Raw genomic sequence first — 57,444 nt, forward strand, 5'->3', positions numbered from 1 at the left:
AAAATTAAACAGCAATCAATTTTAGCTTTAGCAACATCAATACCAAGATAAAACATAATCTTTACCTGCTTTATTTATTTAATTATTCTTACAGCATAACCACCGTCTTTTCTTGTGAATACAGCATCAAAGTGCTTGGTTACCGTCCAGAGTTGTGCAAGTGGTTAGGGCAAATAGCAGGTTTTATCTCTTTCACAGACTAGAAGTCTTAGGTCTATTACAAACTCTACTATTTGCATATAGTGGAAGCTAATCACTACATGCTCCAAGATACAAGGTCTAATAAAAAAAATTAAATCGGACTGACATTAAATAATGAGCCGATCCAGGTGGCAAAGCCCATGGCAATAATTCCCCAAATGGTGACGCGCAAACTGCCCTTAATTTTAGATGTCCCTGCAAAATGACCAGATAAAGCTCCTAATCCAGCCAAAGATAAAATGCCCACAATCATGACCACAACAGAAACGTATTGCTCGGGGCTGACTAAAATAGAAATCATGGGAAATAAAGCGCCGACAGAAAATGCAAGGGCAGAGGAGCCTGCTGCCTGTAAGGGGTTCGCTGCGGTATTTTCATGAATGCCTATTTCATCGCGTGCATGAGCTTCCAGAGCATTGTTGGCAGTAAGCTGAACGGCAACATCATGTGCCAATTCAGCTGTTAAACCACGCTTAATATAAATTTGCGTGAGTTCTTTCAATTCATGCTGAGGGTTTCGTTGCAGCTCACGTGCTTCCATATCTAGATCTGCCTTTTCAATATCGACTTGAGATTTGACAGAAATATATTCACCGGCTGCCATGGAACTGGCACCTGAAATGAGTCCGGCAATGCAGGTAATCAGCAAAGTATGGGAAGTTGCACCACTGGCAGCCATCCCCATAATCAGGCTGGTGACGGAAATGATTCCATCATTGGCACCAAGCACTGCAGCACGTAACCAGCCTGTTCTTTGAATATAGTGTTTTTCCAGATGATAAGAATGTGACATATAGGGAGGCACTTAATTATTCGTTATTAGGATTACCATAAAAGAAATGTGAATAAAAAAGCAAGATTAATCAATAAAAAAGCTCCTTTTTAAGGAGCTTTTTTATTTTAATGATTCACATTATTGTTGAGCTCTTTCTCGAACATTAGAAGCACCTTGCTCTACAGCAGCGGCAGTATTTGCAGTGGCTTCTTTCGCTGCATCTTTAACATCTTTGGCTGCGGCTTCAGTTTTAGCTGCAGCTTCATCACCTGCTGCCTCAATTTTCGAGGTTGCTTCATCAGTAGCCGCTTGAGTTTTAGCTTCTGCTTCCTTTGTTGCATCAGAAATATCATGACTGGCTTGATTAGCTGCATTTTCAAGATGTTCACCAGTGGTTGCACCTGTTTCAGGTGCTTCTTGTTTATTACAGCCCACCAGGGCAACGCTAGCAGCAAGACCTAAAGCAATAAGCACTTTATTCATTTTCATTTCCTTCTAATTGTGGCACCCACCTAAATAGGGGTATTTTGAATATAACGAAAAAAATGCACAAATAATGAGCTAAAATTGTTAATTAAATGTAATTATTTTTTATGAAAAAATGAGTGAAAAAAAAGGCTTATACCACTAAAGCAGTGATACAAGCCTAATAGAACAACTTTGCTATTTAATGGTGATAATTACGCGTTACGAATAATGTAATCAAAAGCAGAAAGCGATGCCTTGGCGCCTTCACCGGTGGCAATGATGATCTGCTTGTACGGAACCGTAGTACAGTCACCGGCAGCAAACACACCCTTCACGTTGGTTTCGTTGCGTTCGTTAATCACGATCTCGCCACGGTTGCTGAGTTCCACTTTTGAGGCTTTCAGGAAATCGGTGTTCGGCAACAGCCCGATCTGCACAAAGATCCCCGCCAGTTCAACCGTATGTTCAACCTCAGTGGCACGGTCCTTGTATTTCAGGGCAGTCACCTGTGAACCGTCACCCACCACTTCAGTCGACAAGGCATTTTTGATCACGGTGGTGTTTGGCAGGCTGTTGAGTTTGTCCTGTAGCACCTGATCGGCACGCAGTTTGGTGTCAAACTCTACCAGCGTTACATGCTCGACAATCCCGGCCAGATCAATCGCCGCTTCCACACCCGAGTTACCGCCACCAATCACTGCAACACGCTTGCCCTTGAACAGTGGACCGTCACAGTGCGGGCAGTAGGCTACACCACGGGTTTTGTATTCCTGTTCACCTGGAACATTCATCTCTCTCCAGCGAGCACCGGTCGACAGGATCACGGTTTTGGATTCCAGTTTGGCACCATTCTCTAAAGTCACTTCAACCAGACCGTTTTCAGTTTCATCGGCACCCTTGATCGCAGCCACTTTTTGCAGGTTCATGATGTCGACGCCGTACTCACGTACATGCGCTTCCATCTCGGCAGCAAATTTTGGCCCCTGGGTTTTCTTCACTGAAGTGTAGTTTTCAATGTCCATGGTATCCATGACCTGACCGCCAAAGCGTTCCGCCACAATCCCGGTATTGATGCCTTTACGGGCTGCATAGATCGCTGAAGTATTGCCTGCAGGGCCGCCGCCAATCACCAGCACATCAAACGTGTCTTTGGCATTCAGTTTCTCTGCATCCTTGGCTGCCGAGTTGGTGTCCAGTTTGGCAATGATTTCTTCCAAAGTCATACGGCCCTGACCAATGTGGTTGCCGTCCTGGAACAGCATCGGAACGGCCATGATCTTGCGCTGTTCCACTTCGTCCTGAAAGAACGCCCCGTCAATCATGGTGGCGGTGGTGCCTGGATTGTTGATCGCAATCAGGTTCAGGGCCTGCACCACGTCCGGACAGTTATGGCAGCTTAGTGAGACGAACACTTCAAAGTCAGCCGTCAGGTTCAGACCCTTGATTTGAGCCAGCACTTCATCCGAGACTTTTGGGGCATAACCGGAGACTTGTAACAATGCCAGAATCAAGGAAGTAAATTCATGCCCCATCGGCAAGCCGGCAAAGTTGACGCGCGGCTGTTCGCCGGCTTTGGCCACACCAAAGCTTGGTGCACGGCTGTTCGTGCCGTCAAAACGGGCTGTGACCTGATCTGACAGTGCGGCAATTTCAGTCACCAGTTCCTTGATTTTGTCAGACTTGTCCGAACCGTCCAGCGTCGCGACCAGTTCAATCGGGCCTTCCAGGCGTTCCAATAAGGTTTTAAGTTGGGCTGAAGTATTTTGATCTAACATGGCTAACGTCTCCAAAGGAGTAAATATTTATTTGATGAGACAATAATAATAAAATCTAAAACATAGGTAAAACAGTTCATTTATATAAAAACAATCGTTTTAATAGATTGATAATTTATTTACGAATGATGTTCTATCAAATAGATGATGGTTTAATGTGAATATTCAAGTATTTAATCAAAATTAAAGCATTTTTTATAAATGATTGCATACTTAAGAGCAATTTTGATTATGATGGCATCATGCTTTAATAAGGTCATAAAAATGCAACTAAAATCTGGAATTTATCAACACTATAAAGGCAAGTTATATCAGGTCTTTCATGTTGCCACCCATAGCGAAACGGCTGAGAAACTTGTGGTTTATCAATGTTTATATGGTGATTATTCAATGTGGGTACGTCCTTTAACCATGTTTCAGGAAACGGTCACCCTCGAGAATGGTGAAGTTTTGCCAAGATTTAAATTAATTCAAGAAACGACATAAGCTGGATTAAAGACATCGATAAACGCTAGACTCAACCGAATAATAAAATCGAGATATCTGCAATGAGTATGAGTGAGACATTTCAAAAACGAATGCATGAGCTGTATCAAGGATTTATTAAATTTGATGCCTTACAAAAAGATCGTATCCAGCGTTATCGTAATATCGAGCCGGATTCCGCTTTATTTTTAGCCATGCAGGTACGCCTGCAGCAATCCAAGGCTATTTTGGAGATTGGCACTTCAACCGGTTATTCGACGTTATGGCTGGCCAATGCAGCGCAGACTTCACAAGGTCATGTCACGACTCTGGAAATTGATCCGGCACGTACCCGGCAAGCTCAGCAATATGCCCAGGAATTGCAATTAAGTGAAGTGATTGATTTTTGGGTGGGGGATGCACAAAGTTTTCTTGAAAATACCGAACAGCAATATGACTTTATCTTGCTGGATGCGGAACGGGATAGCTATGTTGATTACTGGCAGTATTTGCAGCATATGCTGCATCGCAAAAATGGGGTTATGTTTGTCGATAATGTGATATCGCATGCAGCAGAAGTTAAACAGTTTATTGAATTGGTAAAAAGTGATGAACGTTTTATGAGCATGACCCTGTCTATTGGTGCAGGCTTATTTATGATTTGTTATAAATAAAAAAATTAATTCATGGTGTTTAAAAATCAGGGATAAACCCTGATTTTTTTTAATCAATCGAAACCCGGGTAAAGTGCAAATCATATTCGAGATATTTATGGACAAATGCTGCCTTATCATGGCTGCGAAGCAGGTTGTTATAAATGAATTCCGGAACAGGGTGATAGAGTTCAGCTGAACCATTATTATAAAAAATTTTAAGATAACGTGATGACGGACTGTATTTCCAAAAAGTTACAGCAATTTGTGTTCCCATAAGCACCTCATTTTTTATATGACCAAAGCCATTTGATGTCTTACTGAGCATGACCATACGGAACAGGTCATTATTGATGTATAACAGAAATAATTGCCGAAAGGTAGCTTGGAATTAAGATTTAGTTTGCTGTGAACTAAAAACCAATTGCAAAAAAAACCACGCTAAAAAGCGTGGTTTTTTGAATCAGTTCAATCTAATACAGATTAGATTTTACCAACTAGGTCGATTGAAGGAGCTAAAGTAGCATCGCCTTCTTTCCATTTAGCTGGGCAAACTTCGCCTGGGTGAGCGTGAACGTATTGAGCTGCTTTAACTTTACGAAGAAGTTCTTGAGCATCACGGCCAACACCACCAGCGTTGATTTCAACGATTTGGATTTTACCTTCTGGATCGATAACGAAAGTACCACGGTCAGCAAGACCAGCAGCTTCGATTAATACGTCGAAGTTTTTAGCAAGAGTCCAGTTCGCATCACCAACCATTACGTATTGGATTTTTTTGATTTCTTCTGAAGAATCGTGCCAAGCTTTGTGAGTGAAATGAGTATCAGTAGAAACTGAATAGATTTCAACGCCTAATTTTTGGAATTCAGCATAGTTGTCTGCAAGGTCACCAAGTTCAGTTGGGCAAACAAAAGTAAAGTCAGCTGGGTAGAAGAATACTACAGACCATTTGCCTTTAAGATCAGCTTCAGTTACGTCGATAAATTGACCATTTTGGAATGCAGTTGCTTTAAATGGTTTAACTTCTGTATTAATTAAGCTCATCATTGTCTCCATGATTGAGGTTTGTATTTGATTTCCAAAAGGATAGCGAATTTTTTGTTATTGCTGAAACAGTATTTTTACATTATTGAAATCGGAAAAACCGAATTAACTAATATAAAGCCTACAATTCCACCAAATCTGATTCTTTTATCTATTCAATCATCTAAGCATGATGATTGAATGACAAAAGCGCAGTTCTTCAGCTTGCCTAACAACATGAAGGTTGATGCACTAAAATTCAAGGGTAAATTTTTTAAAAATTTAATTTGTTTTTAGAGTGAATCATTTTATTGATTTTTCCTCATCCTGGCTTAGACGAAACTTGGTGATAAAGTGCTGCTTGATCGCTTGAATCATGCTCAAAACTAAAGGAAGTAAAATAATCTTGTATTTAAAACAGCATGAATAAATATATTGCTGGCTTTCTCTCAGCCACGTTACAGCGTAAAATACTCAGTTCAATTTTTTTGTTTTAGGGTAAGTTATCTGTGGTCAGTCATTTAAATGTAGATCAATGGGTCATGGCACGTGACCGTCATCGTTTAAATCGACTCCGCAAAGGTAAAGATGCCAGTGAGGCGCAATACCAAGAATTATTTGAAAAATCCAATCATAAAGTTCGTGAGCGTCTATCCCGTGTTCCGAACATCAAACTGAATCAAGACCTGCCTGTTACTCAATATAAAGATAAGTTGATTGAAGCAATTCAACAGCATCAGGTGATTATTGTAGCGGGGGAAACCGGTTCCGGTAAAACCACCCAACTGCCGCAAATTGCCATGCTGGCGGGACGGGGTTTAACCGGTATGATTGGTCATACCCAACCGCGACGTTTGGCTGCGCGTAGCGTATCGCAACGTATTGCCGAAGAAGTCGGGGAAAAGCTGGGTGAGTCGATCGGTTTTAAAATCCGTTTTAATGAACAGGGTTCACAAGATTCTATTGTGCGTTTAATGACGGATGGTATTTTGCTGGCAGAACTGGCGAATGACCGCTACTTAACCAAATACGACACCATTATTATTGATGAAGCACATGAGCGTTCGCTGAATATCGACTTCATCATGGGCTATCTGAAACAGCTTTTGCCTAAACGTCGTGATTTAAAAGTCATCATTACTTCAGCAACGCTGGACGTAAACCGCTTTAGCAACTACTTTTTTGATGCTCCAGTTTTTGAAGTCGAAGGCCGTAGTTTCCCGGTAGAACTTCGTTATCGCCCCATTTCAGAAATGAGCATTGGCGGTAGTGATGATGATGAATTTGATGACTTTGAAGAAAACCTGCCGCGCGCAGTGGTTCAGGCTGTAGAAGAATGTTTTGCCGATGCACAGCAAAAAGGCCATCCGGAACATGCCGATATCCTGATTTTTGCCAGTACCGAACAGGAAATTCGTGAACTGCAAGAAACCTTGCAAAAGCATGGTCCACGCCATACCGAAATTTTGCCTTTATATGCCCGTTTAGCCATAGCAGAACAGCAAAAGATTTTTAGTTCTGGCGGTGGTGGACGACGTATTATTATTGCCACCAACGTGGCCGAAACGGCGTTAACTGTACCGAATATTCGCTATGTCATTGACAGCGGTTTTGCGCGTATTTCACGCTATAGCTATCGTTCACGGGTGCAGCGCTTACCGATTGAAGCGGTATCGCAAGCGGCAGCCAATCAGCGTAAAGGGCGTTGTGGCCGTATTGCACCGGGTGTCTGTATTCGACTATACAGTGAGGAAGATTTTCAAAGCCGTCCTGAATTTACCGAACCCGAGATTAAACGAACCAATCTGGCTTCGGTCATTTTACAGATGCAAAGTCTGAATCTGGGCGAGCTGGAAAGTTTTGACTTTATTGAACCGCCGGATCATCGCCTAGTCAATGATGGCCGCAAGTTGTTAATTGAGTTAGGGGCTCTTTCTGAGAAAAATCCCCCTAAAGTTATTGATGAAAAGCAATCTGTAACTTCTTCCCCCTTTTCCAAAGGGGGAACACAAGGGGGATTAACCAAAATCGGTCAGCAAATGGCAAAAATGCCAATTGATCCACGTCTGGCACGCATGATTTTGGGTGGGGCACATTTTGGTGTGCTGAATGAAGTACTGATTATTGTCGCAGCTTTAGCTGTGCAAGACCCGCGTGAACGTCCGGCCGATAAACAGATGCAAGCCGATCAGAAACATGCCTTATTTAAGGAAGGGGATTCTGATTTCCTGTTCTACATTAAGTTATGGGAAACCTTGCAAAATAATCGTGCGTCGATGAATGAAAACAAACGTCGTAATTTTGCCCGTCAGCACTTTTTAAGCTGGTTGCGTTTGCGTGAGTGGAAAAAAACGCATGAGCAATTATCTGAGCTGGCGCAGGGATTAAAACTATCTTTCAATGATAAAAAAGCCAGTTATGAAAACCTGCATCGTGCCTTATTGACCGGTTTGCTTTCGTTTATTGCCAACAAGACTGATGAACGCAATGTGTTTATGGCAGTGCGTCAGCAAAAAGCCCGTATTTTCCCGGCTTCGACCTTGCATAAGACCAATACACCTTGGGTGATGGCTTTTGAAATGGTGGAAACTTCACAGGTATATCTGCGAACTTTGGCCAAGATTGAACCTGAATGGATTCTGCTGGCTGCGCGCGACTTGCTTAAGCATCACTATTTTGAGCCACATTGGTCGAAGAAGGCCGGAGTGGTGAATGCCTATGACCAGATTTCCCTGTTTGGCTTGATCATTGAGCCGAAGCGTTTGATGAACTATGAAAAAGTCGATCAGGCTGCGGCACATGAAATTTTCCTGCGCGATGCCCTAACCACAGGCAATTTGGGCATTACGCCGCCATTCTTAAAACACAACTTGCTTAAACTTGAAGAAGTTGAACGGGTGGAAGATAAGCTGCGTCGTCGTGACCTGGTGGTGGATGAAGAAACCATCTATCAGTTCTATGCGTCGAAAGTGCCACAAGAAGTCGCCAGCCGCAGTAGTTTTGAAGACTGGCGTGCCACGGTTGAGCCACAGCATCCACGCTATTTATTTGTCGAAGATGATGCGCTGTGGATGAATGACCGTCCGACCACACAGCAATTCCCTGACTATTTACACAATGGTGCATTACGTTTAGCTGCCAGCTACCGTTTTGATCCGAGCCATGATGAAGATGGTGCAACGGTTAAAATTCCAGTACAGGCATTGCCACAGGTCGATGAAAACATCTGGTCTTGGGGTATTCCGGGCTGGCGTGAAGATTTGATTGAAGCACTATTAAAATCGTTGCCTAAAGACAAACGCCGTAATCTGGTACCGATTCCGGACACAGCACGTAAATTAATTTCCCGTATTGATGCAGTCAATTTACGCCAGCATATTTTCAGCTTTCTGGCTTTTCAGCTGCGTGGCGATCAGGTCAGTGAAAAAGATTTTTCTTTTGAACGGGTTGATCAGTATTTGCTGCCGTTCATTAAAGTGATTGATGAAAAAGGCCGGGTGATTGAAAAAGGCCGTGATTTGGCTGAACTTAAGGCGCGTTGCCGTACAGAAACGCATAGTCCGGTCAAACAGCTGAAAGGTGAGTTTAAAACCTTCCCTGACAATTTTACTTTTGAAGCCTCACAAAAAGTGACGGGTGTGGTGGTGAAGCAATATCAGGCTTTGGTACCAAGCAAATCTTTTGCAGAACTGGAAACTAAAGATGAATCTGGCGTGGTGATTCAAACCTTTAATGATCAGGCAGAAGCCATTAAGCAGCATCGGGAAGGGGTGATTCATCTGGTGTATATGCAGCTGGGTGATTTGATTCGTCAACTGAAAAAACAGATTTCCAAACCACTGGCTTTGGCCTATTCACCGCTTGGCGACAAGGCTCAACTGGAGCAAATGTTAGTTTATGCCACACTTCAGATGACAATAAATGATCTTCCTGTCAATGCTGAAGAGTTTCAAAACTTGATTTTAAATGTAAAAAAATCTTTCCTAACGCATGGTCAAGTGGCATTATCTGTACTCAGTGATATTTATATCCAATGGCAGGATATTCGTCGGAAATTGTTGGTTTTAGACGATTCTATCTTTGGAAAAAATATTGATGACATTGAAGATCAGCTTGATTTGATGAGTCTTTCCAACTGTGTGTATGTGAAAACTTCGGACATCTGGCAGGAATTTCCACGCTATTTGAAGGCACTGGTCTTGCGTTTGGAGCGCTTGCCAAATAACCTACAAAGGGACAATTCTGCCATTGATCAAGTTGACGCCTGGATGGAAAAATTGTTTAAGTTTAAAAATGACGCTCGCCTGAAGGAACTGTACTTTATGGTAGAAGAATTTCGCATTTCCTTGTTCTCACAGCCAATGAAAACAAAAATGCCGGTTTCTCCAACCAGATTGCAAAAAGTATGGCATCAGTTAGGCCTCAGTTAACATAGCGTAAAATTAACAGGAGTTTTACATGGGCATTCGTATTACCGGTACTGGTCTTTATCACCCAGAAGAAGCCATTAGCAATGAAGAATTAGTGGCAAGTCTAAATGCTTATGTGGAACAGTTTAACCACGACAATGCGGATAAAATCGCAGCCGGTGAAATTGAAGCACGTCGCGGTTCAAATGCAGAATTTATTGAAAAAGCTTCTGGTGTTAAAAGTCGCTATGTTGCTGAAAAATCAGGCATCCTAGATCCTAAACGTCTACATCCACGTTTACGTGAACGCAGCAATGACGAACTTTCTATTCAAGCCGAATGGGGGGTAACTGCTGCTAAACAGGCGATGGAAAATGCCGGTGTAACAGCTGAAGATATCGATGTGGTGATTCTTTCATGTTCAAACATCCAGCGTGCTTATCCTGCTGTAGCGATTGAAATTCAAACGGCTTTGGGTATTGAAGGCTATGCCTATGACATGAATGTTGCCTGTTCTGCTGCAACCTTTGGTTTAAAACAGGCCGCTGATGCAATCAAAACTGGCGCACGCCGTGTATTGTTGGTGAATGTCGAGATTACTTCGGGTCACACCGATTTCCGTTCACGTGATTGTCACTTTATTTTTGGTGATGTGGCTACAGCATCGATTATTGAGGATACGACCACTAAAACCGGTTTTGACATTTTAGATACGCATTTGTTTACCCAATTCTCAAACAACATTCGTAACAACTTCGGTTACTTAAACCGTAGCGAAGATGCAGTGGTTGATGACAAACTGTTCCGTCAAGACGGTCGTAAAGTCTTTAAAGAAGTGTGTCCACTGGTTGCGAAAATCATTACCAAGCAACTAGAGAAAAATGAAATTGCACCGACAGACGTTAAACGTTTCTGGTTGCACCAAGCCAATGCCAGCATGAATGACCTCATTTTAAAATATGTAGTCGGTAAAGATGCAGACCGTGCGCTTGTGCCTATTATTTTAGATGAATTTGCCAATACCTCTTCTGCAGGTGTGATCATTGCATTGCACCGTACAGCACATGAAGTGAATGATGGCGAGTACGGTGTACTTTGTTCATTCGGTGCAGGTTATTCTGTAGGTTCGGTTCTTGTACAAAAACACCTTGTTGCATAAGGAACAATATATTGCAGGTTGAGCATGATGCAAGATGGATCAAGCGTCTAAGTACCTTGTCCAGACTGTATTTCACGCCAACCTTTTTAGGTGCTGAACATATATATGCCTCAAAACCTGCAATGTATGTCGGGAATCACACCCTGTATGGGGTGTTTGATTCACCAATCCTGATCGATTATTTATATAATCATCATAAAGTGGCTGTGCTCAGTATTGCTGATCATGGTCATTTTTATTTGCCGGGCTGGCGTACTCTGTTTAAGAAATTTGGTGCGGTCGATGGTGAAAAAGAATATATCCGTGCAGCGATGCGTCAAGGTTATTCTATTCTGGTCTTTCCCGGTGGCGGACGCGAGGTATTGAAAAGAAAAGGTGAGGCTTATCAGCTGATCTGGAAACAGCGTTACGGTTTCCTAAAACTGGCGCAAGAATTTAACTATGACATTGTTCCATTTGCAGCACTGGGCGGAGATGAAATCTTTGAACTGGGTTTTGATGCCAATCTGATTGTTGAAAGTCAATGGTTTCAGAAACTGCTCAAGGTTCCACAATTGGATAAACTGCTGAGACATGGCGATGTGATTCCATCATTGCCTAAACATATGATCCCAAAACGCTTGCCTTTTTATTTTCAGTTTATGCCACGGCAAAATTTAGCCCCTATTGAAAACATGCAACAATTACAGGATTTTCGTGATCAGATCCAGCAGCAAATCTATGCAGGATTAACACATTTAAAACAACAGCGTGACCATAAAAAGACTTGAGCAGATTTAATTGATATTTATTTCCACAATTATAAATGGATGAATCAGTCATTAGACTTTAGGGATTCATCGAGCAGGTTTGATTAAATTCTAAAGTCGGCATACATTATCCTGATGAGATGATTATTTATCCGGGCTGCTAAGTTTAATTTGGGGCGAGTATGGAACAGGAACGTTTAGTACCGCAATATCAAGGGATTGCGAAACAGTTACTCAGAATTTCTAAAAGTTTAAATGATATTTTTCAAGATCAGCTGCATTTTGTGGGTGATCTGAATGCGCAAAATATGTTTCGCATTGATCAGGAGCGACATCGTGTACAAGTCGCCAATGGTTTATTTCAGCTGCAATTTCATGCACCACAGATGACTTCAAAAAGCATTTTGCATTGTGATTTTACCTACCTGGGGCAGAAAGCTGAATTATTAGAAGAATTTATTCTGCATGACCTGTACTTTTTAACCAATGATTTAAAGCCGCAACATTCACTTTATTTGCGTCAAAAAGCCCAACAATTGCGACAGCTATTGCTAGATCAGATCTATCTATGGGTGCATGGCGCAGAGCGGGTGAGCGCTTATTTGAAAAATCTTTCATTGCTGGAAGCTGAAATTATTGATCAGCTGATGATGAAGGCCAATATTTATTCTTTTGCCGTTTTGACTGATTATGTGGTGAATAAAACGGCATTGCCTGAAGCAGTGATCCAGCTGTTGCAAGAGATCTGTTCTGTGCAAAGGGTTTATGGCGATGAATTTTTACCTATCCAGTCCTTAATGGAGGCGCTGGATGAGTTTTGTTTTAGCGCCGCGCAGTTTTTACCTGCGCCCATGTATCGCATTCTGGCGCTTTCATTTGAAGAGCGCTTTAACTTGCATGAGTTAATCGAACATCAAGACGATATCCAGTTGCTCTATCGGCATGCGCAAGAACAACCGGCCTTACTTGGTTTTGTGCGTTTAATGCGGCGTGAACTTTGGCAGCGTGATGATTTACTTTCTAAGCAAAATTTTTTAGATACTTCGACTGTGGTCTGGCAAAAGAAAGTCGCAAAATTACCGTTATTTGATTATCCGCGTGCGGCAAACTGGCTGTTTAAACAGTCTGCGGAGGTTCTGGACTGGCTGAGCCGCAATATTCAACAGAGCAGTGTGCGAGTGGCAGTCACGGCCCTCAGTTTTGTCGATAGCAGTCAGGTTCATCCACAAGTCATTTTAGCCACCTTGCAATATTTTCAGCATTGTTCCGCACGTATGTTTATTCATAGCTGCCACTATTTTGCCATGCAGGAAGCCTGGTTTGAACATGAAGATAATCAGAGCGTGGTGCTAAAAGGGCAAGATCAAGCGCTGGATGATCATCGCATTGCCATTAGTCCTTCCATTTTATATCTGGATGAATGGATGGAATTTATGCGCAATGTCAGCAAAGGCAATGAACAAATCATTAAAAAAATCTATTTGCGCCTAAGTCGGGTGATGCAGGCCTATATGCTGCATCTGCATAAAATCACCCAAGATTTTGGCAATGATTTAATGGCGTATATCCGGCCTGAAACCCATCAAAATCGTGAGTTTTATACGGTGTTGCAGCGCTATAAAATGCAGCTGGATGAGTTCCGGCAGGTGTTTTATTTGCGTGGTCGAAACATCCGGGTGTCTGTGTTTGATTCCTATGTGCGGGATTATCTGGTCGAATTTTTTAAGGATAATCAGTCTGTAGCGAAAAGTACCAGCTGGATCGGGTTTTATCATCAGGCGACGGATTGGCATAATCACATTCAAAAGCAGGAAATTATCAGCCAGCTCAAGAAAAATTATGCACTTGTAGTATGGTCACCGGTGATGCCAGAAAAAATCATGCACTTTTCCAGCTGGAGCTTTGAAGAGCTGGCAGATCTGGATCGCATTATTCAGGAATCACAAAGGTGTCAGAATTGTCTGGCGGCAAGCTATGCACAGCGAATTATTGAAAGGGAATATGTGGCTTTTCATATGGTCTCGCAAACCGGCAAGCTGCATATGACTTTAGGCTGTTACCTGCGGGATGGTCAATTGATCTATGACCAGCTGGAATATCCGCATAATAAAAAAACCGAATATCTTTTTGTAAATATCGCGCTGCAATTTATCTCCTGGTTAAACACCGAGTTTGCGCCGTTTAAGTGACAGTGGCTGTCGCTAAACTTTTTTCTGGGCTTAACTTTTAGGGAAAAAATCGGTAGGCTATAGCCGTTAATTTACGGTTATAGGTCTTATGAAACAAGAAACTGCACTCAAGCTTTTAAAAGCAGGCGAAAATGTCTTTTTAACAGGTTCGGCTGGTGCAGGGAAAACCTATACACTCAATCAGTACATCAATTATCTGAAAGCGCGTAAAGTACCGGTTGCCATTACCGCATCCACAGGCATTGCTGCAACGCATATGAATGGCATGACCATTCATACCTGGGCCGGAATTGGCATCAAGGATTTTCTGGCAGATGCCGACCTGAAAAACATGAAGGAACGCAAATACCTAAAAGAGCATTTGGAAAATGCCCAGGTACTGATTATTGATGAAATTTCCATGCTGCATGCCAAGCAGCTCAATCTGGTCAATCAGGTTTTAAAATATTTCAAAGAAAGCGATGAAGCTTTTGGCGGGATTCAGGTGATTGTTGCAGGTGACTTTTTCCAGTTACCGCCGGTAGGTAAAAATGATGAACGCAACCGTGACAAATTCTGCTTTATGTCGGATGCCTGGGTTGAGGCAAAATTTCGGGTCTGTTATCTGACCGAGCAACACCGTCAGGGCAATGACTATTTAAATGACATCTTGAATGCTATTCGTAGCCAGAGCATTAGCGCTGAGCATCTTCAGGCTTTGGAACAGACCCGGCATCAGGATATTGGTGAAACCTTTACCCGTCTATATACCCACAATATGGATGTGGATAGCATCAACTTTAAGCATCTGAATGCCATTGATGCAGATGGGCGTCAATTTGATGCGGTGTGTGATGGTAATGACAAGCTGATTGAAACTTTGAAATCTTCAGTTCGTGCGCCTGAAAATCTGACTCTAAAGAAAAATGCCAAAGTGATGTTTGTGAAAAACAACTTTGATATGGGCTATATCAACGGCAGTTTGGGTGAGGTGATTGGCTTTGAAGAAGATGATGAACACGGCATTTTGCCAAAAGTAAAATTGACCGATGGTACGGTACTGGTGGTTGAGCCTGAAACCTGGTCGGTCGATAACGATGCCGGAAAAACCATTGCCAGCTTTCAGCAAATTCCGTTACGCCTGGCGTGGGCCATTACCATTCATAAGTCACAAGGCATGACGCTGGAAGCAGCTGAAATCAACCTGGCGCATACCTTTGAGAAAGGTCAGGGCTATGTGGCATTATCCCGTTTAAAAGCTTTAGCGGGATTAAAGTTGCTCGGGATGAATGAACAGGCCTTGGAGCTGGATAGTTTGTCTATTAAGGCTGATCGCCGTTTTCAGGAATTGTCAGAAGAGGCGGAAAATCACTTTGCGCTGATCGATTTAAGTCCGCAGCATAAGGCCTTTATCCGTCATTGTGGCGGTACCCTGAATGAAACCGAAATTCAGCGCAATGAAAAGAAAATTGCCAAGAGTGGCGGTAAAACCAATTATGCCACTGCCACACTGGATGAAACCCGGGAACTGTTTGAAGAAGGCTATGAAATTCAGGATATTGCCGTAGAGCGTGGGTTAACACCAGCGACCATTATCAATCATTTGGCCAAACTGCATAAAGAGCAAGGTCTGGATATTTCGGTGGCTCATCCGGGCGATGAGGTGGTGGAACAGGTACGTAAAATCTATAAGCGTTTAATGAAACGACAAAGTCCTGAACATTTTAGTGAGGATGGTGTGATTAAGCTGCGTCCGATTGTTGAGGCGACCAGTCCGCGTATGGGCTATGACCAGGTACGCTTGGCGCTACTTTTTGTTGAATAATTTTTTGGATAAATTAAAGTAATGCTAAATTAGTGAGTGACAAATACACTATGATTTGTCACTCATTACAACTTTGCAAACTTGGGTTAAACTACAGCCTTTAAATTATAATATGCACGGCTATGGTCTTTACCACGTGGTACACGCTAAGAAAATTCGTTTATAACAATTTACATAATGAAGACTACGAAACAAAATTTAGTCGTGCGATTAACTATTTTTTAATTTTACTGATTATTGGTAATGCGGCAGCAGTGCTATTGGAGTCGGTAAATGACATTTACCAATCCTATTCAGTGTTTTTCGATTTTTTTGAATACTTCTCGATCCTGATTTTTTCGATTGAATATTTGCTCCGCTTTTGGTCAATTGCTGAAGACAATCCATTTCACAGTGCATGGAACAATCGCCTGCATTGGCTGAAAAGTGGGGCAGCACTCATTGATTTACTGGCCATATTACCGGCTTATATCAATTTCTGGGTACCTATTGATTTACGCTTCCTGAGAATTTTACGGCTCATAAGATTATTAAAATTGACCCGCTATTTTGTTTCTTTGCAAATTCTATTACGCGTGATTGAACGAGAAAAAGGCTCTTTTCAGGCAGTCATTTTTATTTTAAGCATTATGATTATGATGGCTGCAGCCAGTATTTATGTGGTGGAGAGCCAAGCTCAGCCAGAGGTATTTACTTCAATTCCTGCCTCAATGTGGTGGGCGGTGGTGACCTTGACTACTGTGGGTTATGGTGATGTTACGCCTATCACGCCTTTAGGGCGGTTTTTGGGTGCATTAATTACCATTTTAGGTGTCGGGCTGGCAGCTTTACCTGCAGGTATTTTGGCAACCGGTCTGACGCATGAACTGGAACAGCGTAAGCAGAACCTGGAGTTAAAATTTAGGGAGTTATTGCAGAGTTCTGAAATTGATTTATTGAGTGATCACGAGAAAATAGAAACAATCCGTAAAGAGGTAGGACTCACTTCCGATCAAACCCGCGATATTATTTTCCAATTACTACGTGAACAACGAGAAGATGCATTGAAGCAAGAGCGCGAGCAATATGCGTATTGTCCACATTGTGGGAAAAAATTACCCGATTAAGAGTATCGCTAATAATGCTTAAACACTTCCATGAAATTGCTGATCAAGCCTGTGGTTAAGGATAGATTATTTCTAATAATTCCTTACTGAATGGCTGTGTCCATGACGGATTTGAATGTCTATGTTGCTGCGAGCACGAGCAAGAATATGGGCGAATGTAAAGTCTCATAACAATTATCACTTTGAGCCGGAAAAATAATTTGTTATGTTGTTTCTGAATAACAATAATCTGGATCAGTTTGAAAAGTGAAAAAAACAGGATGATTTTTTCACTGACTTAAAATAATAAAAACTCAAAGGAAAATATATGAAACAGTATCAAAGAGCAGCGCTTGCCTTAGTGGTGGCCAAGCTGGAATTTGGCAATCATAAATCGAATATTTATGATTATAATGAAAGTGCATACCCTCAAATCAGCGGTAATGTAAATGCACAAGAAGCAAAACTGTATGATTACCAGCGATCAGCGGTTTTTGAGGGACGCAACACCGGTCGGGAATTTAACCTCTACGATTATGGTCATAGCGAATTTATCAGTTTAAAAAAGAAAGGCATAAAAAAATACGAAGGTTATCATTATGGTAACTCAAGTTATTACGAAATCACCATTTCAGGCTCGACCATCAGTCTGTATGACTTTAGTACTGGACAATATTATAACTTTAGCTAGTTCATCATGAATTTGATGATAAAAAAATAGCCTTTATAAAGGAGCTATCTTTACTTTACTCTTTTTTTTGAAAATCTATGGTTCCTTTCTATAGATTATGCTGCTTCAGCTTCCAGTTCTTTAGGCACTTCTTTGACCATTTTAACCAAAGTTGCCGGCGCCGTTTTAGTTTCCGTCCATCTACGAATTTTAAAGAGCTTTTATATACACTAATGTCAGCATCATCTGAACAACATTCACAAGTATATTTTTAAACCTACCGCATGCGTCACAATACGACCATAAAAATTCACCCACAGCGATTAAAGGTAGATCAGTTTCCGATTTGAGACTGCCAATTTGACGCTTCAACTGCTTGTACTTTAGCCAAAAAATCCGCTGGTGTGGTTTTGCCTTTCCAGTAACTTTCCTGAGCAAATTTAAGTTCACATTTTGTCCCAATACGTGGATAGCCAAGAATGTGAGAAGTAATTGTCATAATTTTTTCCTACAGGGAGATCGCTTTCGTTGAAAACATCATCGAATAAAACCAAACATGAAACAGACTAATTAAATTTATGGTATAGTGAATTATATTCATTTATGAGTTGTCGAATTTGATTATTGTTTTCAGATAAATAGAAAAAATACAGTCAAATTCATGGTTTTCATTTATTTTAAGTTTTGCCTGGTCCTTGCCACTCGAAGCATAGCTTCTCGTCTTGCGCTCAGGCAAAGCTTATTTTCTTTATTGTCCTTCGCACTTCTAGCATAGCTGTAAGTCTTGCGAAGGTTGTTTTCATAGTTTTGCTTGATCCTCGCCACTCGAAGCATAGCTTCTCGTCTTGCGCTCAGGCAAAGCAGTGCTTTCTTTATTGTCCTTCGCACTTCCAGCATAGCTGTAAGTTGCGAAGGTTGTTTTTATAGTTTTGCCTGGTCCTCGCCACTCGAAGCATAGCTTCTCGTCTTGCGCTCAGGCAAAGCAGTGCTTTGCTGGTCTTCGCTCATGCTAGAAATTCGTCACTTAAAAACTTTAACTGCCTTGCGTGAGCATGGTTCATTGGTGGCTGCAGCCAATGACCTGTGTTTAACGCCATCTGCCATTTCCCATCAGTTGAAAGAACTGGATCATTGGTATGGGGTAGAGGTAGTGAATCGACGTAGCCGTCCAGTCACTTTTTCGAGTGTGGGGCAGCGTTTACTGAAATTGGCAGATGATGTATTGCCGCAAATTCAGATTACCCAAACCGACATTACCCGCATTGTACATGGACAAACCGGGCGAATTATTTTTTCTTCAGAATGTCATAGCTGTTTTGACTGGTTGATGCCATTACTCAATCAATATCGTCATTTATATCCGGATGTAGACCTGGATTTTGCTTCGGGTTTTGAAGCCAATCCGCATGAACTGCTGCAAAATGCAGAATTTGACCTGTTGATTACCGCAGATCCTATTGCCTTAAAGGGCATCGAATATTTCCCGATTTTTGAATATGAATCACGTTTGGTGTTATCTAATACCCATCCGCTGGTACGTGCAGAACGCATTACCGTGCAAGAATTGGCTGAGGAAACCCTGATTACTTATCCGGTAGACAAGCACCGTTTAGATATTATGGCGAAACTGTTTATTCCTGCAAATATTCAACCTAAGCAGGTACGGACTACCGATTTAACTCAAATGTTAATTCAACTGGTGGCAAGTGGACGGGGGATTGCGGCACTTCCCGACTGGGTAGTCAATGAATATGAGCAAAAAGGCTGGGTGACTTCGCGCCGTTTAGATTGTGTATCTTCTGCCGGTTTGCGCCGTACCTTGTATGCGGGTTATCGAACTGAAGAACAAGAAAAAAGCTATTTTGAAGGATTCCTGAAACAATTGGCTAAATTCTCACAAAAGCGTAATCAATATTATTCTGCTTAAAAAGGGCGTGCTGAATTTTGCACAAGTTAAAAGCTGCGGATGAAATTTTATCATGCCCTGATGCTAGTGAAGATTGATTGTTCTCAGCTCTAAGCTGATCTAAATCAAAGATAAATAGCCGTTTTTATTCTTGCTAGTCTAGCGCTGGAATCGCTAAAGGAGAAGGTTATGAGTTCCGCGCATTGGCTGAGCAAAGATTTATGGATTATTGCAGCAGGATTTGTCGCTGCCATGCATGTCGGGAAGTTGCCACCTACGGTTCCTGTACTCCAAGCCGAGTTAGGCATCAGTTTGGTTCAAGCCGGATTTTTATTGTCGCTGGTGCAAGTTGCGGGTATGTGCATGGCACTCGTGTTGGGCAGTTATACCGCTAAAATTGGCTTAAAATGCTGTGTCTTATTTGGATTGAGTTTACTTGCTATCGCCAGTTTTGGCGGTGGTTTTGTCCAAACGTTCTCAGGGTTGCTGGCACTGCGTGTGATCGAGGGGTTCGGATTTTTACTGATTACCTTAAGTGGTCCTGCTTTTATCCGCCAACTGGTTCCCGTCGAGCAGTTGCAAGCCAAGATGGGGCTGTGGAGCGCCTATATGGGCGGCGGGATGGGAATAAGCTTGCTGTGTACCCCATTTTTGCTGAATAGCATAGGTTGGCAAGGGGTCTGGATTTGTTTTGGCTTATTATCACTTGCCTTGGCCTGTGTGATTTACGTGATTATTCCCACAGCGCAAACTCATACCCAGTCAGTTGCGATTTTCGATTTAATTCAATTGACTTTAAAACATCCTCCTGCGTGGATTCTGGCCATTATTTTTGGTGTATATGCTGGGCAATGGTTTGGTTTGGTCGGTTTTTTACCCAGTATTTATCAGCAATATCAAATTTCTTTAGCCCTGGCAGGTACCTTAACGGCTATTGTGACGATTGCCAATGCTGTTGGCACCTTTGTGTGTGGCTTACTATTACAGCGTGGTTTTCGGCCTCAAACTTTAGTCCAAACCGGTTTTGTCACTTTAATGGTTTGTGCTCTGAGTTTTTATCTGTTACGCGAATTCTTGCCCTTTATTCTGCAATTTATATTGGTTTTGAGCTTTTCATTATTTGGCGGTTTGGTGGCAGCGGTCGTGTTTTCCCAAGTGTTAAATTTTTCTGCCAAGCCGATGGCTATTAGCACCACGATCGGGCTGGTGTTGCAATTTTCTGCCACCTCGCAATTCCTGTTGCCGCCTTTAATTGCCTCAATTGTACTGGCGACAGGTGGGTGGTTTTGGGTGGGAATTCTCATGGCCACACTGTCTTCAATCGGCATGATTTTAAGCAGCATTTTATTTCGAAAAGCTGCCTAGTTCTTGAGGTGAAGACCTATGAGGGCTGATTTGCAAGCTTAAGATTTGAGAATCTAAGAATGTCCAATAAACAGGGTTAGTATGCCTGCGGCAATTAAAGGGCCAACCGGAACACCGCGCAAAACAGCCACACCTGCAACAGTTCCGATGAGTAAACCTGCAACCACATCGGGTTGATTGGTCATTAGTTTTACACCACGACCACCCAGCCATGCCACAAGAACCCCAATCGCAATAGCAAGTAATGATTTCCAGCTCATAAATGATTTTAAAATGGTATCTCCCGGAATTTTGCCACTGGCAATCGGCGTGAGCACACCAATGGTTAAAATAATGATGCCAATATTTAAGCCGTGTTGCTGCAAGTAGGGAAAATATTCACTCAGCGGAGTAATACGAAAAACAATCAGTACGCCCGCAGCAATTGTCACGGCACTATTATGGCTAAAGATACCGCAGGCCAATAAAACCAGCAGAACGATCAGGTTTAAATCTAAATGGGACATTATTTAAAGGGAGAAAGTGATCAATCATGTCTATTGTATAAGGTTTTTACGTTAGATATGACTGAAAAGGCAGGAACTATAAAAATAGTCATCATTTCAGTATAGAATGCGCATTCCGTGATAGTAAAAGGTTGGGTCTATGTTGTTGGAAAAGATGTTGCAATCGCAGGGTTTTGGTTCGCGTAAACATTGCCAGCAGCTCATCAAGAATGGCGCTATTACCATTCAGGATGAAGTCATCACCAATCCAAAGCAGCAACTGGGTTTAAATGGGCTCAGTTTTTCCGTCTATGGCGAAACTTTTGATTATCGGGAAAAGGTTTATATCGCCTTAAATAAGCCGCAAGGTTATGAGTGTTCACATCAGGCGACCCATCATTTTAGCGTATTCGATTTGTTTGACGATATATTGATGAATCGAGGCTTGCAATGTGTAGGACGTCTGGATCAGGATACCAGCGGACTGTTATTACTCACCGATGATGGTCAGTTTCTACAGGCTTTAACCCATCCGAAAAAACATGTGGCGAAAGTATACCGCATGCAGACCGCTGATCCTGTGACAGCAGAGCAAATTCAGCAATTAGAGCAGGGCGTAGAATTACGCAACGAATCAGGTATTTTTGCTGCAACGGAGCTTGTGCAACTTGCAGAAAATCAATTGCAGTTCACCGTTCATCAAGGTGTTTATCATCAGGTGAAACGAATGCTGGCGGCGGTAGGCAATAAAGTTGAGCAATTACATCGTCAACAAATTGGTGCTTTGGAATTAACTGATTTGGAAGAAGGACAGTGGATCTATCTCAGCGCCGTACAGGTGGAACTAGCCAAGACACGAATGACGGTTTAATCGTTATTTGAGGAAACAGTGATAGATCTGAAATTCAGTATCTTTGACAAAACCCATTTTTTCATACAGCTGGTGTGATTTATAATTGGTTTTTTGTGTTTCCAGGCTAATGCGAATTGCATTTTCATGACGGGCAAATAAAATAGCAGTATCAATCAGTTGTTTAGCGGAACCCTGACGACGATAAGTTGGGGTGACGTAAACATCATCCAGAATATAATAAATAGAACATGATACTGAAGAAAAACCCAAATACAGTAAAATAAAACCGGTAAAGACATCATCTTTCACGTGAATAAAAATAATACTTTCCTGATTTTCAAAACGTTGTTTTAAGTATTGATAAGATAAATCCAGATTGGAAGAAGCACCATAAAATTGGCGATATTCATCGAATAAAACAGCAAGGGGATGTAAATCTTCTAAAGTTGCGCGTCTTACGATCATGCGATACTCCATGCTTTTTTATTGTCTTCGCATGAAGCATACCTAAGTTTATATAAGATTTTTTCTAAATTTTGTTTGTAAATGCGACACTGTTAAGTTTTGTCACTTTCACCCAGAATGGCATTCAGCTCTTCAAAAAGATCGAGATGATCATCATCCAGGTCAAATTCCTGATCCATCTGCATGGCTTGATCAACGGGCAAATTCAATTCCGTTTGCTGTTGCTTTAATTTGCGGATTTTATTCAGTTGATCAAGGTTAATGTTTTGATTTTCAATAGAAAATGGAATGGATTTTGTTAATACGACTTGTTTAAAAAATAGTCGTACTGCTTGTGCTGGCGTAATGCCCAATTGTTTAAACACCGCAAAAGCATGTTTTTTTTCTTGGGAATCAAGTCGTATTTGATAAACTTCGGTTTTTCTCATGATTTTTTAAATACGTCTAATTACTTAACTTTTCAGCATTTATTTTAATCAAATTGAATGTAATTTCAATATTCATACACCAGATTTACCAAAATAATTTGTAATGACAAGCATATTACAATGTCAGATCAAAGTGAGATGAAAAAGCCATCTCCTGCTGGGAAAGAGGATCAACAAAAGCAATATGCTTGGCTAACAGTTGTAGCGGCGCAGAAAAATCATCTTCCCTTTTGTGTTGTACGGTCGGATAAAAGGGGTCATTTTTGATGGCAATGCCCAAACTGTTTAAGTGCACACGCAATTGGTGCTGCTTTCCGGTGGTGGGTCTAAGCTCATATTTAGCCCATGCTGCATCATGCTCGATTAAATTAATCTCTGTTTCACTATTTATTGTTCCTTCAACCACTTGCATGGTGTAGAACGGCTGTCCTTTTTCCATGCGATAACGTGTATAGCAAGGAAATGTTAAGTTGGTATGAAAAGGCGCAATGGCATGATAAGTCTTTTTCACCTCACGTCTGGCAAACATCTCCTGATAAATTGCACGTGTACAGGCTTGCTTAGAGAATAAAACCACACCGGCTGTTTCGCGGTCTAGCCGATGAATCGGAGTTAAAAATTCATTGCTGGTCTGTTTTTTTAAACGTACCAGCAGCGTTTCTTGCACATATTGTCCGGTGGGGCTGATGGTTAAAAAATGCGGTTTGTCGATCACCAGCAAGTGTTCATTTTCAAATAAAACTTCATGTTCAAAAGGAACATGAATTTCATGAGCTAAAAAACGGTAATAAAACACATGACTATTTTCGGTATAAGGCGCATGTGCTGTTAAGCCATTGCCCGCGGCATCATAGATTAAACCGTCGGCAAAACGTTGTAGCCATTCATCCTTGGCAATATGTGGAAACTGCTGACATAGATATTGAAAGACACAGTTCGGTGCTGGGGTAATTTTAGGAAGAAAGACTTTGCTTGCGCTTACGCCATCAATCATGGGTGGAATAAATTCAGTGCGGGTCATGTCAGGGTCGAGGCTATCAATCAATGGTATTTATACAGGGATATTTGCAATCAAATGCGGGAAAAGTTACACATTTAGAAGTGTGAGCATGGGCAATAAAGCGGTGCGATGCTATCATAATTGTTCTTTTGAATCTTGTCGTGAGAAATATGCTGTATTCATTTAAACTGGCCTTAAACAATGAAGACGATACCCAAAATTTAGCACAGGTTTTGGCGCAGCATTTTAGCACGGGCGTGATTTACTTAATTGGTGATTTAGGTGCAGGCAAGACTACGCTTACCCGCTATTTCTTGCAAAGTTTGGGTCATCAGGGAGCGGTCAAAAGCCCTACTTACACTTTGGTTGAACCCTATAATATCAATGGAAAAGACATCTTTCATTTCGATTTATACCGCTTGAATGATCCTTATGAACTTGAACTGATGGGTATTCGCGACTATTTAGAAACCCCGAATGCGCTGTTTTTATTTGAATGGCCATCCAAAGGTGGCGATGAAATTCCTCAACCTGACCTGATTGTCAATATTGAAAAGTCTGAAGATGAACTGACGCGTACTGCGAGTTTAAGTTTCTCATCAGCAGCATTAAACCAAGCCTTAGCGAGTCAATTTAACAATGCATGATGATGTAATAAGCTTGCGTCGTATTCATACCCTTAATCCTGCACTGGCGAACCAGATTGCTGCGGGTGAGGTGATTGAACGTCCTGCCTCTGTAGTCAAAGAATTACTGGAAAACTCGATTGATGCGGGTGCGACGGAGCTTATTATTCGGGTTGAACAAGGTGGCAGCACCTTAATTGAAATTATCGACAATGGCCGTGGTATTCATCCTGAAGACCTGGCGCTGGCAGTAATGCGTCATGCCACCAGTAAAATTCAAACGGCAGATGATTTGCATGCCATTGTCAGCTTGGGCTTTCGTGGTGAAGCCTTGGCCTCTATTGCCGCAGTTTCGCGCTTAACCCTCTGCAGTAGCCAAAACGATGAAGGAGTAGGCTATCAGGTTGAAGTCAATGGTACGGCTTTTGATCATCAGGAAATTCAAGCGGTTGCTACACAAAAAGGCACTCATATTCGGGTACAGGACCTGTTTTTTAATGTACCGGCACGTCGCAAGTTCTTAAAAAAACAGGGCACTGAATTTGGGCATATTGAAGAAATCGTTCGCCGACTGGCACTCACCCATTTTGATATCCGTTTTGTTTTAGAACATAACAACACTATTCGTTTGAATTTGCCGGTTGCAGATAGTGGTGAACTGCGCTTCCAGCGGGTGCAGCAATTATTGGGCCGACAATTTACCGAGAATGCTTACTGGATCGATGCCGACAGTATTGATATGCGTTTATCTGGCTGGTTAGGACATCCTTCAGATGCGCGTGGGCAGGCAGATTTGCAATATGTGTATGTGAATGGACGGATTGTTAAAGATAAAACTATCTCGCATGCCTTGCGTATGGCTTATGATGGCATTCTGCATGGTCATCAGCATGCTGCTTATTTGCTGTTTTTAGAGGTGGATCCTGAAAATATTGATGTCAATGTACATCCCACCAAACACGAAATCCGGTTTTTAAATCAGCGCGAAGTACACGAGTTTGTACGTCATTTTGCTAAAGAAAAACTGTCCCAATTTCAAACCGCCACAGCTGAACTGGCTTCGGCAATGAAAAGGGATGAAACAGATCAGATTGCTTCGCTACAACCTCAGCCGCGTTATCAGGAGCAGTTTCAACTGCATAAAGCGATAGATGCCTATACACCACAACCAGAAGCACAAATTTCCACGGATTTGCTCAGTGATTTTAATTCCAGCAGTCCGCAAACGGTACACTATGCTTCATCGCAGTCACAAGGTCGCTATAACGGCTCACAGCAGCTAAATAATGCCTTGCAAAGCTATCTGGCACCGTTACGGGAAGGAGTGGATGTTCAATCTTCCATAACGAATAGCCTAAGTAATGCAGAACGACAACAATCAACTTATGTTGATGAGCATCCTCTCGGTATAGCCATTGCACAGTTACATGGCATTTATATTTTGGCACAGAACACTGAAGGCTTGATTATTGTCGATATGCATGCCGCGCATGAACGCATTGTCTTGCAGCAAATGAAAACCGCATGGGATAAACCCGAATTCTGGACCTCACAGCAATTGCTGATTCCTAAAGTGATCAGCATCAGCCGTATGCAGGCGATGCGGGTAGATGATTTAAAAAGTCAGTTGGCACGCTTGGGTCTGGAAATTGACCAGTATGGTGATGAGCAGGTGATTGTACGCGGAGTACCCGCTATTTTGCACAAGGCTGATTTTGCAGCTTTAGTTCCTGAGTTGCTTAATGATCTCGATCCCAATGACGAAGCACAGGGATTGCTGCAAAAGCGTGACCAGATTTTAGCAGGCATGGCCTGTCATGGCGCAGTGCGTGCCCATCGCATCTTAAGTCTTTCGGAAATGAACGCTTTGCTGCGTCAAATGGAACAAACTGAATTTGCCAGTCAGTGTAATCATGGACGTCCGACCTGGCGTGCATTTCCACTTTCACAATTAGATAAACTTTTTGCTCGAGGAGAGTAGTTGTACATGTCAAATCAATTGCCGGTCATCAATTTAATGGGACCAACTGCAAGTGGTAAAACCGCTTTGGCATGTGAACTTTATGAGCAAGGTCATTTTGAGCTGATCTCTGTCGATTCTGCGCTGGTTTATCAAGATATGGACATTGGTACTGCCAAACCGACTAAAGAAGAACAGGCGCGCTATCCGCATCATCTGATCGACATCATTTCACCCTTGGAAGTGTATTCGGCTGCCCAGTTTGTAGAAGATGCCTGTGGGTTGATTGATGCTATCCATGCACGCGGTAAAACCCCGATTTTAGTCGGAGGTACCATGCTGTATTTCAAGGCTTTATTAGAAGGATTGTCGAGTAATTTGCCCAGTGCAGATTATGCACTACGCGCTGAAATTGAGGCTAAGGCAGAACGTGAAGGCTGGGAAGCTGTTTACCAGGAATTATGTGAGGTTGATGTTCTAGCGGGTCAGAAATTTAAAATTAGTGATAAACAACGCATAATTCGCGCCTTGGAAGTATTTAAGCTGACTGGACAGCCAATTACAAAACTACAAGCTGAACAACCAAAAAATGTACCATACCGCTACACATTTCATAATCATGCTTTATTGCCTGATCGTGTAGAATTACATAAGCGTATCGAACAACGCCTAAAAACTATGTGGGATATCGGATTTTTACATGAGGTGGAAAGACTGATTGAAAAATACGATTTAAATGATAATTTACCATCCATGCGCTCAGTTGGTTATCGGCAAGCTTTAGAATTTATACAAAAAAGTGACAGAAGTAACGAAAAACGACGAGAAATGGAGGATAAGTCTTTGTTTGCAACACGACAACTGGCTAAACGTCAATATACCTGGTTAAGATCTTTGCAAGAATCGCATAAATTTAAAACATATTTGACGGTCACGCAGGCTCAAGAAGACTTGCGAAAGTGTTACGGATAAAGCAAAATTTAGTAACTATCTTTTTTATAATTTTTATTGAGAAATAAAGATAGTTTTTTGCGCTGATTTTAAATTTTTTGGAGTTATAACATGTCTAAAGGTCAAACTTTACAAGATCCGTTCTTAAATTCTCTCCGTAAGGAACGTATTCCTGTTTCTATCTTCCTTGTGAATGGTATTAAATTACAAGGTCATATTGAATCATTTGACCAATATGTAGTTTTGTTGAAAAATACTGTAAGTCAAATGGTTTACAAACATGCCATTTCTACAGTTGTTCCTGCACGTAACCCACGTCCTGCTGGTGCTCCTGCTGGTGCACAAGGCGCTGGTGGCTTCGGTGGTGGTCAGCCTCAAGGTGGCTTCGGCGGTCAAGGTGGCTTCGGCGGTCAAGGTGGCTTCGGCGGTCAAGGTGGCTTCGGCGGTCAAGGTGGCTTCGGCAGTCAAACTGGTGGCTTTGGTGGTCAAGGTGGCTTCGGTGGTCAAACTGGTGGCTTTGGTGGTCAAGGTGGCTTCGGTGCTCAAGGTGGCTTCGGTGGTCAATCAAACCCAGGCTTTGAAGGCGAAACAAAATTTGAAGATTCTCAAGACGACGAAAATAACCGTTAATTGTTAATTTTTAGAAAGCCTCTCCTTGTGAGAGGCTTTTTTTTGTGTAAAAAAATAGAAAATAAAATGAATAGGCATTTGATGGGTTTTTAAAATTATGTGCTGTTATTTTAAATAGAGATAAATGTGGGTTTCTATATCACAGGAAATAAAAAAGCCAGCTGTTCACACAACTGGCTTCGGGCTAATTTAAACAGTTTGAAATTATTTATTTTTCTTACGGTCAAGACTAGGATCTTTAATTTCTACAAAGGCATTGCTGCGAATTTCACGTAGCCAGCTATCCAGTTCAGCATCAAATTGACGTTCGCCTAGAATCTGACGGGCCATACGTTGCTGATATTCATGCGTCATATCTTGTTGGCGTGTGTCAGTCACCTGAAGAATGTGCCAACCAAATTGAGTCTGGAAAGGTGCACTGATTTGACCTACAGGGGTATTCTTCATTTGAGCGTCGAATTCAGGCACCATCACACCCGGGCTCACCCAGCCTAAACTACCACCATCACGTGCAGAACCCGGATCATTGGAAAAAGTAGAGGCCAATACGGCAAAATCTTCACCTGCTTTTAAGCGGTTATAGATACTGTCAATTTGCTGTTTGGCATTTTCCGGACTTACCACTTCAGAAGGCTGAATTAAAATGTGGCGTGCCTGATATTGAGGCACAATCGCTTTTTGATCGGCACCTTTACGATCAACCAGTTTTAATACATGGATACCATCACGAACCGGAATCAGGTCTGTGGTCTGTCCAACTTGTAGCGGACTTACACGTGCAGCCAGTTCGCCTGGGATGTCGGATAGATTACGAAAGCCCATATCGGCACTTTCAACTTTTACGCTATTTGCAGTGAATTTTTTATCAAGAGCCTGAATATCATTACTCTGTTTGAGAGCAGCTTGAACTTGTTTGGCCACTTTTTCTATGTTGTTGTCGCCAGAAATGCGGACATGCAATACGTGAACCTGATTGCCTAAAGCGGCTTGACCTTGCGGAGTCTTTAAGAAATTTTCTACATCCTGATCGCTAATTTTAATGCGTGACATCACCACCTGTTGACGCAGGCGGTTAATTGCTAAATCTTCTGCAATACGATGACGCAAAGATTCATAAGTTCCCGGAGCAATACCATCCAGCTTTTGCTGGAATGCTTCTAAACTCTTGCTACCAGACTGGCCTGCGACCTTAAGCACAGCTTCATTCAGTTCTTTTTCATTCGGTTTGATATTGTAGCGTTTAACTTGCTCGAGTTGTGCTTGACGAATAATAAGTTGGTCAAGTGCCTGTTGCTGTAAATACTGTTCAGGCGGGAGCTGTTTTTTTTGCGCTTCAAGCTGATGTTTGAGTTCGGCGATACCTTGTTCTAAATCACTTTTTAAGATGACACTATTATCTACCAGAGCTACCACTTCATCTGAGGGTTGCGCAAATGTAGTCATTGATGAAGATAAAGCTAAAGCAAGAGCAGTCGCTTTAAAGAAATGTTTTAACTGTATTGTCTTCATTAACGTTGTGTCCAAGATTGATTAATTTTATTAAAACCTAGAATACGGTTTTCTAGTAATGATGAAAGCTTTTTGTTGAAACCACCTAAACCTTTGAGACTGACTTCAGCCATAATAGCGCGTTTTGCATTTACGCCATCTGCATTTACATCATCTAGGTCATTGTAGTAAGAACGTCCATAAACCGAAATGCCCCAGCAACATGACTCATAATTTACACCTAATAAATACTCGCGAGCGACATTATTGTCCAGATCATATTGGGCATGACCTAAAATCCGCCAGTTATTTGCTACAGGTTGAATGAAAGATGCAACCACTTGGTCATATTGCTTTTGTCGGTTTGGAATATCTTTGCGATAGAAATAGCCTAGGTTATAAAGGTTGCCTTGATTGCCGGTATAATACAGTTGCAAGTCACGCTGAGCATTGTCACCATTTGACATCCAGGCTGAATTTGCGCCAATAGTGAAATTTTGTGATAGTTGGCTAGAAACGCTTAAGACTGGTCCGGTATGACGTTCTGTATCAAACTGGTCAGATTCATTATTTAGACTGACACGACGGTCTTCAAAGTAAAAACTTTGGCCTACACTGGTTTTTAAACGTTCCAGACCAATTTCATCAAACAGGCTATAACTTAGACCTAAAGATAAGAAATTGTTGTCTTCAAGTCGGTCATGACCATAGAAACGGCGTGGGCTGAACAACTGGTCATAATTGATAGAGGCGGTGGTAGAGTCAAAGTTTGGATAAGTATCCTGGTTTTTATACGGAGAATAGGCATAAAAAGCGCGAGGGGTAATTGTTTGTAGATATTTACCTTCTTTTTCAAAGGTTAAGCCTGTATCTAAAGTAAATTGCGGTATAGTGACAGACTTTGTTTCATCCGATGAGCTAATGTTTTGAGCTGCAATCGTGTTTTGATCATAGAAAGTATTGATATTACGCAGTGATATTTCCGGAATGACAAATGACCATGGGTTACGGTAGTTGTAACGGACTGCAAAATCATTGTAAATACGTGTGCCGCTTGGCTCTGTAGTTGTACTATTAAAATCGGTGATGTCTTTTTTGAAGTAAGCGGTGTCATTATTGAATTCATATTGCAAGCCTAGTGGATTGCCATTTTTATAATTCAATAAAAACTGTGGTAGACGAGCATAAGGACGGTCTTCAGATGGAACAGTCTTGTCCAGTGTCTGGAAATCTTCCACCTTGAGCTGTGCCTTTAATCCTGGAATGCCATCTTTATAATTCAGTTCCCAGGCACGACGTAAGTTTAAGTCAGTCTTGGAGTTGGGATTGTTATTTAAATCAGAGAAATAATCTTTATCTGATGCATAGTTATATTCGAGATTGGTAGAAAACTGGTCGTTGATTTGCCAGTTATGTAGAAAATGTAAATCTTTACGGTCTTGGTCGTTATATTCACTATCGGAAGCTAAATAACCGCCCCAAAGCATACCCGAGCCAAAATTTTCCGTTAAATAGCGGAATTCACCTTCAAGCATGGCACCACGATCGGCAATATATCGTGGGGTGATGGTTGCATCGTAATTCGGTGCCAGGTTTAAATAAACCGGAACTGCAAGCTCTACACCGCCATCATTAGAAAAGCCGAAACTTGGGGTTAAAATACCTGTGGTGCGGCGGTCATCAATTGGAAAGTTGAAGTAGGGTACTGCTAACACAGGAACATCTTTTACATAAAGTTTGGTACCACGTGTTTCACCACGTCCGGTTTCTTTATTTAAAGTAATTTTATTGGCCTGGATTTTCCAGGTCGGCGTTTCATCTGGTGGACATGTGCTATAGGTTGCATTGTTCATCACCACCACATTTTCCGAGGTGCGGGCAATTTTTTCCGCATGGCCATGCGCATGCTGCTCTTCAGAAATGTAGAAGCTGTTATTCAGGTCACCTTGCTGGGTTTTTAAGTTGTAATTGATCTGGTCACTCTGTGCGAGTAAACCGCCCTGTGCCATTTGTACACGACCTTGGGCATTGGCATAAGTTTGGGTTTGATCAATGGTGATTTTATCGGCACGAATTTGACGACCTTGCTGATCAATCAGTACATTGCCTTCCAATACCGAATCACCATTTGGATCATAATGACCATAATCGGCTGTTACGGTCGATGTTGTGTTTTCCGGGTCTGCAGGCTTGGTTTCCGGACTAATCGGGGTAATCCAGGCGCCTTGACAATACGCAGAACTTAATTGTTGTCCTTGGCGTTGCTGGGCTTCAGGAGAGGATTTGTCTACATAATATTGTTCAAAAAATTGTTGTCCAGGATATGATTCCTGAATGCTGTCTTTCATTTTTTGGTTGTCGACAGTCGAAGCTGGTGTAGATTCAGCATAGCTTGAGATCGAGCTGCCGCATAAAAGGGTAAAGATGGCAGTCGCTAAAGGATTAAATTTAAACTGATGCTTCATTTGTTCATTAACCAAGTATGCTTAATCGCAATTAATTATCCTCGCATCATAGAGAAAAAGTTGATAAGTGGCTACACTTAGCACTTTAAAAACTCAGCCTGTATTAGAATTTATCGCAAATGAATACACAACGTGAACAATTGATACAAACATGGATTACATCTGTACTTGGTTCAGATCAATTTGAAACTCATTTTTTGGCAGGCGATGCAAGCTTCCGTCGTTATGCACGAATCAAATTGAATAATAAAACATTTATGCTTATGGATGCACCACCAGAAAAAGAAGATTGTGGGCCTTTTGTGACGATCGATGAATTTTTTGATAAGAATGGTGTGCGTGTACCGCATATTGTTGCTAAAGACCTGGAACTAGGCTTCTTATTGCTGGAAGATTTTGGCGATGTTTTGCTCTCTACCTTGCTGAATGAGCAAACTGTAGATGCTTATTATGCGCAAAGTTTTAAACAATTGATTCAATTACAAGCAATTGATGGAACAAATCATTTTCCGAATTATTCCTATGAAAAACTGATTTCTGAAATGGAGCTGCTGACTGACTGGATGTTGCCTTCATTGCACATTCAACCGACAGCCGAGGAAAGTGCTTTAATTAAACGCAGTTTTGCTATTTTAGCTAACGCTGCACTGGCACAGCCACAAGTCATTGTACATCGCGATTTTCATAGTCGTAACCTGATGAAAATTGAAGGCGAAACTGATCTGGGTGTGATTGATTTTCAGGATGCCGTGATTGGTGCCGATACCTATGACCTGATTTCAATTACCCGTGATGCTTATGTGCAGTGGAATGCAGACCGTGTTTATATCTGGTTCAAAACCTTCTATGACCTGTTGCCTGAATCAGCTAAACAGGATCGTGATTTTGAACAGTTTAAAAAAGATGCCGACATGATGGCCATTCAACGCCATATTAAAATTTTAGGCATTTTTGTACGCCTGTTTGAGCGTGATGGCAAATCGGGTTATCTCAAAGATTTACCGCGCGTGATGTGGTATTTACTGGAAGAAAGCAACCCTTATGCAGAACTACAACCGTTTATGCAGTTTATTCAGGCTAAGGTAATGCCGAAATTTGAAGCCAAATACGGTCGTTATGAGGTTGCTGCATAAATGAAAGCCATGATTCTTGCTGCGGGTCTGGGTAACCGCATGCGTCCACTGACTCTGCATACGCCAAAACCTTTGCTGGAAGTGAGTGGGAAACCACTGATTGTCTGGCATATTGAAAAATTGCAGAAGATTGGCGTGACGGATATCGTCATCAATACAGCCTGGCTAGGCGAAAAGCTTGTACAGGCACTGGGAGATGGCTCTCAATTTGGTGTCAATATCTTATGGTCACATGAAGGTGAAGGTCTGGAAACCGCGGGTGGCATTATTAATGCCTTACCGCTTTTGGGCGAAGATCCTTTTATTCTGGTCAATGGTGATGTCTGGACCACCATGGATTTTTCAAGTTTACTGGATGTGAAACTGGAAAATGACCTCGCTCATCTGGTTTTGGTCGATAATCCGGCTCAACATCCGCAGGGTGACTTTATCTTGGCCAATGGTCGTGGTTATACTTTTGATCAAGACCAGCAAGGTGAAGCACTGACTTATAGCGGCGTTGCAGTGATTCATCCCAATATGTTTGCAGGCCTGGAAAACGGCAAGCGACCACTGGCCCCTTTGTTAAAGCAAGCTATGCTTGAGCAACAAATTTCTGCATCCAAAATGCAGGGTGTTTGGGTAGATGTTGGCACTCCTGAACGATTAAATGTACTGGATCAACAAATTAAGCAGGGCTTGTACGACTAAGTGCATATTCACTAAGCATAAGCTACTGTGACTTGTTGTATAAATCGGTATACTTCCATTAACTTTTCGAGACGTTATTTGTATATGCATCAGTTTTTTAAAGAACTTAAGCAGGGTAGTCAGGCTTTGGGTTTGGAGCTTAGCGATGAGGCTTTAAATTTATTACTCAAATACCAGGATGCTTTGGTACTGTGGAATAAAGCATATAATTTGACAGCGATTCGTGATCCAAAAGAAATGCTGGTCAAGCATTTGCTGGATAGCTTGAGTATTTTGAAAGATTTACCTCAAGGTCGCCTGCTTGATATTGGGACTGGTGGAGGTATGCCAGGCATGATCATTGCATTATGTCAGCCTGAGCGTCAGTGTGTATTGCTCGATTCAAATGGCAAGAAAATTCGTTTCCTGAAACAGTTTATTGCCGATTTAAAACTAAAAAATGTGGTTGCGGTACAAACACGTGTTGAAAATGAAGAAAGCATTCAGGAACTGGGCCAGTTTGATGTGATCACCAGCCGGGCATTTGCCTCTTTAACCGATTTTGTCACTGCTTCTAAACCATTTATGCATGCGCAAAGTATTATTGCATCGATGAAAGGTTTAATTCCTGAAGATGAAGTGGATGCTTTAAAAGATCAATTCAGTTGTGAGATTATTGAACTTAAAGTTCCGCGTTTAGATGAACAACGTCACTTGCTTTTATTGAAACATATTTAATTTTTTCTAAGGATTGGGGTCACCATGGCACAAATTATTGCGATTGCGAACCAAAAAGGTGGCGTAGGTAAAACCACAACCGCAGTAAATTTGGCAGCATCGTTAGCTGTTTTGAAAAAGCGCGTTTTACTTGTGGATATGGATTCACAAGGCAATGCCACGATGGGGTCTGGTATCCAGAAAAATGATCTTTTGTATTCGGTCACTGATGTGTTATTGGGTGAAGTGCCTATTGAAACCGCCATTACCAAAGCAGAAGTGGGTTATAAAGTTCTTGGGGCTAACCGCGATTTGGCGGGTGTGGAACTTGCGATTGCCGAACAGGATGGTCGCGAATATATTTTACGTGAAGCATTGCAAGAAATTGAATCTTCTTTTGATTATATTATTGTAGATTGTGCACCTAGCTTGAGTTTGATTACGGTGAATGCCTTGGCAGCGGTGCAAGGTGTGCTTATTCCGATGCAATGTGAATATTATGCTCTGGAAGGTTTGGCTGATTTAACCCAGACGATTGACCGTATTCAGCAAGCCTTGAACCCGGATCTTCAAATCGTGGGTGTGTTACGCACCATGTATGATGCGCGTAATGCGTTAACCCGTGATGTTTCTGAAGAACTGGAACAATATTTTGGTAAAAAACTCTATGAAACGGTCATTCCGCGTAATGTACGTTTGGCTGAAGCACCTGCGCATGGTTTGCCGATTATCTATTTTGAAAAAAGCTCGAAGGGTGCGGTTGCCTATTTAAATCTGGCTGCTGAAATGTTAAAGAAAAGCAAAGTAAAAAAAGGAAGTAACGCATGACCACAAAAAAACGCGGACTAGCTAAGGGTCGTGGTTTGGATGCCTTGCTTGGGTCAATCCAGAAAGAAAAATTACAAATGGAAGCTCAAGCTTTAGATCATGGTCAGCTCAAACAGATAGATGTTCATTTATTAAAACGCGGTGAATATCAACCGCGCCGTTTTATTCATGAACAGGATCTTCAAGAACTTGCAGCATCGATTGAAAAGCATGGGGTGATGCAGCCGATTGTGATTCGTCCGATCGATGATGAAAAATATCCCTATGAAATTATTGCCGGTGAACGCCGTTGGCGCGCAGCCCAACTGGCGGGTTTAACTGAAGTTCCGGCAATTGTTCGTGACTTGAACGATCAGGTGGCGATTGCGCTGGCATTGATTGAAAACATTCAGCGTCAAGATTTGAACCCGATTGACCAGGCCATGGCATTGCAACGTTTCCATGAAGAATTTGGTTTAAGTCATCAGGAAATTGCCGATACCGTGGGCAAGGCTCGTACCACAGTCAGCAATTTATTGCGTTTGTTGACTCTGGCTGAATCGGTAAAAGACTTCATGCAGCAAGGTCTGCTGGATATGGGGCATGCCCGTGCAATTTTGACTTTAAAAGCCAAAGACCAGCTTAAAGTTGCAGAGCATGTGATTGAAAAAAGTTTATCTGTACGCCAAACCGAACAATTGGTGCGTGATTTAAATACGCCAAAACAAGAAAAACCAAAAGCGGAAGTTGCGCCAGATATTCAACAATTGACTCAGCGTTTGGCAGAGCGTTTTAGTGCAGATGTGAAAATTGATCATAATAAACAAGGCAAGGGTAAACTGGTTATTCAATATCACTCGCTTGATGAGTTAGATGGGATATTAAATATCTGTTTCGCAGAATAATATTTTTGTTTTTTATTGGGGAAAAACATGTGGGAATTAGTCAAGGCGGGTGGGTGGCTTATGCTGCCCCTGGTTTTATGTTCAATTTTTACCGTTGCAATCACGATTGAACGCTTTATTCGGTTAAAAAAAACCATGATTTTGCCTAAGACATTGTTGTTAAATCCAGCGCAAAATGCCGAAGCGGTCATGCAACAGTTGCAACAGAATCAAGCGCTACAAAGTACGACTTTGGGGCGCATTTTTATGGCGGGTTACCAAAGTAAAAATCACAATGAACAATTTGCCCGTGCGCAAATGGAAACCACTGCATCTCAAGAAATTGGTTATCTGGAAAAAAATATCAACTTCTTGGGCACACTCAGTGCTGTAGCACCATTATTGGGTTTGTTGGGTACTGTACTGGGGATTATCGAATCCTTTCTGGTGATTGATTTGGGTACCAATAGTAATCCTACTTTAATGATTCCAGGAATTTCCAAAGCCTTGATCACAACTGCAGCAGGGATGTTTATTGCGATTCCAGCACTGTTTGCCTATCGCTATTTTCAGCGTTTGGTACAAGAATATATTGCAGAACTTGAGCAGCAATCGACCTTATTTCATGCAGCACTTTTCTATCAAAATTCTACAGATGAAGAACAAGATATTAGAAAAGCGGGTTAAGGTGAAAAATGAAATTCAAACGCACACAAGTTGAAGATATTCACATTAACCTGACCCCCATGATCGACTGCTTGCTGTTTATCTTGGTGTTCTTGCTGTTATCAACCACATTCAACCAGTTTAGCCGCATGAATTTAACCTTGCCTGACGCGCAAGGCGTGCCACCTAAACAATATGATCATAAAATTGAAGTGGTAGTTGATGCTTCAGGGCATTATTCTATTAATGGACAATCGATTGCGACCAAGGATATTGCAGATTTAAGTACTGCAATTAAACAGATTTCCAATGATCGTCGTGATTTAATGTTTGTTATTGCTGCTGATGCCAAGGCAACGCATCAGGATGTGATTCGTGTAATGGATGTGGCAGGACAGTTAGGTTTTGTTAACGTCAATATTAGTACCAAAGTTCCGTCTAGAGGTTATGAGTGAAGCAAGATTTTAAAGTCTACCTGCGTCTTTTAGGATATCTGAAACCTTTTTGGGGTATAGCGATACTGGTTTTTATTGGTTTTGCGATCAGTGCTGCGACTGAAGTATCGATTGCGAAATTACTGGAAAAAATCATTACCGCAATTCAGCATAGAGACCAGAGCTTTACTTCTATATTTCCTTTCCTGGTTATTTTATTGATGTTTTTTCGCGGTTTAGGTTCCTTTATTGGGGGCTATTATACCGCAGTGATCTCCCGGAATTTAGTCTTTAATATTCGTCAGGAAGTTTTTGGCAAACTGCTTAAACTTCCATCGCAATATTATCTGGATAATACCAGTGGTCATATCACCGCTAAAATCATGTATAACGTGGAGCAATTAACCGCTGCTTCATCTGAATCGCTGAAAACCATTGTGCAACAAGGTCTGATCACCATTGGTTTGTTAGGGTATTTATTGTATAGCAACTGGCGACTTACCCTTATTATCCTCATTTTTGCTCCGTTAATGGGGTTGCTGGTTCGTAAAGCCTCAAAACGTATGCGTGAATTATCTATTCAGGTTCAGGATACCATGGGGGATGTTAACCATGTGGTGCAGGAAACGGTGAATGGTAATTTAATCGTTAAGGGTTTTGGTGGACAAGACTACGAGCAGGCTCGTTTTCGCAACAATTCGCTTGAAAATTTGCGTCGTGGTCTGAAAATGGTGGTGGTACAGCAGCTGAATAGTCCTGTGGTGCAATTCATTATGTCGCTGGCTATGGGGATTATCATCTGGATTGCGTTACGACCAGAAATCTTACGTGATACCAGTGCGGGTGAATTTGTTGCCTACATTACCGCAGCGGGTATGTTAAGCAAGCCGATTAAAGCTTTAACTGATGTGAATGAGAAATTACAACGCGGTATGGCGGCAGCACATTCAGTTTTTGAATTGCTGGATTTGCCGGAAGAGCAAAATACAGGTACTGTCACTCAGGTACTTAAAGGTAATATTCAATTCCAGAACGCCAATTTAATTTATGCAGATGGTCATCATGCGATTCATGATTTTAATCTGGATGTTAAGGCGGGTGAAACAATTGCATTGGTGGGGCGTTCAGGCGCAGGTAAAAGCTCTCTGGTCAATTTGCTGGTACGTTTTCAGGAACTGAGTTCAGGCAATATTTTTTTGGATCAGTATGCCATTCAAGAGCTGGACATTAATACTTTACGTACCCAAATTGCCATGGTGAACCAGCAGGTGGTGTTATTTAACCGCACTGTGCGTGAAAATATCGCTTATGGACAGCTGGAGAATGCATCGGAAGCGGAAATCATTGCAGCAGCAAAAGCAGCCTATGCGCATGACTTTATTATGGCTTTACCACAAGGTTATGATACGCAATTAGGCGCACAAGGTTTAAATCTTTCAGGTGGACAGCGCCAGCGTATTGCCATTGCCCGGGCTATTCTGAAAAATGCCCCAATCCTGATTCTGGATGAAGCCACCAGTGCACTCGATAATGAATCAGAATATTTTATCCAGAAAGCCTTTGATGCAGCCATGCAAGACCGTACCACCATTGTGATTGCACATCGTTTATCTACCATTGAAAATGCTGACCGTATTGTAGTGATGGATAAAGGTAGAATTGTGGAGCAAGGTAATCATGCAGAATTGATTGCCAAGCAGGGTGCTTATTATCAATTACATCAGCGTAATTTCGAGGAACATTGATTTATGTCAGTAGCACAATTGATTCAAGATGCTTGGAATAAACAGGCCAAGTGGTTGATTGTGCTTAGACCTTTGTCATGGATTTATCGTGGTGGTTTTTTACTGAATAAAAAACTCTACCAGCTGGGCATTAAAACCAGCTATCAATCTCCAATTCCGGTCATGGTGATTGGCAATATTACCGTTGGTGGCAGTGGTAAAACACCCCTGTTGATTCAACTGGTCAATTATCTGCAAACTCAAGATGTTCGCGTGGGTGTGATTAGTCGAGGTTATGGTGGAAAGGGACCATTTCCAGCTTATGTCGATCTGGAATCTGTACCCGAAATTGTTGGAGATGAACCCTGCCTGATTGTTCAGTCTACCGGTGTACCAATGGTGGTGGGTTCAAATCGGCAACAGAGCATTGAATATTTACTGTCCAAGCATGACCTGGATTTAATTATCAGTGATGATGGTTTGCAACACTGGGCTTTAGCACGACAAATTGAATGGATTGTGCTGGACCAGAATCGTGGTCTCGGCAATCAAAAGCTATTGCCTGAAGGATATTTACGTGAACTTCCAAGCCGATTAGCAACAGCAACTGTCATTGAGCATGCCAGTCAGCCAAATTCCGAACTGAATATGCATTTGGAAGTTGCAGCACCTTATTTGCTCAATGCAATGGATGAAAGAACCTTTAATCCAGCTGATAATTTTTATGCAGTGGTCGGTATTGGATTCCCACAGCGTTTTTATAGCACTTTAGACACCATGGGGATTCATCAATTCCAGTGTCATGAATTTCCAGATCACTATGATTATGAAATCACCGATCTGCAATTTGAAGATAGCAATCCTATTATTACTACTGAAAAAGATGCGGTTAAACTTCTGCCATTATTAAAGCAAAATCCTGATTTTAATCGCGAAATCTGGGTGGTTCCGGTTGAAGCCGTACTTTCACCAAAATGCTATGATGTGTTATATCAGCAATTACAGCAATTCGGTATTCAAATTTCTTAAGGTTCATCGTTTATGAAACATATTGTTATTCCAGCGCGTTTTGCCAGTTCCCGTTTGCCGGGGAAGCCGTTATTGGAAATTCATGGTCGTGCCATGATTTTACGTGTGGTTGATCAGGCTAAAAAAGTTGCTGGTTTTGATGATCTATGTGTAGCAACGGATGATGAGCGTATAGCAGAAGTGTGTCGAGCTGAAGGGGTGGATGTAGTGCTGACCAGTGCCGATCATCCCTCTGGCACCGACCGTTTAAGTGAAGTTGCACGCATTAAAGGCTGGGCAAGTGAAGACATTATTGTCAATGTGCAAGGGGATGAACCTTTGCTTCCGGCTCAATTGGTGCAACAGGTGGCGCAGCTTTTAGAGTCACAACCCGAATCATCGATGTCGACCTTATGTGAGCCGATTCATAGTCTGGAAGAGTTCCAGCGCGACAGTATTGTGAAAGTGGTGATGTCCAAATATAACCAGGCTTTGTATTTTAGCCGTGCGACCATTCCTTATGATCGTGATGGTGCCAAGCAAGCGGTTCATCAATTGCATCAACAGGCATACCGCCATTTGGGCTTATATGCTTATCGTGTGAATTTGTTGCAGGAATATGTGTCCTGGGATATGGGACTACTGGAAAAGCTGGAAAGCCTGGAACAGTTGCGTGTGCTGGAAAATGGGCATCGTATTGCGATTGCGGTTGCAGAAGCAAACTTGCCACCGGGTGTTGATACTCAGGAAGATCTCGATCGACTGAATCAAATGGATCTTTCTCATTTTGCTTAACAAGAGTTGAATACATGCCCTTTGATGTCAATGCACAGATTTATCCATGGCAGCAACAGGTTTGGGATACCTTGACAGGGCGCTTTCCCAAACTGGGTCATGGTCTGCTTTTCTATGGCAAAAAAGGCTGTGGTAAGGAAGCTTTTGCACAATATTTTTTGGCCTGGGTGTTGTGTGCTAACCGGGATGTAAATAATGTACCGTGTGGTGAATGTGGCAGCTGTTTGTGGTTAAAGTCAGATACCCATCCCAACTATGTCTATATCAGCACAGATGAAGACAATAAAAAGCAAAACGCCAAAATCAAGATTGAAAAAATCCGGGATTTATTGCCCTTTGTGCAGCAAACCGTGGATGGCTGGCGCGTTATTGTGATTGAGCCAGCAGAAGCTTTAAATATCGCATCTGCCAATGCCTTGCTTAAGACTCTGGAAGAGCCGGGCGATCGGGTAGTGATTATTTTATTGGCCGCTCATTATCTAAAACTTCCTGCCACGATTCGTAGCCGGTTACAACATTTTGCACTGGACCGTATTTCTGTGGCTCAAGCGGATAGCTATCTCTCAGAGCATTTGCCGGATCATGATGCTACGCAAAAACAGTTATTGATGAATTTATCCAATCAGATGCCATTGCAGGCCATGCAGCTGGCTGAAACTGAGTGGTTAAATAAAAGGCAAGAATTTTTAACGGACTGGCAAAAACTGGTCACACAAAAAAATATGCCGATGGCAATTGCGACCAAGTGGAATAAAGCACTGAGTTTTGGTGACTTTGCACAAATGTTTGAATACTTGTTGTCAGATTTAATTTGTGTCAAGCTCAATCAGCAAGTTAAAAACTCGGATCTGGATTTGAGTGGATTATCAGAACAATATACTTTGGAATTTTTATTTACGGTTTATTCTGATTTGCAGCAAGCTAAACAATATATTGAGCAAAATGTCCAAAGCAATTTAGTGCTTGATCAATTGTGTATAAAACTAATGAATATTTAAACATTTAAAAGGGGAATCAAATGCAACCACGTATGGGCGGTATTATTCAAGTCAATATCCCGGATAAAGAAACCTTGTATGCCAGTTATATGCCCTATGTTGTCGGTGGAGGATTGTTTATTCCGACCAAGCAACCGATCAAGCTGGGTGAAGAAGTCTTTGTACTGGCGACATTGCCTGAACAATCACAAAAAATTCCTTTAACCGGTAAAGTTATTTGGATATCGCAAAAGCAAAATGGCATCAAATTACAAGGCTTTGGTATGCAGTTGACCGGGGAAAAGGGTGTTTATTACAAATCAGAGGCTGAAAAGATACTTACAGGTATTAAGTCTGAAGGTCGAACTAGTTACACTATGTAGCTGTTTAATCGATTTAGGATCTCACCGTGTTTGTAGATACTCACTGCCATTTAACCTTGCTGGATTTAACGCCTTATGATGGCAATCTGGATCTGGCATTAGCTCAGGCGCGTGAAGCGGGTGTATCCAAATTCATGAGCATCTCGGTTGACCTGGATGATCATATCGAGCTGGCTAAAATTGCCTCACGCCATGCAGATGTTGGATACAGCGTCGGTGTTCATCCCTGTGAAGATCCTGTGACCATGGCACGTGCAACCACAGATTATCTGATTGAACTGGCGCAGCCTGAAAAAGTTTGGGCCATTGGTGAAACAGGACTGGATTATTTTCACAGTACTGATTTTATTACAGAACAAAAACAATGTTTTGCCCGCCATATTCACGCTTCTCAGGCAGTAAAAAAACCGGTTGTGGTACATACCCGCGCAGCGAAACATGATACGGTCGATATCATCCGGGCTGAAAAATCGACCCATGGTATTTTGCATTGCTTTACTGAAGATTGGGAAACGGCTAAAGCTGTACTGGACTGTGGTTATTATGTGTCATTTTCCGGGATTGTTTCTTTTAAAAATGCACAAGATTTGCGTGATGTGGCCAAGCAGGTTCCACTTGATCGGGTGTTGATTGAAACTGACAGCCCTTATCTGGCACCGGTGCCGTATAGAGGAAAGTCTAATGAACCAAAATACGTTCCCTATGTAGCCAAAGCCTTAAGTGATGTATATGATAAGTCCGTTGAGGAAATTGCTTTCATTACAATGCAGAACTTTGAAAACCTCCTTAATTTAAAGTAAATCATTTAAATTGATATAAGCGCAGAAGAGAATTACAGAGTGAAGATGGATCGTCAGGCTCAGTTTCGAGCAAGAGAAGCGTTAATTTTTCAGGTTGCAGAGCAACTGCTGTTAGAAAATGGCGAATCAGGGATGACGCTAGATGCGTTGGCAGCAGAACTCGATCTGGCGAAGGGAACTCTATATAAACATTTCCAAAGTAAGGATGAGCTTTACATGTTGCTCATTATTCGTAATGAGAACATGTTGCTCGAGATGATTAAAGATGCCGAGAAAGCCTTCCCGGAGCATTTGGCTTTCTTTATGCTGCACCATCTACATCATCCTGAGCGCACAGTACTGTTCCACCAAATTGAAGAACGTCTTTCTACCACTGGTATAGGAATCAATCTTTTATTTAGCGAACTCTATCAGGTCAGAAAACAGCGTTTGCGCATTATTATCCGTATGACTGAAAGCTATTTGGAAAGTATTCAAAGTGGCATGTCTACACGCGATTATCTGGCATCTATTTGGGCCCTAACGCATGGCGCTGCAGCTATTCTGAATTCCAGTTTTTACCAGCGCTATTTAGGTTCACGTGACACATTACGCGTAGCTTATATTGATCAGGCCTTGGCAATGCCCAAGCAGGTCAGTTCTGCGGAACAGTTTACTTAAAGGTATGCCATGAAACCAATCCGATCATTTTCAATTCGTGGTTTTACTTTGATCGAGTTGATGGTGGTTATCGTGATTATGGCAATCATGGCATCTTTAATTCTGACCAATATTAACGGAGTAGACCAGCGTAAAGCGATGCAGGCACGGGAAGTGTTTATGATGGATTTACACAGGATTAACCGTGAAGCCAATGATCAGGCACGGATTTTTGCCCTGGATGTACACAGTGCCACAGATGTATCGCCGTTTCATTATGGGGTAATGGAATATTTAATCCCATCCTTGCAAAATAAACAAAATGCTACTTTGACTGAAAATAAAAAATGGCAGAAGTATTCAGAATTTCCCGAGCGAACTTTGCCTGAGCATGTTTCATTCAGTATTACTGCCCTCGATCATCGCCATGAAAATGCCAATAATGACGATTTGCTGAATTCCAATGCACCTAAATTGGTATGGCTGGGCAATGGCGAGGCCAAACCGGTACGGATTCAGTTTTATTTCGAGCAGCGTCCGATTGGTGAAGAAATCGAGATTGATCATCTGGGTAAAATTAATGAAAGCTAAATACTCAAAGCGTCACTGCACCTCAGATACAGCTTTCGGACTTTCTTGCGCGACAATGCCGCTCAGGTCGAGTGTTACTCGACTTAATCGTGTGCACTCCGAACATAGTTCGTCATCTTGCGCTCGGACGAAACGTTGTTTCGCTTATCCTCACACCTCAAGCATAGCTCTCGGTCTTGCGGCACGGTCGAGTGTTACTCGACTTAATCGTGCCTCAGGATTTACGCTATTGGAAGTCATGGTGGCTTTGGCGATTTTCGCCACTGCTGCAATTGCTTTCACCAAAGTGGCTATGCAATATACTCAAGCAACCTCGAATGCCATTTTAAGAACCAAAGCGCAATTCGTGGCTTTGAACGAAGTGGCGATGATGGAAATTAATCAGGAATGGCTGCAAGGAACCCAATCCAAACAGGTCGCCCAGCAAGGTGAAAACTGGCAAATTGATAAAGCCGCACAATCTACAATTAGTCCCAATGTGCAACGTATAGAAGTACAGGTCAGTTTATTTAATCCTGACACGGGCAAAGTTGAGTCAGGCATTACTCATCTGGTTTTCTTTAACCATAAGGCTAAAGTTTGATACGAATGAAAAATAAAAAAAATCAAATGCTACACTCACAGCATAGCGGTTCGTCTTGCGCTCAGACAAATTGTTGTGTTGTTAATCCTGACTCCTTAAGCACAGCTTTCGGACTTTCTTGTGCGACAAAACCGCTCAGGTCAAGCAACACTCGAATTAATCGTGCCCACTCCGAACACAGTTCTTGCTCTTGCGCTCGGACGAAACGTTGTTTCGTTAATCCTCGCTCAGGATTTACCCTGGTTGAATTATTGGTTGCGATTGCTATATTTAGTGTGCTTTCGGCATTGGGCTGGAAAGTATTTGATTACATGGTTAAAGTCAAAGATCGTAATGCTGAACACGAAATTAGTTTGGGGCAGCTGCAAGAGGCTTATCAGCAAATTCTGCGCGATACCGTTCAGATTGTGCCGCTCAATGCCAATATCAATAACGATATTCAGCCTGCTTTGGTCTTGCAAAATGGTCGTTTTAATTTTAGCAAGACAGGGGTGACGGATCCCTTGAATCAGGGGGTATCTCCAGATGAGCGGGTTGAATATCAATATCGTGCCGATGAGAAAAAACTCTATCGCTTAAAATACCGTAATCTGAACAGTACCGGGCGGGATCAGCCGGAATCCAGTGTGTTGTTAAATAATGTCGACCAGTTTGAGATTGTGGTATTAAATCCGAGTGAACTCAATGCGTGGCCAGAGGGTCAGGTAGATTTAAATGATGCCATGCAAAAACAGATCTTGCCTAAAGGCATTAAAATCAAATTGACCGTAAAAGATGTGGCTTATGAGTGGGTTTTTAGTTTATTAAACACTGATTATTTAAAACAGCAAAATAGCAATCCGAATAACAATGCAAATAGCAATACAAATAACTCTACATCATAGGGCTTGACTCAATTGAACATGAAGCCGCAACAAGGCATTGCCTTAATCACAATTTTGGTCATGGTGGCATTGGCGACCATCCTTGCTGCGACTATTGCCAAAAGACAGGCCAATACCGCGGAAAACACGGCATATTTGATGCGTCAAAACCAGTCACTATTATATGCCAAAAGTGCAGAAGCGTTTTTTTCAGAACTGTTGATTGATGATGCGGAGAATGCTGGCGATATTGATCATTTACAGGAAAACTGGGCCAAACCGATGCCGGCTTTCCCGGTAGAGGATGGTTTGGTAGCGGGCACTTTAGCGGATGAATCAGGAAAATTTAATTTAAACAGTTTGGTGAATGCAGATGGAACGCCGAATCCTCAGGCAAAAGCCTGGTTTGAAAAACTGTTGCTGCGTGTTGGATTGCCGGAAAAGTTGAGTGAAGCTGTCATAGACTGGCAAGATGCTGATAACGAAACCATTGGTTCAATGGGTGCTGAAGCAAGCTATTATCAGGGCATGCCACAAGGTTATTTACCGGCTAACAATAAATTCCATAGTGTAGAAGAACTGAAACTGGTGCGCGGCTTTGAAGGACAAAAATATCTGCAAATTGCCGATTATGTCAGTGTAGTTCCAGACCTGGATACAAAGGTGAATATCAATACAGCACCAGCGATGCTACTGGCAAGTCTTGATCCCAAGCTGGATCTCAAGGCGGTGCAACAGGTTTTACAACAGCGCCAAGCCAATTTAGAACATTTTTCCAGTGTGAATGATCTTTGGTCAATTGAGCCTTTTAACCAGGTCAGTGCCGATGTAAGAAGTGAAGTCAGCAATCTGTTGGGGGTGAAATCTGCGTATTTTAATGCCAAAATTGAAGTGCTGCTCAGTGGGCGTAAACGCCAGTTCAGTAGTGCTTTGGTGCGCAAGGATAAGCACGTTTATGTGGCATCTCGCAGTATGGCACCGTTTTAATCAAATAAAACAAGCCACTTCAAAAATTTATATCTCCACTTCCATTGAGCTGCATCCATTTCACCAATGGTGTTGAACAGTAAAATTCATGCACAGACTTTCAGTTTTACTTTATAACTTTTACTTTTGCTTTATAATCGAGATTAATTCACAAATTTTTGATTGCATCACGGCACATGTTAATTCGTAAGTTATTTAAGTTTGAAAATGCTCATATTGTGCGGAATTGCACATCGGACCGCTGTAAGCGTTCGATTCATGGCCATAGCTATAAAGTTGAATTGTTGCTTAAGGCTTCGAAGCTTGATCATGGGCAAATGGTGTATGACTTCGGATTATTAAAAGGTGTAATCAAAGATATTTTTGACAGTTTCGATCATGCCATTTGCTTTTGGCAGCATGATGATGCTGAATATATTGCCGCTTGCAAGAAATTTAGTGCGCGCTGGGTATCTTTACCTGTTTCTCCATCCGCAGAGCAATTTTCACGTATTTTCTTCTACTTGGCACAGCAAGTGCTTGCGTCTACTGAAACCCAAAACGGGGAAGGTGATGTAGAAGTCTATTCCGTGATTGTGCATGAAACCGATACAGGCTATGCACAAAGCTTTATTGAAGATATTGAAAACGAGCAAATGGGTATGCTAAGTCTGAACAATATTGTGTTTTCTGAACAGGTTCAAGCGGAATGGGCTGATCCGGCGATGTATGAAAAACTACAACAAGGCATTAAATTCCAAAACCCAACGGTTGATCTTCAAGTACAAATTTGAAGATGGCGAAAGATTTGGGTCTGGTAAATAAAAACTTAGGAAGTAGATATGTCTTTAACGGAACAACAGCAAGCTAAACTAGACAAAATCCAGTTAGATGCGAGTTGGAAAAGTGCCTTGAGCGATTTTTTGCTCAGCACTAAAATGGATGATTTAAAACAGTTTCTAGTGACTGAAATACAGGCGGATAAAGTCATCTATCCACCAAATCCACTCATTTTTAATGCCTTAAATACAACTCCTTTGAACCATGTTAAAGTCGTTATTCTTGGTCAGGATCCTTATCATGGTCCCAATCAGGCACATGGCTTAAGTTTTTCAGTGCAAAAAGGGGTTGCGTTACCTCCATCTTTACGTAATATTTTTCATGAATTAAATACCGATCTTGGTATTCCTGTTTCTAAACATGGTGATTTGACCCGTTGGGCTGAACAAGGTGTGTTATTGCTCAATGCGGTTTTGACTGTTGAGGCAGGACAGCCGACATCCCATCAGAAGCGTGGTTGGGAAGATTTTACCGATCACATCATTGACGTTTTAAACGAGCAATGTGAGCATATTGTGTTTATCCTTTGGGGAGCTTATGCGCAACGTAAAGGACAACGCATCGATCAAAATAAACATCTGGTATTGAAAGCTGCGCATCCTTCTCCTTTGTCAGCAAACCGTGGTGGTTTTTTTGGTTGTAAAGTATTTTCTAAAGCAAATAATTATCTGAAACAAAATGGCATTGAGCCGATCAATTGGCAGCTGGACGCATGACACAATCTCCTGAACTAAAAAATTATCATCCCGATCTTATTGTAGAAGAAGCAAAGAATGGCTGGCGCATTGTTCGCCTGAACCGTCCGAAATCTCTGCATGCCTTGGATGAATCCATCGTTACCGCACTTTTGCAAGTATTCCAAGATTTTCATTATGATGAAGCGGTAAAGGCAATTTGGCTGGATTCCACTACACCAAAAGCATTCTGTGCCGGTGGTGATGTACGCAAACTTCGTCAGTTGGTCATTAATGATGAAGTTGAAACGGCAAATAAATTCTTTGAGCAGGAATATGCGCTGGATTTATTGTTGCATAACTATGCCAAACCTGTGCTGGTTTGGGGTGAAGGTTATGTTATGGGTGGTGGTCTGGGCTTGTTCATGGCGGCGCCTTTCCGTCTGGTCACGCCTTATTCACGTTTGGCGATGCCTGAAATTAATATCGGTTTGTATCCCGACGTGGGCGCGACACGTTTTCTGGCCGATCGTGGTGCCATTGGTTTGTTTACCGGCTTAACTGGCTCGATTATGACTGCAGCGGGTGCCTATGGAATTGGCTGGGCCACTCATATTTGCGATGCACAGCGTGACAATGTGCTGGATAAAGTGCTGAATATTGATTGGGGACATTATCCTGCAGGTGATTTTCGTGCCATTGATGACACTTTAAACAGTATGCACCGTCCGGTAGGTCCGGGTCCCTTGCAAAATTCACTCGATGTGATTCACAGTGTTTGCCGTGGAGTGAACTTTGAACATGACTATGAATCTATTATTGGCCTCAGTGATGCACGCAGTGACTGGCTGCGTCAAGCGAGTGAAAATCTGCAAAAAGGCTCGCCTGCGACTGCTGCTATTACCTGGTTGTTATGGCAATGGGGTAAGCGAGTTCATTCCTGGAACGAAGTTTTTGAACTGGAAACACAAATTTCCAACTGGAAGATTCGTCATCCAGATTTTGTAGAAGGTGTGCGGGCACGTTTGGTGGATAAAGATTTATCGCCAGAATGGAAAAAGGGCAGTGATTTCTCTTTAAAAGCCATTTTGTCTGATTACCCGCCAATAACCACTATCCAAAGCTGGAATGATTTATTGAAGCATTACGGAGTCATCAGCTAAGCTTATGACTGATGCTACACAACTGACTGATGAGTACTGGATGCAGTTTGCTTATGAGCAAGCTGCTATTGCAGCATCAAAACAAGAGATTCCTGTGGGTGCAGTGATCGTCAGTCAAAATCAGATTATTGGTGCAGGCTATAATGCGCCAATTTCTTTGAATGATCCGACTGCGCATGCTGAAGTACAGGCATTGCGTCAGGCTTGTACTTATCTGAATAATTACCGTCTTCCTGAAGATTCAGTTCTGTATGTGACTTTAGAACCTTGTACCATGTGTGTCGGAGCTTTGATTCATGCACGAGTATCCAGGGTGGTGTTTGGAACAACTGAGCCGAAAGCAGGTTCACTGGTCAGTGCGCGTAAATTATTGCAAACCGGATATTATAACCATCAGTTTGATTTTGTCGCTGGATGTCTGGATGAACAGTGTTCCCAACAACTCAGTGATTTTTTTAAGATGCGGCGTGAGCAAAAAAGATTGCAGAAGTTACAAGAAAAATCTCTAAATGATCAGAATCCTTAATTCAAACCATGTAAACTATAATGACAATATGTATTGTCAATAAAAAATCAGGATAAGTCATGAATTCCATTCAAGTAAAAAAAGAATTTAACGCACCCATCGATCAGGTATTTGATTTGTTATCCAAGCATGCTACCTACAATGTAGCATTTGCACCGATTCAGGTTGAGCGAATTAAAGACTCCAGTGATCCTGAGCGTCCAGATGGGGTAGGTTCGGTGCGCCGTATGGGCTTTGGTCCAATCAAGCCTTTACAGGAACAAATTACTTTGCTGGAACAGAATCAGCGTATCGAGTACCAGATTGTGAAGAATCCTCTGGTAAAACACCATTTGGGGATTATTGAGTTTGAAGCAAAGGCTGAGGATAAAACTTTGGTGACTTATACCATTGAATTACAGGCGCGTGCTCCTTTTATCAGTAAATTAATCCTTGCACAGCTTAAATCTGCGATTAAACTAGGTTTTTCAAAATTAGCTAAAACTGTATAGCGTAAAATGGAACATTAATGACAGTTCAAATTATTACCATAGATGGACCAAGTGGTTCTGGAAAAGGCACACTTGCCGCTAAACTGGCAGCATATTATCAATTTCATTTGCTCGATTCTGGTGCTTTATATCGTCTGTTGGGGCTGTCATTACATCAGCAGGATTTACTGGATGCTTTAGATTCGTCGCTTGAGTTATGCATTAAAATTGCAACAAATTTAGACATAAAATTTGTTACAACTCAGGCCGGTACGCAGGTTCAACTGGACGGTGAAGATGTGACTCAAACCATCCGTACTGAACGCGTTGGTGAATTTGCCTCAAAAGTCGCTGCAATTCCTGAGCTTAGAACTGCACTTTTAGAGCGTCAGCGCGCATTTGCACAAGCACCTGGGCTAGTTGCCGATGGTCGAGATATGGCCACTTCTATTTTTCCGGAAGCCCAAGCCAAGATTTACCTGACTGCATCGGCTGAATCCCGAGCGGAGCGACGAGTAAAGCAGTTGCAGGGTATGGGGCTAGATGTTAAAATAAACGACATTTTAGCTAATATACAAGCTCGAGACAAACGTGATATGGAGCGCACAGTCGCACCACTCAAGCCAGCAGCAGATGCATACATTATCGATAGTTCCGCATTGGGCATCGATGAAGTATTCAAGTTGATGACCAGTTTTGTTGACCAGCAATTAGCAAATTAAAGAATTTTTCAGCGAAAGCATAGCTTGATCAGTTTATTACGGACTATGTGGAAGCTTAATTAAACCGGCCTTGTCTGATCCAAGACCGCTGACTTTATCAGGTATATCATGACCGAATCTTTTGCAGCCCTCTTTGAAGAAAGCGAATTAAACCTCAACGTTGAAAAGGGTGCTGTCATCCAAGGCGTTGTAGTAAACATCGATTCTGACTGGGTAACAGTTGACACTGGCCTTAAATCAGAAGGTATCGTTGACCGCGCTGAATTCTTAAACGACCAACGTGAACTTGAAGTTCAAGTTGGCGATACTGTTGATGTTGTTGTTGAAGCTCTTGACAACGGTATGGGTCAAACAGTTTTATCACGTGAAAAAGCTAAACGTGCTGAAACTTGGACTAAACTTGAAAAAATCTTTGAAGACGGCGAAATCGTTACTGGTGTTATCTCTGGTAAAGTTAAAGGCGGTTTCACTGTTGACATCGGTCCAGTTCGTGCGTTCTTGCCAGGTTCTTTAGTTGATACTCGTCCTATTCGTGATACTACTCACTTAGAAGGTAAAGAGTTAGAATTTAAAGTAATCAAACTTGATGCTAAACGTAACAACGTTGTTGTATCTCGTCGTGCTGTTATGGAAGCTGAATCTTCAGCTGACCGTGAAGCTCTTCTTGCTCAGCTTGAAGAAGGTCAAACAGTTACAGGTACTATCAAGAACCTTACTGATTACGGCGCATTCGTTGACCTTGGCGGTATCGATGGTCTTCTTCACATCACTGACATGGCTTGGAAACGTATCAAGCATCCTTCAGAAGTTGTTGAAGTTGGCCAAGAAGTTACTGTTAAAGTACTTAAATTCGACCGCGAACGTAACCGCGTATCTTTAGGCCTTAAACAATTAGGCGAAGATCCATGGTTAGCGATCATGAACCGTTACCCTAAAGGTTCTATCGTTAAAGCTCGCGTAACTAACCTTACTGACTACGGTTGTTTCGCTGAAATCGCTGAAGGCGTTGAAGGTTTAGTACACGTTTCAGAAATGGACCACACTAACAAAAACATCCACCCATCTAAAGTTGTTCAGATTGGTGACGAAGTTGATGTTATGGTTCTTGAAGTGGACGAAGAACGTCGTCGTATTTCTTTGGGTATCAAACAAACTCGTGCTAACCCATGGGAAGAGTTTGCTAAAGACCACGACAAAGGCGAAAAAGTTTCAGGTACTATCAAATCAATCACTGATTTCGGTATCTTCATCGGTTTACCAGGTGGTATCGATGGTCTAGTTCACTTGTCTGACATCTCTTGGAACGAACAAGGCGAAGAAGCTATCCGTCGTTACAAGAAAGGTGACACTGTTGAAGCGGTTATCTTGTCTGTAGACGCTGAAGGCAACCGTATCAGCCTTGGTATCAAACAAATGAACAGCGATCCGTTCAACGATTTCTTAGCTACTAACGAACGCGGTGCGCTTGTTAAAGGTACTGTAACTGCAGTTGATGCTAAAGGCGCTACTGTTAAGTTAGCTGACGAAGTAGAAGCTTCTTTGAAAGCATCTGAAATCAACCGCGACCGCGTTGAAGATGCAACTAAGTTCCTTGAAGTTGGTCAAGAAGTTGAAGCTAAAATCATCAATGTAGACCGTAAATCTCGCTCTATCAACTTGTCAATCAAAGCGAAAGACGAAGCTGAAGAGAAAGAAGCAGTTGCTAACTTACGTCAAGCAACTACTGGTCAAGACAATGGTCCTAAGACTATTGGTGATTTGATCAAAGCTCAAATGGGCAACTAAGTAGGCGTTAAAATGTATTGTTAATGTAAATTAACTAATACTTTTTACACAAATACTGTAAACGGTAGCGTAGTATTAACTTATTACGCTACCGTTTTGTATTTAAACAGGTTATTATCGGATCATCTACAAAGTAGCTTGATAATTAAAGAGGTCGCAGATGACTACGGAAGCACTGAATAAGTCTGACTTAATAGAGCGAATTTCCCTAAAAAATCCACACTTAGCAGAACCTTTGGTTGAAGAAGCTGTTAAGATTATGATTGATCAAATGATAGCCGCATTGTCATCTGATAATCGTATTGAAATTCGTGGTTTTGGCAGTTTTGCACTGCATCACCGTGATCCACGCGTGGGGCGTAATCCTAAAACAGGTCGTTCTGTTGAAGTGGCTGCAAAAGCAGTTCCGCATTTTAAACCTGGTAAGGCATTACGCGATGCAGTAAACGAATCTGCACAGTAATAGAAATTTTATGGGGTGTTTATGCGTTACGTTTTAGTCGCATTATTAATAGTACTTTTTGGCTATTCATTGGCTCTCGTACTGCAAAATGGTACCGAACTCACGGTTGATTTATTGTTTACTCAAGTACCGGCAATGCGTTTAGGCTTGTTGCTGTTATTGACGTTAGCTTTAGGTGTGGTACTAGGATTGCTGTTAGGAGTACAAATTTTCCGGGTATTTCAAACTAACTGGGAAATTAAGCGATTACGTAAAGACATTGAACATCTACGAAAAGAACAAATACAAGCGGCACAGCTGGCAGCAGCTGAGGCGGCAGCTCATACCAGACATGAAAAGACAGTACTCGATATTCATCCTGAAGATCGTTCGTCTACTCCCTTATAATGTCGTATGTGGCAGATAAAGTTTGGGTTTTGGTCTGTTAGATGGCTAAGACTGAAAATATTTTAATAGTATTTTAAAACACCCTGAAAATAGATTACTTCAGGGTGTTTTTTTATGTTTTGCATATGAAACAAAGAGCAATAATTCAAAATAATGACTTCAATTAACTTATTTTTTAACACTATGTCTAAGCTGGAATAGCCCTTATAATAGGCTTTCTTTTTTTGTCTGAGTGAAGGTAAGTCTCTTGAGTATCATTGTTGCACTGGATGCTAAAAGCCAATATGACGCGTTAACAATTGCAGAGCAGCTAGATCCTGCATTATGTCGGGTGAAAGTTGGTAAAGAGCTATTTACTCACGAAGGTCCAAGCGTAGTTAAGGCATTGCATGACCAGGGCTTTGAAGTTTTCCTGGATTTGAAATTTCATGATATTCCGAATACTACAGCTCAAGCAGTATGTGCAGCAGCAGACTTGGGTGTCTGGATGGTGAATGTACATGCTTCAGGTGGTCGTAAAATGATGGAAACCTGTGTAGAGCGCTTAAAGGCAGGAAATTATAATACTCAGCTGATAGCTGTGACTGTACTGACTTCAATGGGACGTGAAGATTTAAAAGATATCGGATTGGATATCGAACCATTTGAACAAGTCAAACGCCTGGCAGCATTAACGAAAGACAGTGGTTTAGATGGTGTAGTATGTTCAGCTCAAGAAGCGAAAATGCTGCGTGAAACTTTGGGTCAAGACTTTGCTTTGGTTACTCCTGGGATTCGACCAGCAGGCTCAGCAGCAGATGACCAAAAACGTATCGTGACACCGAAACAAGCCATGCTGGATGGTTCTACACATTTAGTCATTGGTCGTCCTATTACGAAGTCAGAAAATATGCGTCAGACATTGAAAGATATTTTGGTGACGTTGTAACTTTACACCCTCTCTCTAACTCTCTCCCAAAGGGAGAGAGAACGTCCCATTATTGTAAAAATGGACAAGTCCTATCCCTCTGGGAGGGGATTTAGGTGAGGGATAAATATGAAAAATTAAACCGCAGCCAAAACACTCACCATAATTGGTGCAAGCACAGAAAGAATAAAACCGCTGACCATGGCATGTGGAATAAAGTCATTCCCACAGGCCTGTTTCACCATCGGCAAGGTCACATCCATAGCGGTTGCAGCAGCTGCTGAAATGGCAGAGCGTGGATAACGCCAGCCAATCACATACATCATCAAAATTGAAATAATTTCCCGGAACAGATCGTTCATTAAGGCGATGCTGCCAAGCTCTGCATTTTTAAGTTCTGTCACCACAATGCCGGTCATGGAGTAAAAGCCATAACCTTGTGACAGCATGATCAAATCTTTGAGCGCAATATGCTCTATAAATAAAACACTCATGAAGGCACCGAGCAATGACCCCATAATACAGCCTGCTGGCACGAGCATGATTTTCCAGTTGAGCCACGAGCGATTAAGAGGTGAATAGGCCAGATCAAGCCCAATAAGAAACATGAAGACCAGTAACAAATTCCAGGTGCTGATGTTCAGGCTATAACCTGAAAAACTGGCAGCTTCCGCAGCAAAATATCCTGTTGCTAATGCAATAAATGCATAGCTGATATTGAGTAGCGATTTAAACAACAGACTCGCTGAAACCTTACCTTGGGTGGGCTGAAAGCCAATGCTTTTAAAGAGCAGGTAGCAACAGATAAATGCGCCAAATGAGGTACATAATGCAAGCGTCAGGGAATACCCTAAAATTACATGCGGGCTCGAGATGCTCTGTAGTGTTTGAGAAAACTCAATTGCGATGGCAAACAGTAAAATATAGGTGAAATAGGGCAAAATTTGAAAAGCAAATTTTTCAAGCCGGGCAGGCAGTTTGCGCGCAAGCAGAAAGCCCATCGCGAGGCTAGCGAGAAGTTGGAAGATTAACCAGATGGATTGCATAAAGAATTAAGCAGGTAAAAAATACCTGCTTATTATGAACAATATAAGATTAAGCTGCACGATTTCTCTTGGATTGACTCAGCAGGCGGAAATCAGCTGGATTGAGTTTTTTAGTCTGTAACCAATATTTCCAGGTATAGGTAGGCCACAGGGCAAAGTTTTTGCCGCCATCTTGTTGATACCAGCTGACACAGCCAGTCTGCCAGACCGTGCCATCAAGCAATTTTTGTACTTTCTGATTGAACTGGTCTTGTGCCTGATCTTTCACCGCTATGGCATCACACTGGGTTTGTGTGACCAGTTGAATCATTTGCAAGATGTAATTGACCTGAGATTCAATCATGAAGATCACGGAGTTGTGCGCCAAAACAGTATTAGGCCCCAGTAACTGAAATAAATTAGGGAAGCCTTTGGTGCTAATGCCATAGTAACTTTCAGCACCATCTTTCCAGGCATTCTTAAGTTCCTGCCCATGTTCGCCGATACAGTGAAAGGCTTTTAAATAGATGCGTGGATCGGTAATAAAACCTGTACCGTAAATCAGGCAATCAATGGCTCGTTCTTGCCCATCTCGGGTGATGATGCTGTTTTCGGTTAATTCCTGAATGACCTCAGTCACCAGTTCAACATTGCTGCGGTTAAACGTTGGATAGTACTTATTCGACACCAATATCCGTTTGCATCCCATAATGTAATCAGGTGTCAGTTTTTGAGCCAGCTTTTTATCTTTGACCTGAAACTTGATAAAAACTTCCGCCAGTTTTTGGGTGTATTTCATTACTGTAGGTTGAACGATTGGAACCACTCGGGATTCGTTTGACCAATATAACCGTGCCCGATGCAGTTTTCTAAACCAGTCTAACTTTTTGAATAATTTCTTTTCGATAGTTAAATAACGGCGTTCATCCCGTGGTATGACCCAAGCCGCGGTACGCTGGAACACATAGAGTTGTTTGACTTGTGCTGCAATTTCTGGAATGTATTGAATAGCACTGCCACCTGTACCCATGGATGCGACATTCTTGCCCGATAATTCATATTGATGATCCCATTGTGAGGAATGAAAAACTTTGCCCTGAAACTTTTCAATGCCCTTGATGTGGGGGATTTGTGGCACATGTAAGGGACCAGAAGCAAAAACCACAAATTGAGCCATTAAGGTTAGGTGATTGTTGAGGGTAAGTTTCCAGTCACAACTTTGCTCATTGTATTCGGCAGCCAGAACTTCACAATTAAACTGGCAATACTTTTCCAGATCATGCTCTGTTATTAAGTCTTGTATATATTTAAAAATTTCCGGTGCTTCAGCATAACGTTTTGACCAGTCGCTTTTGGGTGCAAAAGAGAGGGAATACATATGGGACTGTACGTCGCAGGCTGCACCGGGATATTGATTTTCACGCCAGGTTCCGCCTACATCACTGGCTTTTTCCAAAATCACAAAATCATCAATATTACTTAGTAAAAGGCGTATAGCCATTGCCAATCCACCAAAACCTGCACCAATGATGGCAATTTTTGTTTGTGCTGGCATAGGCTGGCTTTGTGTTTGATTATGCATTTTTTATTGGCCTTATTACTTTTCGTATTTTTATAGCGTATAGCAATGCTGTAATAACCACCATGATTGCCATGACAGAAAAATTGATAGATTCGGCAATTTGCAAGCATGAAGATTTATAGTAAAAATTGAGATGCTATTTTAATGTGACCCTGCTATGAAACGATCAATTCTCGGCTTGATGTATTTAATTCAAGGCATGCGTAAAGCC

General features: G+C 41.9%; 59 protein-coding genes (1 of these 59 only partly in view). 45 read left to right on the plus strand and 14 right to left on the minus strand.

What is annotated here, in order from left to right:
* Window positions 1-292 precede the first annotated feature (292 nt).
* The 3 genes from B9T26_RS12060 to ahpF form a co-directional block, all read right to left on the minus strand.
* The gene (locus B9T26_RS12060; protein ID WP_086199929.1) at window positions 293-994 is read right to left on the minus strand and encodes a VIT family protein; all 702 of its coding nucleotides are present in this window, start codon (window positions 992-994) and stop codon (window positions 293-295) included.
* Between the two features lie 120 nt (window positions 995-1,114).
* The gene (locus B9T26_RS12065; protein WP_086199930.1) at window positions 1,115-1,459 is read right to left on the minus strand and encodes a hypothetical protein; all 345 of its coding nucleotides are present in this window, start codon (window positions 1,457-1,459) and stop codon (window positions 1,115-1,117) included.
* A gap of 197 nt (window positions 1,460-1,656) precedes the next feature.
* Window positions 1,657-3,219, minus strand: coding sequence for an alkyl hydroperoxide reductase subunit F (gene ahpF, locus B9T26_RS12070; RefSeq protein WP_086199931.1), 1,563 nt, complete (start codon window positions 3,217-3,219; stop codon window positions 1,657-1,659).
* Between the two features lie 264 nt (window positions 3,220-3,483).
* On the opposite strand from ahpF, the gene B9T26_RS12075 reads away from it, so the two are divergent.
* Both B9T26_RS12075 and B9T26_RS12080 read left to right on the plus strand, forming a co-directional pair.
* On the plus strand, window positions 3,484-3,705 hold the full coding sequence (locus tag B9T26_RS12075) for a DUF1653 domain-containing protein (protein WP_086200018.1): 222 nt from the start codon (window positions 3,484-3,486) through the stop codon (window positions 3,703-3,705).
* Between the two features lie 62 nt (window positions 3,706-3,767).
* Window positions 3,768-4,358: an O-methyltransferase gene (locus B9T26_RS12080; protein WP_086199932.1), complete on the plus strand. Its 591-nt coding sequence runs from the start codon at window positions 3,768-3,770 to the stop codon at window positions 4,356-4,358.
* Between the two features lie 49 nt (window positions 4,359-4,407).
* Here the strand turns inward: B9T26_RS12080 and B9T26_RS12085 are convergent, their stop codons facing one another.
* Both B9T26_RS12085 and ahpC read right to left on the minus strand, forming a co-directional pair.
* Complete coding sequence (locus B9T26_RS12085) at window positions 4,408-4,614, minus strand: KTSC domain-containing protein (RefSeq protein ID WP_086199933.1); 207 nt, start codon at window positions 4,612-4,614, stop codon at window positions 4,408-4,410.
* 206 nt (window positions 4,615-4,820) lie between these two features.
* Window positions 4,821-5,384, minus strand: a complete 564-nt coding sequence (ahpC, locus tag B9T26_RS12090) for an alkyl hydroperoxide reductase subunit C (RefSeq protein WP_086199934.1) — start codon at window positions 5,382-5,384, stop codon at window positions 4,821-4,823.
* A 521-nt stretch (window positions 5,385-5,905) separates the two neighbouring features.
* Between ahpC and hrpA the strand changes: the two genes are divergently transcribed.
* The 7 genes from hrpA to B9T26_RS12125 all read left to right on the plus strand — a co-directional run bounded on the left by hrpA (window position 5,906) and on the right by B9T26_RS12125 (window position 17,449).
* Entirely contained in the window at window positions 5,906-9,793 is a 3,888-nt protein-coding gene (gene hrpA, locus B9T26_RS12095) for an ATP-dependent RNA helicase HrpA (RefSeq protein WP_413772769.1), read from the plus strand.
* Window positions 9,794-9,821: 28 nt separating this feature from the next.
* Complete coding sequence (locus B9T26_RS12100) at window positions 9,822-10,931, plus strand: beta-ketoacyl-ACP synthase III (RefSeq protein ID WP_086199936.1); 1,110 nt, start codon at window positions 9,822-9,824, stop codon at window positions 10,929-10,931.
* 11 nt (window positions 10,932-10,942) lie between these two features.
* Entirely contained in the window at window positions 10,943-11,701 is a 759-nt protein-coding gene (locus B9T26_RS12105) for a lysophospholipid acyltransferase family protein (RefSeq protein ID WP_086199937.1), read from the plus strand.
* A gap of 161 nt (window positions 11,702-11,862) precedes the next feature.
* The gene (locus tag B9T26_RS12110; protein WP_086199938.1) at window positions 11,863-13,869 is read left to right on the plus strand and encodes a hypothetical protein; all 2,007 of its coding nucleotides are present in this window, start codon (window positions 11,863-11,865) and stop codon (window positions 13,867-13,869) included.
* 88 nt (window positions 13,870-13,957) lie between these two features.
* Window positions 13,958-15,673, plus strand: coding sequence for an AAA family ATPase (locus tag B9T26_RS12115; protein ID WP_086199939.1), 1,716 nt, complete (start codon window positions 13,958-13,960; stop codon window positions 15,671-15,673).
* Window positions 15,674-15,795: 122 nt separating this feature from the next.
* Entirely contained in the window at window positions 15,796-16,779 is a 984-nt protein-coding gene (locus B9T26_RS12120) for an ion transporter (RefSeq protein ID WP_086199940.1), read from the plus strand.
* Window positions 16,780-17,086: 307 nt separating this feature from the next.
* A complete protein-coding gene (locus B9T26_RS12125; RefSeq protein WP_086199941.1) occupies window positions 17,087-17,449 on the plus strand; it encodes a hypothetical protein in 363 nt (120 codons plus the stop codon).
* Window positions 17,450-17,762: 313 nt separating this feature from the next.
* Here the strand turns inward: B9T26_RS12125 and B9T26_RS15840 are convergent, their stop codons facing one another.
* On the minus strand, window positions 17,763-17,927 hold the full coding sequence (locus B9T26_RS15840) for a hypothetical protein (protein WP_086199942.1): 165 nt from the start codon (window positions 17,925-17,927) through the stop codon (window positions 17,763-17,765).
* A 507-nt stretch (window positions 17,928-18,434) separates the two neighbouring features.
* On the opposite strand from B9T26_RS15840, the gene B9T26_RS12140 reads away from it, so the two are divergent.
* Both B9T26_RS12140 and B9T26_RS12145 read left to right on the plus strand, forming a co-directional pair.
* On the plus strand, window positions 18,435-19,355 hold the full coding sequence (locus B9T26_RS12140; protein ID WP_086199944.1) for a LysR family transcriptional regulator: 921 nt from the start codon (window positions 18,435-18,437) through the stop codon (window positions 19,353-19,355).
* 168 nt (window positions 19,356-19,523) lie between these two features.
* The gene (locus B9T26_RS12145) at window positions 19,524-20,699 is read left to right on the plus strand and encodes a CynX/NimT family MFS transporter (protein ID WP_086199945.1); all 1,176 of its coding nucleotides are present in this window, start codon (window positions 19,524-19,526) and stop codon (window positions 20,697-20,699) included.
* A gap of 53 nt (window positions 20,700-20,752) precedes the next feature.
* On the opposite strand, the gene B9T26_RS12150 is transcribed toward B9T26_RS12145, so the two are convergent.
* Window positions 20,753-21,205 (minus strand): DUF441 domain-containing protein, encoded by a 453-nt coding sequence (locus B9T26_RS12150; protein WP_086199946.1) that lies wholly within the window; start codon window positions 21,203-21,205, stop codon window positions 20,753-20,755.
* A gap of 139 nt (window positions 21,206-21,344) precedes the next feature.
* On the opposite strand from B9T26_RS12150, the gene B9T26_RS12155 reads away from it, so the two are divergent.
* Window positions 21,345-22,055 carry a pseudouridine synthase gene (locus B9T26_RS12155; RefSeq protein WP_086199947.1) on the plus strand — a complete coding sequence of 237 codons (711 nt, stop codon included), beginning with the start codon at window positions 21,345-21,347 and terminating at the stop codon, window positions 22,053-22,055.
* A 3-nt stretch (window positions 22,056-22,058) separates the two neighbouring features.
* On the opposite strand, the gene B9T26_RS12160 is transcribed toward B9T26_RS12155, so the two are convergent.
* The 3 genes from B9T26_RS12160 to B9T26_RS12170 form a co-directional block, all read right to left on the minus strand.
* Window positions 22,059-22,502 (minus strand): GNAT family N-acetyltransferase, encoded by a 444-nt coding sequence (locus B9T26_RS12160; RefSeq protein ID WP_086199948.1) that lies wholly within the window; start codon window positions 22,500-22,502, stop codon window positions 22,059-22,061.
* A 92-nt stretch (window positions 22,503-22,594) separates the two neighbouring features.
* Window positions 22,595-22,930 (minus strand): type II toxin-antitoxin system RelB/DinJ family antitoxin, encoded by a 336-nt coding sequence (locus tag B9T26_RS12165; protein ID WP_086199949.1) that lies wholly within the window; start codon window positions 22,928-22,930, stop codon window positions 22,595-22,597.
* A 115-nt stretch (window positions 22,931-23,045) separates the two neighbouring features.
* Window positions 23,046-23,951 (minus strand): pseudouridine synthase, encoded by a 906-nt coding sequence (locus tag B9T26_RS12170; protein ID WP_086199950.1) that lies wholly within the window; start codon window positions 23,949-23,951, stop codon window positions 23,046-23,048.
* Window positions 23,952-24,100: 149 nt separating this feature from the next.
* Here B9T26_RS12170 and tsaE point away from each other — a divergent pair, with 149 nt between their 5' ends.
* The 4 genes from tsaE (at window position 24,101) to hfq (ending at window position 28,097) form a co-directional block, all read left to right on the plus strand.
* Window positions 24,101-24,577, plus strand: coding sequence for a tRNA (adenosine(37)-N6)-threonylcarbamoyltransferase complex ATPase subunit type 1 TsaE (gene tsaE, locus B9T26_RS12175; protein ID WP_086199951.1), 477 nt, complete (start codon window positions 24,101-24,103; stop codon window positions 24,575-24,577).
* Entirely contained in the window at window positions 24,570-26,537 is a 1,968-nt protein-coding gene (gene mutL, locus B9T26_RS12180; protein WP_086199952.1) for a DNA mismatch repair endonuclease MutL, read from the plus strand. Before tsaE ends, mutL begins: the two co-directional genes overlap by 8 nt.
* 6 nt (window positions 26,538-26,543) lie before the next feature.
* A complete protein-coding gene (gene miaA, locus B9T26_RS12185) occupies window positions 26,544-27,488 on the plus strand; it encodes a tRNA (adenosine(37)-N6)-dimethylallyltransferase MiaA (protein WP_086199953.1) in 945 nt (314 codons plus the stop codon).
* A gap of 90 nt (window positions 27,489-27,578) precedes the next feature.
* Window positions 27,579-28,097, plus strand: coding sequence for an RNA chaperone Hfq (gene hfq, locus B9T26_RS12190; RefSeq protein ID WP_086199954.1), 519 nt, complete (start codon window positions 27,579-27,581; stop codon window positions 28,095-28,097).
* A 204-nt stretch (window positions 28,098-28,301) separates the two neighbouring features.
* Here hfq and B9T26_RS12195 read toward each other — a convergent pair whose 3' ends face one another.
* Together B9T26_RS12195 and B9T26_RS12200 are read right to left on the minus strand one after the other, a co-directional pair.
* The gene (locus B9T26_RS12195; protein ID WP_086199955.1) at window positions 28,302-29,606 is read right to left on the minus strand and encodes a peptidylprolyl isomerase; all 1,305 of its coding nucleotides are present in this window, start codon (window positions 29,604-29,606) and stop codon (window positions 28,302-28,304) included.
* Window positions 29,606-32,050, minus strand: a complete 2,445-nt coding sequence (locus tag B9T26_RS12200) for an LPS-assembly protein LptD (protein WP_086199956.1) — start codon at window positions 32,048-32,050, stop codon at window positions 29,606-29,608. Before B9T26_RS12200 ends, B9T26_RS12195 begins: the two co-directional genes overlap by 1 nt.
* Before the next feature lie 119 nt (window positions 32,051-32,169).
* Between B9T26_RS12200 and B9T26_RS12205 the strand changes: the two genes are divergently transcribed.
* From B9T26_RS12205 to pyrF, 28 genes are all read left to right on the plus strand, one after another.
* Window positions 32,170-33,183 carry an aminoglycoside phosphotransferase family protein gene (locus B9T26_RS12205; protein ID WP_086199957.1) on the plus strand — a complete coding sequence of 338 codons (1,014 nt, stop codon included), beginning with the start codon at window positions 32,170-32,172 and terminating at the stop codon, window positions 33,181-33,183.
* Window positions 33,184-33,873: an N-acetylmuramate alpha-1-phosphate uridylyltransferase MurU gene (murU, locus tag B9T26_RS12210; protein ID WP_086199958.1), complete on the plus strand. Its 690-nt coding sequence runs from the start codon at window positions 33,184-33,186 to the stop codon at window positions 33,871-33,873. It abuts the gene before it with no gap.
* An 84-nt stretch (window positions 33,874-33,957) separates the two neighbouring features.
* Window positions 33,958-34,590, plus strand: coding sequence for a 16S rRNA (guanine(527)-N(7))-methyltransferase RsmG (gene rsmG, locus B9T26_RS12215; RefSeq protein ID WP_086199959.1), 633 nt, complete (start codon window positions 33,958-33,960; stop codon window positions 34,588-34,590).
* Between the two features lie 24 nt (window positions 34,591-34,614).
* On the plus strand, window positions 34,615-35,397 hold the full coding sequence (locus B9T26_RS12220) for a ParA family protein (RefSeq protein ID WP_086199960.1): 783 nt from the start codon (window positions 34,615-34,617) through the stop codon (window positions 35,395-35,397).
* Window positions 35,394-36,281: a ParB/RepB/Spo0J family partition protein gene (locus B9T26_RS12225; protein WP_086199961.1), complete on the plus strand. Its 888-nt coding sequence runs from the start codon at window positions 35,394-35,396 to the stop codon at window positions 36,279-36,281. The genes B9T26_RS12220 and B9T26_RS12225 overlap by 4 nt, the downstream gene beginning before the upstream one ends.
* Before the next feature lie 27 nt (window positions 36,282-36,308).
* Entirely contained in the window at window positions 36,309-36,947 is a 639-nt protein-coding gene (locus B9T26_RS12230; RefSeq protein ID WP_086199962.1) for a MotA/TolQ/ExbB proton channel family protein, read from the plus strand.
* An 8-nt stretch (window positions 36,948-36,955) separates the two neighbouring features.
* Window positions 36,956-37,381 carry an ExbD/TolR family protein gene (locus tag B9T26_RS12235; RefSeq protein WP_086174973.1) on the plus strand — a complete coding sequence of 142 codons (426 nt, stop codon included), beginning with the start codon at window positions 36,956-36,958 and terminating at the stop codon, window positions 37,379-37,381.
* Window positions 37,378-39,105: a lipid A export permease/ATP-binding protein MsbA gene (msbA, locus tag B9T26_RS12240; RefSeq protein ID WP_086199963.1), complete on the plus strand. Its 1,728-nt coding sequence runs from the start codon at window positions 37,378-37,380 to the stop codon at window positions 39,103-39,105. Before B9T26_RS12235 ends, msbA begins: the two co-directional genes overlap by 4 nt.
* A 3-nt stretch (window positions 39,106-39,108) precedes the next feature.
* On the plus strand, window positions 39,109-40,113 hold the full coding sequence (lpxK, locus tag B9T26_RS12245) for a tetraacyldisaccharide 4'-kinase (protein WP_086199964.1): 1,005 nt from the start codon (window positions 39,109-39,111) through the stop codon (window positions 40,111-40,113).
* Between the two features lie 12 nt (window positions 40,114-40,125).
* Complete coding sequence (kdsB, locus tag B9T26_RS12250; RefSeq protein ID WP_086199965.1) at window positions 40,126-40,887, plus strand: 3-deoxy-manno-octulosonate cytidylyltransferase; 762 nt, start codon at window positions 40,126-40,128, stop codon at window positions 40,885-40,887.
* Between the two features lie 14 nt (window positions 40,888-40,901).
* On the plus strand, window positions 40,902-41,885 hold the full coding sequence (locus B9T26_RS12255; protein WP_086199966.1) for a DNA polymerase III subunit delta': 984 nt from the start codon (window positions 40,902-40,904) through the stop codon (window positions 41,883-41,885).
* Window positions 41,886-41,905: 20 nt separating this feature from the next.
* The gene (locus B9T26_RS12260; protein ID WP_086199967.1) at window positions 41,906-42,247 is read left to right on the plus strand and encodes a PilZ domain-containing protein; all 342 of its coding nucleotides are present in this window, start codon (window positions 41,906-41,908) and stop codon (window positions 42,245-42,247) included.
* A 26-nt stretch (window positions 42,248-42,273) separates the two neighbouring features.
* Window positions 42,274-43,047 carry a TatD family hydrolase gene (locus tag B9T26_RS12265; protein WP_086199968.1) on the plus strand — a complete coding sequence of 258 codons (774 nt, stop codon included), beginning with the start codon at window positions 42,274-42,276 and terminating at the stop codon, window positions 43,045-43,047.
* Window positions 43,048-43,092: 45 nt separating this feature from the next.
* A complete protein-coding gene (locus B9T26_RS12270; RefSeq protein WP_086199969.1) occupies window positions 43,093-43,707 on the plus strand; it encodes a TetR/AcrR family transcriptional regulator in 615 nt (204 codons plus the stop codon).
* 9 nt (window positions 43,708-43,716) lie between these two features.
* Window positions 43,717-44,277: a type II secretion system protein gene (locus B9T26_RS12275; RefSeq protein WP_086199970.1), complete on the plus strand. Its 561-nt coding sequence runs from the start codon at window positions 43,717-43,719 to the stop codon at window positions 44,275-44,277.
* Window positions 44,278-44,440: 163 nt separating this feature from the next.
* Window positions 44,441-44,860, plus strand: coding sequence for a type II secretion system minor pseudopilin GspI (gene gspI, locus B9T26_RS12280; protein ID WP_227518809.1), 420 nt, complete (start codon window positions 44,441-44,443; stop codon window positions 44,858-44,860).
* Window positions 44,861-45,015: 155 nt separating this feature from the next.
* Entirely contained in the window at window positions 45,016-45,744 is a 729-nt protein-coding gene (locus B9T26_RS12285; RefSeq protein ID WP_227518810.1) for a type II secretion system protein GspJ, read from the plus strand.
* An 18-nt stretch (window positions 45,745-45,762) separates the two neighbouring features.
* Entirely contained in the window at window positions 45,763-46,710 is a 948-nt protein-coding gene (gene gspK / locus B9T26_RS12290) for a type II secretion system minor pseudopilin GspK (RefSeq protein ID WP_086199972.1), read from the plus strand.
* A 176-nt stretch (window positions 46,711-46,886) separates the two neighbouring features.
* Window positions 46,887-47,483: a 6-pyruvoyl trahydropterin synthase family protein gene (locus tag B9T26_RS12295; protein ID WP_086199973.1), complete on the plus strand. Its 597-nt coding sequence runs from the start codon at window positions 46,887-46,889 to the stop codon at window positions 47,481-47,483.
* 48 nt (window positions 47,484-47,531) lie between these two features.
* Window positions 47,532-48,245, plus strand: coding sequence for a uracil-DNA glycosylase (gene ung, locus B9T26_RS12300; protein WP_086199974.1), 714 nt, complete (start codon window positions 47,532-47,534; stop codon window positions 48,243-48,245).
* Window positions 48,242-49,366: an enoyl-CoA hydratase/isomerase family protein gene (locus B9T26_RS12305; RefSeq protein ID WP_086199975.1), complete on the plus strand. Its 1,125-nt coding sequence runs from the start codon at window positions 48,242-48,244 to the stop codon at window positions 49,364-49,366. The genes ung and B9T26_RS12305 overlap by 4 nt, the downstream gene beginning before the upstream one ends.
* Window positions 49,367-49,370: 4 nt before the next feature.
* Window positions 49,371-49,892: a tRNA adenosine(34) deaminase TadA gene (gene tadA / locus B9T26_RS12310; protein ID WP_086199976.1), complete on the plus strand. Its 522-nt coding sequence runs from the start codon at window positions 49,371-49,373 to the stop codon at window positions 49,890-49,892.
* Window positions 49,893-49,951: 59 nt separating this feature from the next.
* A complete protein-coding gene (locus B9T26_RS12315) occupies window positions 49,952-50,383 on the plus strand; it encodes an SRPBCC family protein (protein WP_086199977.1) in 432 nt (143 codons plus the stop codon).
* 17 nt (window positions 50,384-50,400) lie between these two features.
* Window positions 50,401-51,084, plus strand: coding sequence for a (d)CMP kinase (cmk, locus tag B9T26_RS12320; RefSeq protein WP_086199978.1), 684 nt, complete (start codon window positions 50,401-50,403; stop codon window positions 51,082-51,084).
* Between the two features lie 108 nt (window positions 51,085-51,192).
* Window positions 51,193-52,869, plus strand: coding sequence for a 30S ribosomal protein S1 (rpsA, locus tag B9T26_RS12325; RefSeq protein WP_086199979.1), 1,677 nt, complete (start codon window positions 51,193-51,195; stop codon window positions 52,867-52,869).
* A 160-nt stretch (window positions 52,870-53,029) separates the two neighbouring features.
* Entirely contained in the window at window positions 53,030-53,332 is a 303-nt protein-coding gene (locus tag B9T26_RS12330) for an integration host factor subunit beta (RefSeq protein WP_086174991.1), read from the plus strand.
* A gap of 21 nt (window positions 53,333-53,353) precedes the next feature.
* Entirely contained in the window at window positions 53,354-53,719 is a 366-nt protein-coding gene (locus B9T26_RS12335) for a lipopolysaccharide assembly protein LapA domain-containing protein (protein WP_086199980.1), read from the plus strand.
* 232 nt (window positions 53,720-53,951) lie between these two features.
* Window positions 53,952-54,647: an orotidine-5'-phosphate decarboxylase gene (gene pyrF / locus B9T26_RS12340; protein ID WP_171263003.1), complete on the plus strand. Its 696-nt coding sequence runs from the start codon at window positions 53,952-53,954 to the stop codon at window positions 54,645-54,647.
* A gap of 116 nt (window positions 54,648-54,763) precedes the next feature.
* On the opposite strand, the gene B9T26_RS12345 is transcribed toward pyrF, so the two are convergent.
* Window positions 54,764-55,672, minus strand: a complete 909-nt coding sequence (locus tag B9T26_RS12345; RefSeq protein ID WP_086199982.1) for a lysine exporter LysO family protein — start codon at window positions 55,670-55,672, stop codon at window positions 54,764-54,766.
* Window positions 55,673-55,721: 49 nt separating this feature from the next.
* Window positions 55,722-57,233, minus strand: a complete 1,512-nt coding sequence (locus tag B9T26_RS12350; protein ID WP_086199983.1) for a flavin-containing monooxygenase — start codon at window positions 57,231-57,233, stop codon at window positions 55,722-55,724.
* Window positions 57,234-57,390: 157 nt separating this feature from the next.
* On the opposite strand from B9T26_RS12350, the gene B9T26_RS12355 reads away from it, so the two are divergent.
* Window positions 57,391-57,444 carry the 5' end (the start) of an AraC family transcriptional regulator gene (locus tag B9T26_RS12355; RefSeq protein ID WP_171263004.1) on the plus strand. Its footprint extends 954 nt past the window's final position, so 54 of the gene's 1,008 nt are visible here — the first part of the coding sequence; the start codon lies at window positions 57,391-57,393; the stop codon falls past the right edge of the window.

It is taken from the genome of Acinetobacter sp. ANC 4169 (assembly GCF_002135355.1).
Taxonomy (GTDB): Bacteria; Pseudomonadota; Gammaproteobacteria; order Pseudomonadales; family Moraxellaceae; genus Acinetobacter.

What these genes read in the sequence shown, in the direction of transcription:
- B9T26_RS12060 (WP_086199929.1), bottom strand. Translation starts at nt 994, where the DNA reads ATGTCACATTCTTATCATCTGGAAAAACACTATATTCAAAGAACAGGC.
- B9T26_RS12065 (WP_086199930.1), bottom strand. Translation starts at nt 1,459, where the DNA reads ATGAATAAAGTGCTTATTGCTTTAGGTCTTGCTGCTAGCGTTGCCCTG.
- ahpF (WP_086199931.1), bottom strand. Translation starts at nt 3,219, where the DNA reads ATGTTAGATCAAAATACTTCAGCCCAACTTAAAACCTTATTGGAACGC.
- B9T26_RS12075 (WP_086200018.1), top strand. Translation starts at nt 3,484, where the DNA reads ATGCAACTAAAATCTGGAATTTATCAACACTATAAAGGCAAGTTATAT.
- B9T26_RS12080 (WP_086199932.1), top strand. Translation starts at nt 3,768, where the DNA reads ATGAGTATGAGTGAGACATTTCAAAAACGAATGCATGAGCTGTATCAA.
- B9T26_RS12085 (WP_086199933.1), bottom strand. Translation starts at nt 4,614, where the DNA reads ATGGGAACACAAATTGCTGTAACTTTTTGGAAATACAGTCCGTCATCA.
- ahpC (WP_086199934.1), bottom strand. Translation starts at nt 5,384, where the DNA reads ATGAGCTTAATTAATACAGAAGTTAAACCATTTAAAGCAACTGCATTC.
- hrpA (WP_413772769.1), top strand. Translation starts at nt 5,906, where the DNA reads ATGGCACGTGACCGTCATCGTTTAAATCGACTCCGCAAAGGTAAAGAT.
- B9T26_RS12100 (WP_086199936.1), top strand. Translation starts at nt 9,822, where the DNA reads ATGGGCATTCGTATTACCGGTACTGGTCTTTATCACCCAGAAGAAGCC.
- B9T26_RS12110 (WP_086199938.1), top strand. Translation starts at nt 11,863, where the DNA reads ATGGAACAGGAACGTTTAGTACCGCAATATCAAGGGATTGCGAAACAG.
- B9T26_RS12115 (WP_086199939.1), top strand. Translation starts at nt 13,958, where the DNA reads ATGAAACAAGAAACTGCACTCAAGCTTTTAAAAGCAGGCGAAAATGTC.
- B9T26_RS12120 (WP_086199940.1), top strand. Translation starts at nt 15,796, where the DNA reads ATGGTCTTTACCACGTGGTACACGCTAAGAAAATTCGTTTATAACAAT.
- B9T26_RS12125 (WP_086199941.1), top strand. Translation starts at nt 17,087, where the DNA reads ATGAAACAGTATCAAAGAGCAGCGCTTGCCTTAGTGGTGGCCAAGCTG.
- B9T26_RS15840 (WP_086199942.1), bottom strand. Translation starts at nt 17,927, where the DNA reads ATGACAATTACTTCTCACATTCTTGGCTATCCACGTATTGGGACAAAA.
- B9T26_RS12140 (WP_086199944.1), top strand. Translation starts at nt 18,435, where the DNA reads ATGCTAGAAATTCGTCACTTAAAAACTTTAACTGCCTTGCGTGAGCAT.
- B9T26_RS12145 (WP_086199945.1), top strand. Translation starts at nt 19,524, where the DNA reads ATGAGTTCCGCGCATTGGCTGAGCAAAGATTTATGGATTATTGCAGCA.
- B9T26_RS12150 (WP_086199946.1), bottom strand. Translation starts at nt 21,205, where the DNA reads ATGTCCCATTTAGATTTAAACCTGATCGTTCTGCTGGTTTTATTGGCC.
- B9T26_RS12155 (WP_086199947.1), top strand. Translation starts at nt 21,345, where the DNA reads ATGTTGTTGGAAAAGATGTTGCAATCGCAGGGTTTTGGTTCGCGTAAA.
- B9T26_RS12160 (WP_086199948.1), bottom strand. Translation starts at nt 22,502, where the DNA reads ATGATCGTAAGACGCGCAACTTTAGAAGATTTACATCCCCTTGCTGTT.
- B9T26_RS12165 (WP_086199949.1), bottom strand. Translation starts at nt 22,930, where the DNA reads ATGAGAAAAACCGAAGTTTATCAAATACGACTTGATTCCCAAGAAAAA.
- B9T26_RS12170 (WP_086199950.1), bottom strand. Translation starts at nt 23,951, where the DNA reads ATGACCCGCACTGAATTTATTCCACCCATGATTGATGGCGTAAGCGCA.
- tsaE (WP_086199951.1), top strand. Translation starts at nt 24,101, where the DNA reads ATGCTGTATTCATTTAAACTGGCCTTAAACAATGAAGACGATACCCAA.
- mutL (WP_086199952.1), top strand. Translation starts at nt 24,570, where the DNA reads ATGCATGATGATGTAATAAGCTTGCGTCGTATTCATACCCTTAATCCT.
- miaA (WP_086199953.1), top strand. Translation starts at nt 26,544, where the DNA reads ATGTCAAATCAATTGCCGGTCATCAATTTAATGGGACCAACTGCAAGT.
- hfq (WP_086199954.1), top strand. Translation starts at nt 27,579, where the DNA reads ATGTCTAAAGGTCAAACTTTACAAGATCCGTTCTTAAATTCTCTCCGT.
- B9T26_RS12195 (WP_086199955.1), bottom strand. Translation starts at nt 29,606, where the DNA reads ATGAAGACAATACAGTTAAAACATTTCTTTAAAGCGACTGCTCTTGCT.
- B9T26_RS12200 (WP_086199956.1), bottom strand. Translation starts at nt 32,050, where the DNA reads ATGAAGCATCAGTTTAAATTTAATCCTTTAGCGACTGCCATCTTTACC.
- B9T26_RS12205 (WP_086199957.1), top strand. Translation starts at nt 32,170, where the DNA reads ATGAATACACAACGTGAACAATTGATACAAACATGGATTACATCTGTA.
- murU (WP_086199958.1), top strand. Translation starts at nt 33,184, where the DNA reads ATGAAAGCCATGATTCTTGCTGCGGGTCTGGGTAACCGCATGCGTCCA.
- rsmG (WP_086199959.1), top strand. Translation starts at nt 33,958, where the DNA reads ATGCATCAGTTTTTTAAAGAACTTAAGCAGGGTAGTCAGGCTTTGGGT.
- B9T26_RS12220 (WP_086199960.1), top strand. Translation starts at nt 34,615, where the DNA reads ATGGCACAAATTATTGCGATTGCGAACCAAAAAGGTGGCGTAGGTAAA.
- B9T26_RS12225 (WP_086199961.1), top strand. Translation starts at nt 35,394, where the DNA reads ATGACCACAAAAAAACGCGGACTAGCTAAGGGTCGTGGTTTGGATGCC.
- B9T26_RS12230 (WP_086199962.1), top strand. Translation starts at nt 36,309, where the DNA reads ATGTGGGAATTAGTCAAGGCGGGTGGGTGGCTTATGCTGCCCCTGGTT.
- B9T26_RS12235 (WP_086174973.1), top strand. Translation starts at nt 36,956, where the DNA reads ATGAAATTCAAACGCACACAAGTTGAAGATATTCACATTAACCTGACC.
- lpxK (WP_086199964.1), top strand. Translation starts at nt 39,109, where the DNA reads ATGTCAGTAGCACAATTGATTCAAGATGCTTGGAATAAACAGGCCAAG.
- kdsB (WP_086199965.1), top strand. Translation starts at nt 40,126, where the DNA reads ATGAAACATATTGTTATTCCAGCGCGTTTTGCCAGTTCCCGTTTGCCG.
- B9T26_RS12255 (WP_086199966.1), top strand. Translation starts at nt 40,902, where the DNA reads ATGCCCTTTGATGTCAATGCACAGATTTATCCATGGCAGCAACAGGTT.
- B9T26_RS12260 (WP_086199967.1), top strand. Translation starts at nt 41,906, where the DNA reads ATGCAACCACGTATGGGCGGTATTATTCAAGTCAATATCCCGGATAAA.
- B9T26_RS12270 (WP_086199969.1), top strand. Translation starts at nt 43,093, where the DNA reads ATGGATCGTCAGGCTCAGTTTCGAGCAAGAGAAGCGTTAATTTTTCAG.
- B9T26_RS12275 (WP_086199970.1), top strand. Translation starts at nt 43,717, where the DNA reads ATGAAACCAATCCGATCATTTTCAATTCGTGGTTTTACTTTGATCGAG.
- gspK (WP_086199972.1), top strand. Translation starts at nt 45,763, where the DNA reads ATGAAGCCGCAACAAGGCATTGCCTTAATCACAATTTTGGTCATGGTG.
- B9T26_RS12295 (WP_086199973.1), top strand. Translation starts at nt 46,887, where the DNA reads ATGTTAATTCGTAAGTTATTTAAGTTTGAAAATGCTCATATTGTGCGG.
- ung (WP_086199974.1), top strand. Translation starts at nt 47,532, where the DNA reads ATGTCTTTAACGGAACAACAGCAAGCTAAACTAGACAAAATCCAGTTA.
- B9T26_RS12305 (WP_086199975.1), top strand. Translation starts at nt 48,242, where the DNA reads ATGACACAATCTCCTGAACTAAAAAATTATCATCCCGATCTTATTGTA.
- tadA (WP_086199976.1), top strand. Translation starts at nt 49,371, where the DNA reads ATGACTGATGCTACACAACTGACTGATGAGTACTGGATGCAGTTTGCT.
- B9T26_RS12315 (WP_086199977.1), top strand. Translation starts at nt 49,952, where the DNA reads ATGAATTCCATTCAAGTAAAAAAAGAATTTAACGCACCCATCGATCAG.
- cmk (WP_086199978.1), top strand. Translation starts at nt 50,401, where the DNA reads ATGACAGTTCAAATTATTACCATAGATGGACCAAGTGGTTCTGGAAAA.
- rpsA (WP_086199979.1), top strand. Translation starts at nt 51,193, where the DNA reads ATGACCGAATCTTTTGCAGCCCTCTTTGAAGAAAGCGAATTAAACCTC.
- B9T26_RS12330 (WP_086174991.1), top strand. Translation starts at nt 53,030, where the DNA reads ATGACTACGGAAGCACTGAATAAGTCTGACTTAATAGAGCGAATTTCC.
- B9T26_RS12335 (WP_086199980.1), top strand. Translation starts at nt 53,354, where the DNA reads ATGCGTTACGTTTTAGTCGCATTATTAATAGTACTTTTTGGCTATTCA.
- B9T26_RS12345 (WP_086199982.1), bottom strand. Translation starts at nt 55,672, where the DNA reads ATGCAATCCATCTGGTTAATCTTCCAACTTCTCGCTAGCCTCGCGATG.
- B9T26_RS12350 (WP_086199983.1), bottom strand. Translation starts at nt 57,233, where the DNA reads ATGCATAATCAAACACAAAGCCAGCCTATGCCAGCACAAACAAAAATT.